The organism is Citrobacter sp. Cpo074 (assembly GCF_030332745.1).
Taxonomy (GTDB): domain Bacteria; phylum Pseudomonadota; class Gammaproteobacteria; order Enterobacterales; family Enterobacteriaceae; genus Citrobacter; species Citrobacter portucalensis.
Genome location: NZ_JAOWHG010000034.1, coordinates 294,572 through 350,936, shown reverse-complemented (window position 1 = coordinate 350,936; position 56,365 = coordinate 294,572). Strand labels below are relative to the sequence as shown.

56 protein-coding genes, 1 tRNA gene, 1 pseudogene and 1 riboswitch (2 of these 59 cut by a window edge) are annotated in these 56,365 nt (G+C 53.2%); of the genes and pseudogenes, 24 read left to right on the top strand and 34 right to left on the bottom strand.

The genetic code is table 11. From position 1 onward, the window contains the following. Window positions 1-220 carry the 5' portion of an NlpC/P60 family protein gene (locus OGX83_RS19800; protein ID WP_071446809.1) on the bottom strand. Its footprint begins 149 nt before the window's first position, so the window shows 220 of its 369 coding nt (coding positions 1-220); it begins with the start codon at window positions 218-220; the stop codon falls past the left edge of the window. A gap of 243 nt (window positions 221-463) precedes the next feature. On the opposite strand from OGX83_RS19800, the gene OGX83_RS19795 reads away from it, so the two are divergent. Further along, the gene (locus OGX83_RS19795) at window positions 464-787 is read left to right on the top strand and encodes a hypothetical protein (RefSeq protein ID WP_071446808.1); all 324 of its coding nucleotides are present in this window, start codon (window positions 464-466) and stop codon (window positions 785-787) included. Window positions 788-818: 31 nt separating this feature from the next. Here the strand turns inward: OGX83_RS19795 and OGX83_RS22905 are convergent, their stop codons facing one another. Beyond that, entirely contained in the window at window positions 819-968 is a 150-nt protein-coding gene (locus OGX83_RS22905; RefSeq protein ID WP_458773800.1) for an HVO_A0114 family putative DNA-binding protein, read from the bottom strand. Between the two features lie 135 nt (window positions 969-1,103). Between OGX83_RS22905 and OGX83_RS19790 the strand changes: the two are divergent. Beyond that, window positions 1,104-1,688: pseudogene (locus tag OGX83_RS19790) on the top strand (phage tail protein); the annotation flags it as partial. 138 nt (window positions 1,689-1,826) lie between these two features. On the opposite strand, the gene OGX83_RS19785 reads toward OGX83_RS19790, so the two are convergent. Then, window positions 1,827-1,902: transfer RNA gene (locus tag OGX83_RS19785), tRNA-Ile, on the bottom strand. 125 nt (window positions 1,903-2,027) lie between these two features. Here OGX83_RS19785 and mug point away from each other — a divergent pair. Continuing rightward, entirely contained in the window at window positions 2,028-2,534 is a 507-nt protein-coding gene (gene mug, locus OGX83_RS19780) for a G/U mismatch-specific DNA glycosylase (protein ID WP_071446141.1), read from the top strand. A gap of 45 nt (window positions 2,535-2,579) precedes the next feature. On the opposite strand, the gene rpoD is transcribed toward mug, so the two are convergent. The 3 genes from rpoD to rpsU all read right to left on the bottom strand — a co-directional run bounded on the left by rpoD (window position 2,580) and on the right by rpsU (window position 6,985). Then, window positions 2,580-4,427, bottom strand: a complete 1,848-nt coding sequence (gene rpoD, locus OGX83_RS19775; RefSeq protein ID WP_003024699.1) for an RNA polymerase sigma factor RpoD — start codon at window positions 4,425-4,427, stop codon at window positions 2,580-2,582. 359 nt (window positions 4,428-4,786) lie between these two features. Continuing rightward, window positions 4,787-6,532: a DNA primase gene (gene dnaG, locus OGX83_RS19770; RefSeq protein ID WP_003828467.1), complete on the bottom strand. Its 1,746-nt coding sequence runs from the start codon at window positions 6,530-6,532 to the stop codon at window positions 4,787-4,789. Window positions 6,533-6,769: 237 nt separating this feature from the next. After that, window positions 6,770-6,985: a 30S ribosomal protein S21 gene (gene rpsU, locus OGX83_RS19765; RefSeq protein ID WP_001144069.1), complete on the bottom strand. Its 216-nt coding sequence runs from the start codon at window positions 6,983-6,985 to the stop codon at window positions 6,770-6,772. A 236-nt stretch (window positions 6,986-7,221) separates the two neighbouring features. Here rpsU and tsaD point away from each other — a divergent pair, with 236 nt between their 5' ends. After that, entirely contained in the window at window positions 7,222-8,235 is a 1,014-nt protein-coding gene (gene tsaD / locus OGX83_RS19760; RefSeq protein ID WP_003024694.1) for a tRNA (adenosine(37)-N6)-threonylcarbamoyltransferase complex transferase subunit TsaD, read from the top strand. 86 nt (window positions 8,236-8,321) lie between these two features. On the opposite strand, the gene ureG is transcribed toward tsaD, so the two are convergent. From ureG to ttdA, 10 genes are all read right to left on the bottom strand, one after another. Next, the gene (gene ureG, locus OGX83_RS19755; RefSeq protein ID WP_003838095.1) at window positions 8,322-8,939 is read right to left on the bottom strand and encodes an urease accessory protein UreG; all 618 of its coding nucleotides are present in this window, start codon (window positions 8,937-8,939) and stop codon (window positions 8,322-8,324) included. A 9-nt stretch (window positions 8,940-8,948) separates the two neighbouring features. Continuing rightward, complete coding sequence (locus OGX83_RS19750) at window positions 8,949-9,620, bottom strand: urease accessory protein UreF (protein ID WP_003828461.1); 672 nt, start codon at window positions 9,618-9,620, stop codon at window positions 8,949-8,951. Then, on the bottom strand, window positions 9,620-10,078 hold the full coding sequence (gene ureE / locus OGX83_RS19745; protein WP_020996339.1) for an urease accessory protein UreE: 459 nt from the start codon (window positions 10,076-10,078) through the stop codon (window positions 9,620-9,622). Before ureE ends, OGX83_RS19750 begins: the two co-directional genes overlap by 1 nt. 9 nt (window positions 10,079-10,087) lie before the next feature. Next, complete coding sequence (ureC, locus tag OGX83_RS19740; protein ID WP_286588941.1) at window positions 10,088-11,791, bottom strand: urease subunit alpha; 1,704 nt, start codon at window positions 11,789-11,791, stop codon at window positions 10,088-10,090. Beyond that, a complete protein-coding gene (locus OGX83_RS19735; RefSeq protein WP_003828455.1) occupies window positions 11,784-12,104 on the bottom strand; it encodes an urease subunit beta in 321 nt (106 codons plus the stop codon). Before OGX83_RS19735 ends, ureC begins: the two co-directional genes overlap by 8 nt. A gap of 9 nt (window positions 12,105-12,113) precedes the next feature. After that, window positions 12,114-12,416 (bottom strand): urease subunit gamma, encoded by a 303-nt coding sequence (locus OGX83_RS19730; RefSeq protein WP_286588939.1) that lies wholly within the window; start codon window positions 12,414-12,416, stop codon window positions 12,114-12,116. A 10-nt stretch (window positions 12,417-12,426) separates the two neighbouring features. After that, entirely contained in the window at window positions 12,427-13,251 is an 825-nt protein-coding gene (locus OGX83_RS19725; RefSeq protein WP_286589079.1) for an urease accessory protein UreD, read from the bottom strand. A 123-nt stretch (window positions 13,252-13,374) separates the two neighbouring features. Next, window positions 13,375-14,838 carry an anion permease gene (locus tag OGX83_RS19720; RefSeq protein ID WP_008785842.1) on the bottom strand — a complete coding sequence of 488 codons (1,464 nt, stop codon included), beginning with the start codon at window positions 14,836-14,838 and terminating at the stop codon, window positions 13,375-13,377. A gap of 48 nt (window positions 14,839-14,886) precedes the next feature. After that, on the bottom strand, window positions 14,887-15,492 hold the full coding sequence (gene ttdB / locus OGX83_RS19715; RefSeq protein ID WP_003828447.1) for a L(+)-tartrate dehydratase subunit beta: 606 nt from the start codon (window positions 15,490-15,492) through the stop codon (window positions 14,887-14,889). Continuing rightward, the gene (gene ttdA, locus OGX83_RS19710; protein ID WP_003828445.1) at window positions 15,489-16,397 is read right to left on the bottom strand and encodes a L(+)-tartrate dehydratase subunit alpha; all 909 of its coding nucleotides are present in this window, start codon (window positions 16,395-16,397) and stop codon (window positions 15,489-15,491) included. Before ttdA ends, ttdB begins: the two co-directional genes overlap by 4 nt. A 213-nt stretch (window positions 16,398-16,610) precedes the next feature. On the opposite strand from ttdA, the gene ttdR reads away from it, so the two are divergent. Then, window positions 16,611-17,552 carry an L-tartrate utilization transcriptional activator TtdR gene (gene ttdR, locus OGX83_RS19705; protein ID WP_032945042.1) on the top strand — a complete coding sequence of 314 codons (942 nt, stop codon included), beginning with the start codon at window positions 16,611-16,613 and terminating at the stop codon, window positions 17,550-17,552. Between the two features lie 31 nt (window positions 17,553-17,583). Here the strand turns inward: ttdR and plsY are convergent, their stop codons facing one another. After that, complete coding sequence (gene plsY / locus OGX83_RS19700) at window positions 17,584-18,201, bottom strand: glycerol-3-phosphate 1-O-acyltransferase PlsY (protein WP_003828443.1); 618 nt, start codon at window positions 18,199-18,201, stop codon at window positions 17,584-17,586. Window positions 18,202-18,307: 106 nt separating this feature from the next. Between plsY and folB the strand changes: the two genes are divergently transcribed. Together folB and bacA are read left to right on the top strand one after the other, a co-directional pair. After that, window positions 18,308-18,676 (top strand): bifunctional dihydroneopterin aldolase/7,8-dihydroneopterin epimerase, encoded by a 369-nt coding sequence (folB, locus tag OGX83_RS19695; RefSeq protein ID WP_003024659.1) that lies wholly within the window; start codon window positions 18,308-18,310, stop codon window positions 18,674-18,676. Window positions 18,677-18,762: 86 nt separating this feature from the next. Next, entirely contained in the window at window positions 18,763-19,581 is an 819-nt protein-coding gene (bacA, locus tag OGX83_RS19690) for an undecaprenyl-diphosphate phosphatase (RefSeq protein WP_003828439.1), read from the top strand. A gap of 98 nt (window positions 19,582-19,679) precedes the next feature. Here the strand turns inward: bacA and OGX83_RS19685 are convergent, their stop codons facing one another. Next, window positions 19,680-20,915, bottom strand: a complete 1,236-nt coding sequence (locus OGX83_RS19685) for a multifunctional CCA addition/repair protein (protein WP_032945041.1) — start codon at window positions 20,913-20,915, stop codon at window positions 19,680-19,682. A 62-nt stretch (window positions 20,916-20,977) separates the two neighbouring features. Then, window positions 20,978-21,598, bottom strand: coding sequence for a TIGR04211 family SH3 domain-containing protein (locus tag OGX83_RS19680; protein WP_003828434.1), 621 nt, complete (start codon window positions 21,596-21,598; stop codon window positions 20,978-20,980). Between the two features lie 241 nt (window positions 21,599-21,839). Here OGX83_RS19680 and OGX83_RS19675 point away from each other — a divergent pair, with 241 nt between their 5' ends. The 3 genes from OGX83_RS19675 to hldE all read left to right on the top strand — a co-directional run bounded on the left by OGX83_RS19675 (window position 21,840) and on the right by hldE (window position 27,601). Continuing rightward, window positions 21,840-23,141: a CYTH domain-containing protein gene (locus OGX83_RS19675; protein ID WP_286588937.1), complete on the top strand. Its 1,302-nt coding sequence runs from the start codon at window positions 21,840-21,842 to the stop codon at window positions 23,139-23,141. A gap of 126 nt (window positions 23,142-23,267) precedes the next feature. Beyond that, window positions 23,268-26,108 carry a bifunctional [glutamate--ammonia ligase]-adenylyl-L-tyrosine phosphorylase/[glutamate--ammonia-ligase] adenylyltransferase gene (gene glnE, locus OGX83_RS19670; protein ID WP_267452408.1) on the top strand — a complete coding sequence of 947 codons (2,841 nt, stop codon included), beginning with the start codon at window positions 23,268-23,270 and terminating at the stop codon, window positions 26,106-26,108. 59 nt (window positions 26,109-26,167) lie between these two features. Continuing rightward, a complete protein-coding gene (hldE, locus tag OGX83_RS19665; RefSeq protein WP_048215525.1) occupies window positions 26,168-27,601 on the top strand; it encodes a bifunctional D-glycero-beta-D-manno-heptose-7-phosphate kinase/D-glycero-beta-D-manno-heptose 1-phosphate adenylyltransferase HldE in 1,434 nt (477 codons plus the stop codon). A 103-nt stretch (window positions 27,602-27,704) separates the two neighbouring features. Here the strand turns inward: hldE and OGX83_RS19660 are convergent, their stop codons facing one another. Together OGX83_RS19660 and OGX83_RS19655 are read right to left on the bottom strand one after the other, a co-directional pair. Next, the gene (locus OGX83_RS19660) at window positions 27,705-29,372 is read right to left on the bottom strand and encodes a flotillin family protein (protein WP_103284705.1); all 1,668 of its coding nucleotides are present in this window, start codon (window positions 29,370-29,372) and stop codon (window positions 27,705-27,707) included. Between the two features lie 23 nt (window positions 29,373-29,395). Next, window positions 29,396-30,025: an OB-fold-containig protein gene (locus tag OGX83_RS19655; RefSeq protein WP_286588933.1), complete on the bottom strand. Its 630-nt coding sequence runs from the start codon at window positions 30,023-30,025 to the stop codon at window positions 29,396-29,398. A gap of 261 nt (window positions 30,026-30,286) precedes the next feature. Between OGX83_RS19655 and glgS the strand changes: the two genes are divergently transcribed. Next, on the top strand, window positions 30,287-30,493 hold the full coding sequence (glgS, locus tag OGX83_RS19650) for a cell surface composition regulator GlgS (protein ID WP_008785836.1): 207 nt from the start codon (window positions 30,287-30,289) through the stop codon (window positions 30,491-30,493). Window positions 30,494-30,526: 33 nt separating this feature from the next. On the opposite strand, the gene ubiK is transcribed toward glgS, so the two are convergent. After that, a complete protein-coding gene (ubiK, locus tag OGX83_RS19645; protein WP_020996337.1) occupies window positions 30,527-30,823 on the bottom strand; it encodes a ubiquinone biosynthesis accessory factor UbiK in 297 nt (98 codons plus the stop codon). Window positions 30,824-30,955: 132 nt separating this feature from the next. Then, a riboswitch (FMN riboswitch) is annotated at window positions 30,956-31,105 on the top strand. 106 nt (window positions 31,106-31,211) lie between these two features. Here ubiK and ribB point away from each other — a divergent pair. After that, window positions 31,212-31,865, top strand: coding sequence for a 3,4-dihydroxy-2-butanone-4-phosphate synthase (gene ribB / locus OGX83_RS19640; RefSeq protein WP_003828424.1), 654 nt, complete (start codon window positions 31,212-31,214; stop codon window positions 31,863-31,865). A gap of 84 nt (window positions 31,866-31,949) precedes the next feature. On the opposite strand, the gene dsbI is transcribed toward ribB, so the two are convergent. The 3 genes from dsbI to assT are packed head-to-tail and all read right to left on the bottom strand — an operon-like array spanning window position 31,950 to window position 35,130. Then, window positions 31,950-32,627 carry a protein-disulfide oxidoreductase DsbI gene (dsbI, locus tag OGX83_RS19635; protein ID WP_286588931.1) on the bottom strand — a complete coding sequence of 226 codons (678 nt, stop codon included), beginning with the start codon at window positions 32,625-32,627 and terminating at the stop codon, window positions 31,950-31,952. A gap of 14 nt (window positions 32,628-32,641) precedes the next feature. Further along, window positions 32,642-33,310: a thiol:disulfide interchange protein DsbA/DsbL gene (locus tag OGX83_RS19630; protein ID WP_218658935.1), complete on the bottom strand. Its 669-nt coding sequence runs from the start codon at window positions 33,308-33,310 to the stop codon at window positions 32,642-32,644. 23 nt (window positions 33,311-33,333) lie between these two features. Continuing rightward, window positions 33,334-35,130, bottom strand: coding sequence for an arylsulfate sulfotransferase AssT (gene assT / locus OGX83_RS19625; protein ID WP_252429528.1), 1,797 nt, complete (start codon window positions 35,128-35,130; stop codon window positions 33,334-33,336). Window positions 35,131-35,525: 395 nt separating this feature from the next. Here assT and OGX83_RS19620 point away from each other — a divergent pair, with 395 nt between their 5' ends. Next, complete coding sequence (locus tag OGX83_RS19620) at window positions 35,526-35,702, top strand: hypothetical protein (RefSeq protein WP_020996336.1); 177 nt, start codon at window positions 35,526-35,528, stop codon at window positions 35,700-35,702. Between the two features lie 65 nt (window positions 35,703-35,767). Here OGX83_RS19620 and zupT read toward each other — a convergent pair whose 3' ends face one another. Then, window positions 35,768-36,541, bottom strand: a complete 774-nt coding sequence (gene zupT, locus OGX83_RS19615; RefSeq protein ID WP_003024600.1) for a zinc transporter ZupT — start codon at window positions 36,539-36,541, stop codon at window positions 35,768-35,770. A gap of 147 nt (window positions 36,542-36,688) precedes the next feature. Between zupT and ygiD the strand changes: the two genes are divergently transcribed. Further along, on the top strand, window positions 36,689-37,477 hold the full coding sequence (ygiD, locus tag OGX83_RS19610) for a 4,5-DOPA-extradiol-dioxygenase (RefSeq protein ID WP_003828413.1): 789 nt from the start codon (window positions 36,689-36,691) through the stop codon (window positions 37,475-37,477). A gap of 85 nt (window positions 37,478-37,562) precedes the next feature. Here ygiD and OGX83_RS19605 read toward each other — a convergent pair whose 3' ends face one another. The 3 genes from OGX83_RS19605 to tolC form a co-directional block, all read right to left on the bottom strand. Continuing rightward, window positions 37,563-38,723, bottom strand: coding sequence for a glutathionylspermidine synthase family protein (locus tag OGX83_RS19605; RefSeq protein ID WP_008785828.1), 1,161 nt, complete (start codon window positions 38,721-38,723; stop codon window positions 37,563-37,565). 5 nt (window positions 38,724-38,728) lie between these two features. Continuing rightward, window positions 38,729-39,406, bottom strand: coding sequence for a DUF1190 family protein (locus tag OGX83_RS19600; RefSeq protein ID WP_003024591.1), 678 nt, complete (start codon window positions 39,404-39,406; stop codon window positions 38,729-38,731). A 147-nt stretch (window positions 39,407-39,553) separates the two neighbouring features. Beyond that, window positions 39,554-41,032 carry an outer membrane channel protein TolC gene (gene tolC / locus OGX83_RS19595; protein ID WP_122973808.1) on the bottom strand — a complete coding sequence of 493 codons (1,479 nt, stop codon included), beginning with the start codon at window positions 41,030-41,032 and terminating at the stop codon, window positions 39,554-39,556. 199 nt (window positions 41,033-41,231) lie between these two features. Between tolC and nudF the strand changes: the two genes are divergently transcribed. From nudF to parE, 5 genes are read left to right on the top strand one after another with little or no spacing between them, the layout of a single operon-like run. Further along, complete coding sequence (gene nudF / locus OGX83_RS19590) at window positions 41,232-41,864, top strand: ADP-ribose diphosphatase (protein ID WP_032945031.1); 633 nt, start codon at window positions 41,232-41,234, stop codon at window positions 41,862-41,864. Further along, window positions 41,861-42,283, top strand: a complete 423-nt coding sequence (locus OGX83_RS19585) for a DUF1249 family protein (RefSeq protein WP_003024582.1) — start codon at window positions 41,861-41,863, stop codon at window positions 42,281-42,283. Before nudF ends, OGX83_RS19585 begins: the two co-directional genes overlap by 4 nt. A gap of 24 nt (window positions 42,284-42,307) precedes the next feature. Beyond that, window positions 42,308-43,135, top strand: a complete 828-nt coding sequence (gene cpdA, locus OGX83_RS19580) for a 3',5'-cyclic-AMP phosphodiesterase (protein WP_008785825.1) — start codon at window positions 42,308-42,310, stop codon at window positions 43,133-43,135. Continuing rightward, a complete protein-coding gene (yqiA, locus tag OGX83_RS19575; protein ID WP_003024575.1) occupies window positions 43,135-43,716 on the top strand; it encodes an esterase YqiA in 582 nt (193 codons plus the stop codon). The genes cpdA and yqiA overlap by 1 nt, the downstream gene beginning before the upstream one ends. Before the next feature lie 28 nt (window positions 43,717-43,744). Further along, window positions 43,745-45,637 carry a DNA topoisomerase IV subunit B gene (gene parE, locus OGX83_RS19570; protein ID WP_003024571.1) on the top strand — a complete coding sequence of 631 codons (1,893 nt, stop codon included), beginning with the start codon at window positions 43,745-43,747 and terminating at the stop codon, window positions 45,635-45,637. 106 nt (window positions 45,638-45,743) lie between these two features. Here parE and OGX83_RS19565 read toward each other — a convergent pair whose 3' ends face one another. The 4 genes from OGX83_RS19565 to qseB all read right to left on the bottom strand — a co-directional run bounded on the left by OGX83_RS19565 (window position 45,744) and on the right by qseB (window position 48,785). Continuing rightward, a complete protein-coding gene (locus OGX83_RS19565) occupies window positions 45,744-46,058 on the bottom strand; it encodes a putative quinol monooxygenase (protein WP_003024557.1) in 315 nt (104 codons plus the stop codon). Between the two features lie 30 nt (window positions 46,059-46,088). Next, window positions 46,089-46,670, bottom strand: a complete 582-nt coding sequence (locus OGX83_RS19560; RefSeq protein ID WP_286588927.1) for an NAD(P)H-dependent oxidoreductase — start codon at window positions 46,668-46,670, stop codon at window positions 46,089-46,091. Between the two features lie 109 nt (window positions 46,671-46,779). Continuing rightward, complete coding sequence (gene qseC / locus OGX83_RS19555; RefSeq protein ID WP_191226766.1) at window positions 46,780-48,129, bottom strand: quorum sensing histidine kinase QseC; 1,350 nt, start codon at window positions 48,127-48,129, stop codon at window positions 46,780-46,782. Next, entirely contained in the window at window positions 48,126-48,785 is a 660-nt protein-coding gene (gene qseB / locus OGX83_RS19550; protein WP_057068259.1) for a quorum sensing response regulator transcription factor QseB, read from the bottom strand. The genes qseC and qseB overlap by 4 nt, the downstream gene beginning before the upstream one ends. Before the next feature lie 148 nt (window positions 48,786-48,933). Here qseB and OGX83_RS19545 point away from each other — a divergent pair, with 148 nt between their 5' ends. The 4 genes from OGX83_RS19545 (at window position 48,934) to ftsP (ending at window position 54,126) form a co-directional block, all read left to right on the top strand. Beyond that, window positions 48,934-49,332 (top strand): YgiW/YdeI family stress tolerance OB fold protein, encoded by a 399-nt coding sequence (locus tag OGX83_RS19545; protein WP_003024544.1) that lies wholly within the window; start codon window positions 48,934-48,936, stop codon window positions 49,330-49,332. A 118-nt stretch (window positions 49,333-49,450) separates the two neighbouring features. Continuing rightward, entirely contained in the window at window positions 49,451-51,709 is a 2,259-nt protein-coding gene (gene parC, locus OGX83_RS19540; RefSeq protein WP_286588924.1) for a DNA topoisomerase IV subunit A, read from the top strand. Window positions 51,710-51,904: 195 nt separating this feature from the next. Further along, window positions 51,905-52,642, top strand: coding sequence for a 1-acylglycerol-3-phosphate O-acyltransferase (plsC, locus tag OGX83_RS19535; RefSeq protein ID WP_043017631.1), 738 nt, complete (start codon window positions 51,905-51,907; stop codon window positions 52,640-52,642). Between the two features lie 71 nt (window positions 52,643-52,713). Then, window positions 52,714-54,126 (top strand): cell division protein FtsP, encoded by a 1,413-nt coding sequence (gene ftsP / locus OGX83_RS19530; protein ID WP_008785819.1) that lies wholly within the window; start codon window positions 52,714-52,716, stop codon window positions 54,124-54,126. Window positions 54,127-54,142: 16 nt separating this feature from the next. Here ftsP and OGX83_RS19525 read toward each other — a convergent pair whose 3' ends face one another. Continuing rightward, a complete protein-coding gene (locus OGX83_RS19525) occupies window positions 54,143-55,618 on the bottom strand; it encodes a TrkH family potassium uptake protein (protein WP_020996330.1) in 1,476 nt (491 codons plus the stop codon). A gap of 199 nt (window positions 55,619-55,817) precedes the next feature. Between OGX83_RS19525 and OGX83_RS19520 the strand changes: the two genes are divergently transcribed. Beyond that, a protein-coding gene (locus tag OGX83_RS19520) for a YgiQ family radical SAM protein (RefSeq protein WP_003024532.1) crosses the window boundary here: on the top strand, window positions 55,818-56,365 show its start. Its footprint extends 1,624 nt past the window's final position; 548 of the gene's 2,172 nt are visible here — the first part of the coding sequence; its start codon is at window positions 55,818-55,820; its stop codon lies off the right edge, out of view.

Genomic DNA, 56,365 nt, shown 5'->3' with positions numbered 1-56,365 from the left:
TCACAACCACGTCACCTGCCATGGGGGATTGCGTTGAAGATATTTTTCTAAACCCTGCCGCCTCCAACATCGGGCCGTAGTCTTTTGCATGGTGTGTATTTATGACATTTATCCCGCCAGCATGAATTGCCTGTCGCACGTATGCGGCGCAGTTGCTTGTTGGGCCTGGTTCGGCTTGAGCTTTCGCGTAGTTGCCTGCGCTTCTTGGATCCCATCCCATTATTATTATCCATTCCAGTTAAAAGGAGTTGCTAATAGATACCCAATTAATTAGGGAGGTTAATCATTTAGTGCCGCAGAAAGCGTAACGTGCTGTGTGAGGCTAGTGCGCTTGATGCTGAGAGCAGGCGGAATCAATCGCGAGGAGATAGCCTAAACGAATTCCGAAAATAAAAGGGCGCGGGTATGTTTCCGCACATGCCGGGTGCATCATGAAAAAAACTATAAGGAAAAGGGTTTTATCATGAAAAAAATTGCGTTTTGTTTTATTGGTATTTTGATGCTTTCTGGGTGTGCTACAAAGCAATATCCGCAGGCCCCCGCAATGACATCTGCAGAGGCTGATTCATTTGATTGTAGAGATGTGGGGGTTGAACTGGCAAAGGCGCAGAGCATTAAACATGAGATAGATGCTACTGGGCAGTTTGATGGGCGCACGGTGTTAGGTGTGCTGGGGGATTTTGGTGTGGGCAATGGGATGGCTAAGAGTGATGCTTATAAGAAGGTGGATGCCCGCATTCAGCAGCTCGAAGCCATTAAACCTCTAAAGTGTAAAGATTCCATGTGAGAAATGCAGCCGGTCAAATGACCGGCTTTTTTTATTCCGCAGCTCTGATGGTGAAATCGAAGTGGATCGCATCATACGGAAACAGTGTGCCACTATCCCCGCGTTCAAGTAATCCGCCATTCAGTAGCGCAGTAACGTCAGTATGTACGCCCTTTACATCACGCCCGACAAGCGCCGCAATTTCGCGGATCGTTAATTCCCCCGCGCCCGGTCATCGCCTGCAAAATTGCCATGCGGTTTGGGGCACAAAACTTTGTGCATCACGGTCCAGGAAGGAAACGAGATCACCCCATCGCCCTTGCCACGCTCGTTGTCGTACTGCGCCCTTGAGCACAACGTGGATATTTATTTTTTATTTGAGCAGCTCGGGCGCGTAACCGGTTTTGATAGCTACGCAGCCAAAGCCACTGCGCTGGCCACTGATATTGTCTCAAAATCTTGGATTGAGAGTGAGGGGCGATTTCGCCAGGGTGTACACGAGGACGGCCCCGACGATGCCAGCCGCGCTGGACCAATCAAGCTGGGGCGGTTTATTTGCCGTTAAAGCAGCGCCAGAATGGAAAGATTTCGGTTCGGCACGCTGGAGAGTGCAGGGTATACGCCGTATCACCCGGACTACGGCTATACAGGCCATAGCCGTGGAGTGTGGACCGAGGGAATAGCCGGGTCGGCATTGTTTGAACGGGCGTTAGGAAATGAGCAGCGGGCCACGGAACTGATTGCAGGGCTAAAACCACTGCGTAACGAGTACGGATATCGAGATTCATGCGATGAAAACCTACGATACCTTACCCGATTGGCTGTCTACTACTAACACAGGATGGGTTATTCTGGTGTGTAAGCTGGGGGATTATGGTGTGTTGATGAGCCAGTCTTAGATGTCGGGATCGCCATATACTAGCGAGGCATGTCGGCATATTACGTTGATATTTTCTGCGGCGTTACTGCAAACAGGCAGGGCGCGCATTTTTCTGCGGTATCCCCGAAGTATCCCCGGAAAAACAAAAGGACCTGCGATTTCTCGCAAGCCCTTGAAATTTGGTGGCCCCTGCTGGACTTGAACCAGCGACCAAGCGATTATGAGTCGCCTGCTCTAACCACTGAGCTAAGGGGCCGTGGCGGTGGATTATAAAGTAACTCCGCGTTGCAATCCAGACATAAGCGTACGGATGCTGTTTTTATAAACAATGTATTTTCAGTCCGTTATACTGGTTCCTCTGATGTATTGTTCGGAGTAATTATGGTTAAGGACATACTGGCACCGGAGCTGCGGGTGGTGTTTTGCGGCATCAATCCGGGGCTTTCTTCCGCAGGTACAGGATTCCCCTTTGCGCACCCCGCTAATCGCTTCTGGAAGGTTATCCATCAGGCGGGATTCACCGATCGCCAGCTTAAACCTGAAGAGGCACAGCACCTACTGGACTTTCGCTGCGGCGTGACTAAGTTTGTCGACAGACCAACGGTACAAGCCAATGAAGTGAAGCTACAAGAGATGCGTAGCGGCGGTCGTCTGCTTATTGAAAAAATAGAAGAGTATCAGCCAGCCGCGCTCGCTATCCTTGGGAAACAGGCATTTGAGCAGGGGCTTAGCCAGCGTGGGGCGCAGTGGGGAAAACAGACGCTGACCATTGGCGCGACGCAAATATGGGTATTGCCGAATCCCAGCGGATTAAGCCGGATCACGCTGGATAAATTGGTGGAGGCGTATCGGGAAGTGAATGATGCCTTGCTCAGGCGGGGACTATAAAGAAAAACGCCACCTTGCGGTGGCGTTTATGCTTATGCGGCGAGATTAATCGTCGAGGAAGCTACGCAGTACTTCAGAGCGGCTCGGGTGGCGCAGTTTACGCAGCGCCTTCGCTTCGATCTGACGGATACGTTCGCGGGTAACGTCGAACTGTTTACCCACTTCTTCCAGCGTGTGGTCGGTGTTCATATCGATACCGAAACGCATACGCAGAACTTTCGCTTCACGAGCGGTCAGGCCAGCCAGAACGTCATGCGTTGCGGCACGCAGGCTCTCGGTGGTCGCAGAGTCCAGCGGCAGCTCGAGGGTGGTATCCTCGATGAAATCACCCAGATGCGAATCTTCATCGTCGCCGATCGGCGTTTCCATGGAGATAGGCTCTTTAGCGATTTTCAGCACTTTACGGATCTTGTCTTCCGGCATCAGCATGCGTTCAGCCAGTTCTTCCGGTGTCGGCTCGCGGCCCATCTCTTGCAGCATCTGACGGGAGATACGGTTGAGCTTGTTGATGGTCTCAATCATATGTACCGGGATACGAATGGTACGCGCCTGATCCGCGATCGAACGGGTGATCGCCTGACGGATCCACCAGGTTGCATAGGTGGAGAACTTGTAACCACGACGGTATTCAAACTTATCAACCGCCTTCATCAGACCGATGTTACCTTCCTGAATCAGATCCAGGAACTGCAGGCCACGGTTGGTGTATTTTTTAGCGATAGAGATAACCAGACGTAAGTTCGCTTCAACCATCTCTTTTTTCGCACGGCGTGCTTTCGCTTCACCGATGGACATGCGACGGTTGATATCTTTAACCTGCTCGATGGTCAGGCCGGTTTCTTCTTCAATCTGCTGCAGTTTCTGCAGGCCGCGGTGAACGTCATCTGCCACGTCGTGCAGTTTTTCAGACCACGGTTTGTTCATCGCGATTGCCGCGTTGAACCAGGTTTCACTGGTTTCATTGCCAGTAAACAGGGTGATGAAGTTTTTCTTCGGCATTTTGCACTGCTCAACGCAGAGCTTCATGATCAGACGTTCCTGAGTACGCACGCGGTCCATCATGACGCGCATGCTGTTTACCAGGTAGTCGAACTGCTTCGGCACCAGGCGGAACTGTTTGAACACTTCGGACAGCTTCTGAATTTCTTCCTGCGCGGCAGCATGGCTGCGGCCTTTCGCTTTGATGGTGTCGCGAGTGATTTCGTACTGAGTACGCAGTTCACCGAATTTTTCACGCGCTAACTCAGGGTCGATGCTGTTGTCATCATCGCTGCTGTCGTCGTCGCCATCTTCTTCATCTTCATCTTCATCGTCATCCATCTCTTCCTGAGAGAGTTCAGAACCGACGTGGGTCGCCGTTGGCGCCATGTCTTCTTCCGCATTTGGATCGACAAAGCCAGTGATCAGATCGGAAAGACGTGCTTCTTCAGCTTCTACGCGATCGTACTGCTCAAGCAGGTAGGTGATAGCTTCCGGGTATTCGGCAACGGAGCATTGAACCTGGTTAATCCCGTCTTCGATGCGTTTAGCGATGTCGATTTCGCCTTCGCGGGTTAACAGTTCAACGGTACCCATTTCACGCATGTACATGCGGACCGGGTCAGTCGTACGACCGATTTCGGACTCAACGCTGGACAGAACCTGGGCAGCTGCTTCTTCCGCGTCTTCATCGGTGCTGTTGGAGGTTTCAGCAAGCAGCAGATCATCGGCATCAGGTGCTTCTTCCATCACCTGAATACCCATGTCATTGATCATTTGGATGATGTCTTCGATTTGATCTGAATCGACGATATCTTCCGGCAGATGGTCATTGACCTCGGCATAGGTCAGATAGCCTTGCTCCTTACCACGTTGGACAAGAAGCTTCAGCTGTGACTGCGGGTTTTGCTCCATAAGACGGTATCCACACTTAATTCGTTTGATTGGTGTTGGGCGGTAAAACCGCCAACGGCAAAACGAGGGCATACTTATATTTTGCCGCTGCCTCTCCGTGCGGCTGTCGGGGGCTTCCCGATCGATATTCGGCAGTTAAGCCGTTAAATACTTCATCTTTCACGTTGTCTCTGCGTTAGCTGTGTTCGTTACTCGGCTCATCCTGAGCCTCGCCCCTTACGGGGCCGCCGCAAGCAGCGTTCAAATCCGCTCCCGGCGGATTTGTCATCCTGGTCATGTACTTATGTATACTCCCAGGCGTTCGTTCACTTGCTGCCTTGATACAACGCGAATGATTTTGTCTTTGTTTTGTCTTTCTCTTATTTCTTGGCCAGTTCCTGGTTCAATGTCCAGAGTTCCCGGCGTTCTTCGCTGCTTAAACCGTGTGTGCGCTCACGAGCTATCAACTCTTCCTGGCGCAGTTCAAGCATCGAATCAAACATATGGTTGAGTGAGTCGGTGAAGGTTTTTTCCGCGATATCTTTATCTGCTATATCGTCCCACATCGACAGTTTTTCAAGGGTCGCAGCATCATTTGTGCCACGGTAGTGTTCTAAAAGTTGCCCGGTGGTCAGACCTGGCTGAGCCAGACAAGTGTTGACCAGTTCTCTGAATAAGCCAAGTCCAGGCAGCTTATTACTATCCAGTGCGCCTAACGGTGGAACCAGCGGGGCGAGGCCCGGGTTCTGTACCAGCAACCCTATAAGTATACGCATGGTCGTACGTTTTAGCTGTGGAACAGGGCGGGAAGCCCCATTTTCTGCCAGTTTAGGCATTAAACGTTCAAGCTGGCTGTCATCCAGAATGCCGAGCTTGTTCCCCAACTCCTGTCGCAAGTAAATGCGCAACGTTTCGCCTGGTACCTGAGTAATCAGAGGTAATGCCAGCGTACTGAGCTGTGCGCGTCCGTCCGGGGTACTCAAATCCACCTGCGGCAGCAGGCTGTTAAATAAAAACGCGGAGAGCGGCAGCGCCTGCTCCATCCGGGCTTCAAAGGCCTCTTTCCCTTCTTTACGCACCAGCGTATCGGGGTCTTCGCCGTCAGGTAAAAACATGAAGCGTAGCTGGCGTCCGTCTGTCATATAGGGCAGTGCGGTTTCCAGTGCGCGCCATGCTGCGTCGCGTCCGGCACGGTCGCCGTCGTAACAGCAAATTACGTTGTTCGTCGCGCGGAACAACAGTTGGATGTGATCGGCAGTAGTTGACGTCCCTAGGGATGCAACGGCGTAGTTAATGCCGTATTGCGCCAGCGCCACCACATCCATATAGCCTTCTACCACTAACAGGCGCTGTGGATCGGCGTTATCCTGCTGGGCTTCATAAAGGCCATACAGCTGGCGACCTTTATGGAAAATATCGGTTTCCGGGGAGTTCAGATATTTCGGCAGGGCATCGCCCAGCACGCGTCCACCAAAACCAATGACCCGACCACGTTTGTCGCGAATGGGGAACATCACCCGTTCGCGGAAGCGATCGTAACTGCGTCCCTGATCGTTGGTGACCAACATCCCCGCATCGACCAGCGATTTGCGATTCTCAGCATTGCCGCCAAACCGTTTCAGGACGTTGTCCCAGCCAGGGGGCGCAAAACCAATAGCAAAACGGGTGATAACGTCGCTACTTAATCCTCGCTTTTCCAGGTACTGGCGCGCAGGGGTAGCGGCGGGCTGCATCAAAGACTGTTGATAAAAAGTGTTCAGGCCGTCCATCAATTGATAAAGGCTTTGCCGTTGATGGCGCTCTATCTGACTGGGGCCACTGCCTGCTTCATAGGGCACTTCAAGGTTGTGCATTGCGGCCAGTTCTTCGACGGTTTCCACAAACTCGAGCTTGTCGTAGTTCATGAGAAAGTCGACGGCGTTGCCATGCGCGCCACACCCAAAGCAGTGATAAAACTGTTTTTCACCGTTTACGGTGAAAGAGGGGGTTTTTTCGTTATGGAACGGACAGCACGCGTGATAATTTTTGCCCTGCTTTTTCAGCTTTACCCGCGCGTCGATGAGATCGACGATGTCGGTTCTTGCCAGCAGGTCATTGATAAAAACGCGAGGAATTCGTCCAGCCATAAGCCCCTGTTTTTTGATGACTCATATACACAAAATCATTCAGGCTGCATCAAGGCGGCAAGGAAGCGAATCCTCAGGAGCGTACAGCAGTACGTGACTGGGGTGAGCGACTGCAGCCAACACTGAGGCAGCTTGAATGATGACGTGTATAAACGAAAATAAGCCGCGCATTCCTTCCGGAAGCACGGCCTTACAACTACAACTCAGTCTGAATTGAGAGCTTTGGCTCTCAATGGATTAGTACAGACGAGTACGGCGTGCGTTTTCGCGAGCCAGTTTCTTCGCGTGACGTTTCACAGCAGAAGCTTTAGCGCGCTTACGTTCGGTAGTCGGTTTTTCATAGAACTCACGACGACGAACTTCCGCCAGAACACCTGCTTTTTCGCATGAACGCTTGAAGCGACGCAGTGCTACGTCGAACGGCTCGTTTTCACGTACTTTAATTACCGGCATGTAACTCTCACCTTTAATAAATTCGGTTTGCCGCTGGCATCAACGCCAGCTTATTTCAAAATGGTGCGGAATTTTACTGCAATTGCTGCTGCTTTGTAAAGCACCGACGCGATTTTGAAAGGGACTTTTATAAGGACAAGGAGTATACACGAGCCGAACTCCTGGGGCGAACAAAGTTTTACATCAACCCGCATTGGTCCTACACTGCGCGGTAATAGAGCGAGGTAAAACAAGTCATGCGTGTACTGGGTATTGAAACATCCTGCGATGAAACCGGCATCGCCATTTACGACGATGAAAAAGGTCTTTTAGCCAACCAATTGTATAGTCAGGTGAAATTACATGCTGACTACGGCGGCGTAGTGCCTGAACTGGCCTCGCGCGATCACGTACGTAAAACCGTACCGTTGATCCAGGCCGCGCTGAAAGAAGCGGGACTGACGGCAAAAGAGATCGATGCGGTGGCGTATACCGCAGGTCCTGGTCTGGTTGGTGCGCTGCTGGTTGGCGCAACCGTAGGACGTTCGCTGGCGTTCGCCTGGGGCGTACCGGCAATTCCTGTGCACCACATGGAAGGGCATCTGCTGGCGCCAATGCTGGAAGATAATCCCCCTGCGTTCCCGTTCGTCGCGCTGCTGGTTTCCGGCGGTCACACGCAGCTGATCAGCGTCACCGGTATCGGTCAGTATGAATTGCTGGGCGAATCGATTGATGATGCTGCCGGTGAAGCGTTCGACAAAACCGCCAAGCTGCTGGGGCTGGATTATCCTGGTGGCCCAATGCTGTCAAAGCTGGCATCACAAGGCGTTGAAAAACGTTTTGTCTTCCCGCGTCCGATGACTGACCGTCCGGGGCTGGATTTCAGCTTCTCCGGCCTGAAAACCTTCGCTGCGAATACCATTCGTAATAACGAAAATGACGATCAGACCCGCGCTGATATCGCCCGTGCGTTTGAAGACGCGGTAGTTGATACGCTGATGATCAAGTGCAAACGCGCGCTGGATCAAACCGGTTTTAAACGTCTGGTGATGGCGGGGGGCGTGAGTGCGAACCGTACGCTGCGCGCAAAGCTGGCTGAGATGATGCAAAAACGTCGTGGCGAAGTGTTTTACGCGCGTCCGGAATTTTGTACCGATAACGGGGCGATGATCGCCTACGCGGGCATGGTGCGTTTTAAAGCGGGCGCAACGGCGGATCTTGGTGTGACCGTACGTCCACGCTGGCCGCTGGCGGAATTACCGGCGGCGTGAGTTTTTTGCCCGGTGGCGCTGCGTTTACCGGGCTTACAAAACCGTAGGCCGGGTCAGGCGAATCCGCCGCCCGGCGATAGCTCTCACTACATCCGCAACATTCCTTTCTCTTCCAGAAACGCGATAATTTTTTCCAGGCCTTCTCCAGATTTTAAATTACTAAACGTCCATGGACGCTCGCCGCGCATGCGCAAGGTATCGCGCTCCATCACCTCCAGCGATGCGCCGACGTAAGGGGCAAGATCGGTTTTATTGATCACCAGAAAATCGGATTTGGTGATCCCCGGACCGCCTTTACGCGGGATCTTCTCGCCTTCGGCAACATCGATCACATAGATCGTCAGATCCGCGAGTTCCGGGCTGAAGGTGGCGCTCAGGTTATCGCCGCCGCTTTCCACAAAAATCAGATCCAGATTGCCGAATTTCTCGCTCAGCGCTTCTACGGCGGCCAGATTCATCGACGCATCTTCGCGGATGGCGGTATGCGGGCAGCCACCGGTTTCCACACCAACGATTCTGTCCGGTTCCAGTGCGCCCGCCTCGGTGAGAATGCGCTGATCTTCTTTGGTGTAGATATCGTTGGTCACCACCGCCAACTGATAGCTGCTGCGCATGGCTTTGCATAACGCTTCCAGCAGCGCCGTTTTGCCCGAGCCGACCGGGCCGCCAACGCCCACACGCAGGGGATGCTTGTAGTTACTCATTTTTTCTCCTCAGGAGCGGAATAATCGGGAATATTGGGTTTCATGCCGGGCAGACGCGATAGCGGCCAACGGCGTTGCGGAGCCGAGGCTGGTGTCAGGACACGTCAGCGCCTGTGCCAAACCCTGCGCATAGCGATCGCAGAGCGCAATAATCAAACGCTGGGCCGCCTGTTGTCCAAAAGGAACCAGCTTGACGCCAGCCATGACAGCGCTCTCAATCCAGCTGTAGCCGAGGCTTAACGCCAGCTCCGTCAGGGGAATTTTCCAGCGCACGCCCAGCCAGGCCATGCCGCAGAGTTGGCTGTCGACAAAGAGGGTGCGCCATTCTCGCGAGCAATCCGACTCCCAGTCGGTGACCAGCCGCGTAAACGCCGCACCCCGACTGCGTTCTTCATCCCGCAGTTCGCGGGTTTCGCGACAGGCCAGCAGGTAAGCGCTCCAGCGGCGTGCTGCGTCGAGATCGTCCAGCTCGCAGGCGCGATACAGTCTCGCCAGCAGCGGTAGGTCAACGGTAAAAAAGTTCTGCTCCATCTGCTGGATTTGCCAGGCAGAGAAGTCATCGACGCTTTTCACCCAGCCGATTTCCACCGCCCACTCCAGACCCTGGGACCAGGTAAATGACCCTACCGGGAGCGCGCTGCTGGCGAGCTGCATCAGACGTAGCTGTTGGCTGTTATGCATCAGTGCGCATGACCATGGTGATGCCCGTGTGATTCACTGGCATAAGCGCCTGCTTCAGGTTCAAACGGCAACTGGGCGAATGTCACCTCAAGGTTGAACTGGCGCAGCATGTCGTCCAGCACATGATCGTGATGGTAACGCAGTTCATCAGGCAGGATTTGCAGCGGAACGTGGCGATTACCGAGGTGATAACAGGCTTTGGCGAGCAGGAAAGGATCGGCGCAGCGCACCACGGAAACCGACTCCGGTGCGGCGATCACTTCGATCACTTCGCTGCCATCTTCGGTACTTAGCAGATCGCCACCGCGCAGCAGCAAACCACGCGGTAGCATTAGCCCGGCTTCGCGACCGTCGTTCAGTGCTACCCTGGCGCGACTTTTTACCCGGACATCAATGGGCAGCGTGACGCTTGCAGTAACGCGGTGAGCGTGGTCAAGGCGTTGGGTCAGATAGATCATCGTCACTCCTCAAAACAGAAAATAGCGTTGCGCCATCGGCAACACATCTGCCGGTTCGCTGGTGATAAGTTCGCCATCAATACGCACCTCGTAAGTCTGAGCATCGACGGTGATATTGGGTTGCAGGCCGTTGTAGATCATGTCGACCTTTTTCACCGTCCGACAGCCTTTGACGACGGCGATAACGCTTTGCAGATTGAGCTGCAGCGGGATGTTTTGCGCGTCAGCGGCCTGCGAAATAAAGGTCAGCCGGGTGTGGTGCCGCGCCGCGCCAAGCGCGCCGAACATCATGCGGTAATGCACCGGCTGCGGGGTGGGGATCGAGGCGTTGATATCGCCCATTGGCGCGCAGGCGATCATCCCGCCCTTGACGACCGTCGCCGGTTTTACGCCAAAAAAGGCGGGCGACCACAGCACCAGATCGGCCAGTTTGCCAGGCTCAACGGAGCCGACTTCATGGGCGATACCGTGGGTTAATGCCGGGTTGATGGTGTATTTGGCGACGTAGCGTTTAACGCGCAGGTTGTCGTTGTCACCGGTTTCTTCTGCCAACGGGCCACGCTGAACCTTCATGCGGTGCGCCACCTGCCAGGTACGCAGGATCACTTCGCCCACGCGCCCCATCGCCTGTGAATCGGACGAGGTCAGGGAAAACGCGCCAATGTCATGCAGCACATCCTCGGCAGCGATTGTTTCCCGGCGAATGCGGGATTCGGCAAAGGCCACGTCTTCGGCGATATCCGGATCGAGGTGGTGGCAAACCATCAGCATGTCGAGATGCTCGTCGATGGTGTTGACGGTATAGGGCAGCGTCGGGTTAGTGGAGGAGGGCAGAATATTCGGATGCGCGCAGGCGGTGATGATATCCGGCGCATGGCCGCCGCCCGCGCCTTCGGTGTGAAAGGTATGAATGGTGCGATCGCCAATCGCCGCCAGCGTATCTTCAACGAATCCGGACTCGTTGAGCGTATCGCTGTGCAGCGCGACCTGGATGTCCATCTCGTCGGCCACAGTCAGCGCGCAGTCGATAGCGGCAGGCGTGGCGCCCCAGTCTTCATGGATTTTCAGGCCAATTGCACCCGCGCTGATTTGCTCGCGTAGGGCGTCAGGGTTTGAGCCATTACCTTTGCCCAGTAAACCGATGTTAACCGGCAACGCATCTGCCGCCTGCAGCATGCGCGCGATGTACCAGGGGCCCGGTGTGCAGGTGGTGGCGTTGGTTCCTGCTGCCGGACCGGTGCCTCCGCCGATCATCGTCGTCACGCCAGAAACCAGCGCCTCCTGCGCCTGCTGTGGGCAAATCCAGTGAATATGCGTATCCACGCCGCCCGCGGTGACGATCTTACCTTCTCCAGCGATGACTTCAGTTCCCACGCCTATCGGGATCGTGACGTTGGGTTGAATATCGGGATTACCTGCTTTGCCGATGGCGAAGATCCTGCCGTTTTTGATGCCGATATCCGCTTTCACGATCCCCCAGTGATCGACGATCAGCGCGTTGGTTATCACCAGATCCACGCATGCATCGGCGCGCATTTGTCCCTGGCCCATGCCGTCGCGGATCACTTTTCCGCCGCCGAATTTGACCTCTTCGCCGTAGGTGGTGAAGTCTTGTTCCACCTCGATCCACAGGTCGGTATCCGCCAGGCGCACTTTATCGCCGGTGGTTGGGCCAAACATGTCGGCGTACGCCTGCCGGGAAATGTCACTCATTATCTGCCTCCAGTGCGCCCATCACTTCGCTGCGAAAACCCACGATCCTTTGTGCACCAGCAACGCGCACCAGTTCGACTTCGCGTTTTTGTCCCGGCTCAAAACGCACCGCTGTGCCCGCAGCAATGTTCAGACGAAAACCGCGTGCAGCCAGCCTGTCAAAGCGCAGCGCCGGGTTCACTTCGTAAAAGTGATAGTGCGATCCCACCTGGATGGGTCTGTCGCCATGATTTTCCACCACGATCGTGCAGATCTCCCGCCCTTGATTAAGCGCAATATTGCCTTTTGCGATCTGATATTCACCTGGGATCATTGCTGCTCCTTAGACGATCGGATTGTGGACAGTGACCAGCTTCGATCCGTCCGGAAATGTGGCTTCAACCTGAATATCCGGGATCATCTCCGGTACGCCTTCCATCACCTGATCGCGGCGCAGGACTTGACGCCCGTCTTCCATCAGCGCGGCCACGGTTTGCCCGTCCCGCGCCCCTTCCATGATGAAAGCGCTAATTAGCGCCACCGATTCCGGGTAGTTCAGCTTCAGCCCGCGGGCCAGGCGACGTTCCGCCACCAGCGCAGCGGTAAACAGCAACAGCTTGTCTTTTTCTCTGGGAGTCAGTTCCATAAGGGTTCTCTTAGGTTTGCCAGATTCGCGGGAGTACGGGCGCTTTGTGTGTCAGCAGCGGGCGCAGAAATTGCCAGATGTCGCGCATAACGCGCTGGACAACCAGGTTGTCGTTAGCAAGAAAACGGATTGTCAGCAGCGAATCGTTAAGCGTTGCCCCGGCGTAATCGCCAAGCGCCGTAAGCCGCTCCCGCGTGCCCTCGAGCATATGTTCGCTGGCCGGATAACACAGCAACGTGCCGACCCAGGGATGATGTGCGACGCCGCTCAGATTCCCCTCCTGCAACTGCAAGCGTTCTATCAGCAGTGGCTGCCCATCTCGCCATACTTCCAGGCGGTTTTGCAGCGTGCCGTAACTGAAGGTCTCCTGCATAACCGGTCGGCCAAGACATAGCAGATCCCAGGCCAGCAGGCGGCTTGCGGATGTCAGATGAAAGACGGTCTGAATAGCGGCGTTGGCGCCGGGAAAGAGGATCGTATCCTGCGGCAACCACTCCAGCGTCGCGTGAGGAGTGAGGGTAAAATGCTGGCGCAGTAATGCCTGCGGTCCACGGCTGCGGTAAAACTTTCCCGCACCAGGCTGGGTGATTAACGCGTGGCTGTTTTCGTCGAGCGTTACGGCGATATGGAGCTCATCCCCGCCGACGATCCCCGCCGGTGGATGAAGCAAATAGAGATGGCAAACGTTCTCTTCCGGGTAAAACGGGCGCTGAACCGTCAATGGACCATGATGACGCGCCGAGGCGAGCACCGTTTTGTGCCCGGTGCAGGTAAAATGCAGATCCAGTTCGGCCTGCCAGCCCCGTGTGAGTGTCTCGTGCGCAACCGTGTCCAGAGCGTTTCCCCTATCAGCATGAGGGTGTTTGCATACAAAAAAGTATGCCTCAGCGCATCGGGAAATCGATCATATGAGAAGCTTATGGATAAAGGGGCGACAATACGTCGCCCCACCAGGGTTTTACAGTAAAACGAGGGGCATCCAGACCAGACCGGTAATCACCAGCAGCACGAGGAAAATCAGGCCAAAAATAGCACCGAGTCGCCAGTAATCCACCGTTGGTAAATAGCCGCTGCCGTAGTAGATAGGGCTAGGGCCGGTGGCGTACGGGGTCAGAATGCTGCCCAGACCAATGGCGGCGCCGACCATCAGGCAGAAGACCGGTAGCGGGATTTCCGGCATTGCCAGCGCGGCGGCAATCATCATCGGTGCGAGGGCTGAGGTATAGGCTGTGGCGCTGGCAAAGAAGTAACGCAGCAGATAGAACACCACGATCAGCGCTACCATCACCATCATCGGCGAATAGCCACTCAGCCCGTTTGCCAGCAGCTTGCCGAACCAGGTAATAAAACCGGTGTTATTGAGCCCGGTGGCCAGCGTGATCAGCGAGGCCAGCCAGAAAAAGACGTTCCATGCGGCTTTATTGCTGACGATGTCATCCCAGCTAATGATGCGCAGTACCAGCATCAACGCCACCACGCTGTATCCGACCATCGCAGCGTCAATATAATCGCCGCCGAAGATCCACAGCACCAGCGCGCCGACCATCAGCACCAGCATCTTTTTCTCGCGAGCGCAGAGCGGTCCCATCGCTTTTAGTTCGGTATCCGCCCAGCGTGGAACCTGATCGCCGGATTTCAGCTCCGGTGGATATAACACGTACGCCAGCCACGGCACGATCAGCACCAGTAAAATGCTCAGCGGCAGCATGCCTAAGAACCAGTCACCCCAGCTCAGCGCGGTGTGGGATGCGCCTTTCATCAGACCGATCAACAGCAGGTTCGGCGCCATTGCCGTTAAGAAAATGGCGCTGGTAACGCAGTCAGCGACAATGCCCATCCACATGATGTACGAGCCAATAGAGCGTGAACTGGCGCTATTGGGTTGTGAGTTATACAGCGGCGGCAGGTTGCGGATAATCGGGTAGATTATTCCGGCCCCACGGGCGGAGTTGGAAGGTGTGACGGGAGCGAGGATAAGTTCGGAGAACATCACCGCATAGCCGAGAAACAGCGTCCTATGCCCCATCTTTTTCACCAGCATCAGCGCGATTCGCCGACCGAGTCCGGTTTTCTCATAGCCCGTGCCAAACATAAAGGCCGCGAAGATCAGCCAGATGACCGAGTTTGAAAAGCCAGATACCGCCCACGACAGCGATTTGGCGGTAAATTTAAAACCGTCCTGCGCGAGTTGCTCCGGGCTGAACAGCAGCCACGGTGAAAGGACGGCGATGATCGAAATGCCAATCATCGCCACTACCGCGCCCGGTACAGGTTCCAGAATAAGCCCGACAATCACACCGGTAAAGACGGCAAAATAGAGCCAGGTGTGGCTCTCAAGACCGGTGGGGACGGGTAGAACAGCAATAATGGCGATGACCACCAGCGGAGCCAGGTATCGCCACCAACCAGCTAAAGGTGCCATTGTTGAATCCCTACGAAAGGGGAGAGGCGTAGCGCCTCTCCGGGAGGGTTATTTGATGTAATGCACGTGCTCGCAGATTTCATCGACGATAGGGTCGCGACGTTCAGCGAACAGCTTTTTGTTTTCAGCGATCAGGTTATTGCCGTGGGTATCGATGGAAACGATCAGCGGGCCGAACTCTTTTACCCGACACACCCACAGGGACTCCGGCATGCCGAGTTCCGTCCAGTGCACCTCTTCGATCTCCTCAACCTGGGTTGCCGCCACGACCGCGCAGCCTGCCGGGAAGATGACGTGCAGCGCTTTAAACTGCTTGCAGCCTTCTTCCGTCAGCGGTCCCATGCCGCCCTTGCCGACTACCAGTTTGACGCCAGTCTGTTCGATAAAGTCTTTCTCAAACGCTTCCATACGCATGCTGGTGGTTGGGCCGACGGAAACCATTTCCCATTTTTCACCGTTCTTACGTACGATCGGGCCCGCGTGGAAAATGGCTTTGCCGTTCAGGTCATAAGGAATCGGGCGCTTCAGTTCGATCAGGCGGCGGTGGCAAACGTCACGGCAGGTCACCAGCGTACCGGTCAGGTAAATGACATCGCCAACGCGAATGTCTGCCAGATCTTCTGCTTTGATCGGGGTTGTGAGGATCTTTTTCATAACGCGCTCCGGGTGTGAGACAGGTTTTCGAAGGAGAGGTCAGCATGAACCAATAGTGTGCCGCGACGGTGGGCCCAGCAGCCGGTAGAGACGGCAACGCCGATAGTCGACGGGTGGCGCGCGGCGGATTCGATATGCACGCCCATCACCGAGCTATTACCGGTCAATCCTTGCGGACCAATGCCCAGACGGTTAAGTCCTTCTTCCAGACGCAGTTCCAGTTCGGCCGCTTTCGGATTCGGATGACGTGAGCCGATAGGGCGCAGCACCGCTTTACGAGAAAGAACGGCGGCGGTTTCTACGGAGGTGGCAATACCTACGCCCACCAGCACTGGCGGACAGGCGTTGACTGCCAGCGTGGAGATATTTTCAAAAACAAATTTCACCACACCTTCGTAGCCCTCAGAAGGCATTAACACTTTCGAGCGTCCCGGCAGCGTACAGCCGCCGCCTGCCATGTAGACTTCGATTTCCGCGTCATCATTATCAGGAATGATGTCCCAGGTGACCCACGGCACACCGGTACCGGTATTTTTGCCGGTATTCACTTCGTCAAAAATCTCGACCGCGTTATGGCGCAACGGCGCTTTTACCGTGGCGTCTTCAACGGCCTGCTTCAGAATGCTTTGCAGTTCGCCGAGGAGTGGAAAACGGGAACCGACCTTCACGAAGAACATAATCTCGCCGGTGTCCTGACAGGCTGGGCGGTTCAGGTCGATAGCCTTCTGCATGTTGTCAAACATGGTGTGGTAGATGATTTTACCCATCGGCGAGGTTTCGCCTTCACGCAGCTGTTTTAATTTATCCACGACGTCATCGGGCATGCGGGTAGAAATCATGGCGGTAAAATCAGCGACAATGTTCGTCAGCGTATTTATCGCATTTTGGTTATTTTGATTGCTCATCTTGTTAACTCCAGTTCTTTTATTTATCTGGAAATAAATTCTCCGCCACAAACTACCACTAAAAATGTGGGTTAATATTATTTGCCACTGTGAATATCTAATTAACAGTTCGTGAATGATGTCCGGATAAGGCAATAAAAATTGCGCAAAGGCAGGGTTTAAGACGCATGAGAGAATTACACTGCGGTGAACAACATTACGGATAGACCGATCATGCTGAACACGTATCCCCTGGCGAAAGACCTGCAGGTGTTGGTTGAAATTGTGCATAGCGGCAGCTTCAGCGCCGCCGCCGCGACGCTGGGGCAAACGCCGGCGTTTGTGACAAAACGCATTCAGATCCTAGAGTCCACGCTGGGGACGACGCTGCTAAGCCGCTCTGCGCGTGGTGTAGCGCTCACGGAGAGTGGTCAACGTTGCTATGAACATGCGCAGGCGATCCTCGCGGGCTATCAGCATCTGGTCGATGACGTCACGCAACTCAAAACGCGCCCGGCAGGGATGATTCGTATCGGCTGTAGTTTTGGCTTTGGGCGCAGTTATATTGCGCCGGCAATTACCGAATTGATGCATAGCTACCCTGAATTACAGGTGCATTTTGAGCTTTACGATCGGCAAATTGATTTGGCGCAGGATAATATCGATTTGGATATTCGTATTAATGACGAGATACCGGATTATTATATTGCGCATTTGTTAACGAAAAACAAAAGAATATTGTGTGCGGCCCCACCGTATTTACAAAAATACGGTGAGCCGATGACGTTACAGGAATTAAGTCGTCATGATTGTCTGGTCACCAAAGAACGCGATATGACTCACGGGGTGTGGGAACTGGACAATGGTCAGGAGAAAAAGTCGGTCAAGGTGGCGGGACATCTTTCCTCTAACAGCGGTGAGATTGTGTTGCAGTGGGCGCTACAGGGAAAAGGGATCATGCTGCGTTCTGAATGGGATGTGCAGCCGTTTCTGGCCAGCGGTGAACTGGTGCGTGTGCTGCCGGACTATGCGCAGAGCGCTAATATTTGGGCGGTTTATCAGGAGCCGTTGTATCGCAGCGTGAAGCTGCGCGTGTGCGTGGAGTTTCTGGCGACGTGGTGTCAAAACCGATTAGGCAAGCCAGTGGAGGGGTATCACATCCCCCACGCCGGATAAGACGCCGTTGCGTCGCTATCCGACAATAAATTCACTCGGGGTCTCGTTCGCGTTTTTTCTTCAACTTGGTCCAGATCTTCGGCTCCTGACGACGCCACAGGCGCTGAATGTTGTCATGGTGACGAAGCAGAATTAAGCACGACAGCATGGACACGGGAAAAGTGAACTGGGGATTGAACCACCAGACGTAAAAAGGGGCGATCAACGCGCTGACGATAGCGCCTAACGACGAGTAGCCGCTCAACAGGACGGTCAGCAGCCAGGTCCCGGCCATCACGCCGGTTAAGTCCCAACCAATCGGTGCAATCGCGCCAAAGGCTGTGGCAACGCCTTTCCCACCTTTAAAGCCGAAGAACACCGGCCAAATGTGGCCCAGACAGGCGGCGATTGCGATCAATCCCAGCCAGAAGGGGCTGACGCCTAGCGCATAGGCACCCCAGACGGGTAACATACCTTTCAGGACGTCGAAAATCAGTACCGCGACGGCGGCTCCCTTGCCACCGATGCGCAGCACGTTTGTCGCGCCCGGATTCCCAGAGCCGCTGTCGCGCGGGTCCGGCAATCCAGCAAGGCGGCATACCAGAATAGCACTGGAAATTGAGCCACAGAGGTACGCGAAGATAATCATTCCAGGCGCGATTGCACTCATAAGCTGTTCCGTTTTGAAAATGTCGTGTAAAACGCTACTTCTGTGGATAATACGCATATTTCGCCGGAAGTGGTATCCGGGTTAGCCAAAAAGCAGGCAGGTCGTGATGGATATTGTATTTATAGAGCAACTTTCTGTAATCACCACTATTGGTGTTTACGACTGGGAACAAACGATCGAACAACGGTTGGTGTTCGATATCGAAATGGCATGGGATAACCGCAAATCGGCTAAAAGCGATGATGTGGCTGATTGCCTGAGCTATGCTGATATTGCTCAAACGGTTGTTAATCATGTGGAAGGTGGGCGCTTTGCGCTGGTAGAACGGGTTGCGGAAGAGGTGGCGGATCTGCTGCTTAGCCGCTTTAATTCTCCCTGGGTACGGATCAAACTCAGTAAACCTGGCGCGGTAGCCCGTGCGGCGAACGTCGGGGTTATCATTGAGCGTGGCAATAATCTGAAAGAAAATAATTAATTTAATAATTTCTAAAACAAACGGGTATAAAAGGGTCCTTTCGTCGGCTCTTTTTTGCCGTGGTTTCTCTATCTAGGGGTTTATTAATGAGTGATATGCACTCGCTGCTGGTGGCGGCAATTTTGGGTGTGGTCGAAGGATTGACGGAATTTTTACCCGTTTCCAGTACCGGCCATATGATTATTGTTGGCCACTTATTGGGTTTTGAGGGTGACACTGCGAAAACATTCGAAGTGGTTATCCAGTTAGGTTCTATCCTGGCCGTTGTGGTGATGTTCTGGCGACGTCTGTTTGGCCTGATCGGTATTCACTTCGGCAAGGCTCCGCATGAAGGCACTGGCAAAGGTCGACTGACGTTGGGACATATCCTGTTGGGGATGATTCCAGCCGTGGTACTGGGACTAATCTTCCACGACACCATCAAATCGCTGTTTAACCCGATCAACGTGATGTATGCGCTGGTGGTGGGTGGTGTACTGCTGATTGCCGCAGAATGCCTGAAGCCGAAAGAACCGCGTGCGCCGGGTCTGGATGATATGACCTATCGCCAGGCGTTTATGATTGGCTGTTTCCAGTGTCTGGCGCTGTGGCCGGGTTTTTCTCGCTCCGGGGCGACGATTTCTGGCGGCATGCTGATGGGCGTGAGTCGTTACGCGGCCTCGGAATTCTCCTTCCTGTTGGCCGTGCCGATGATGATGGGCGCGACGGCGCTGGATCTCTACAAGAGCTGGTCTTTCCTTAGCGCATCAGATATCCCGATGTTTGCAGTCGGATTTGTGACGGCGTTTATCGTGGCGCTGGTGGCGATCAAAACCTTCCTGCAACTGATTAAACGCATCTCGTTCATTCCGTTTGCGATTTACCGCTTTATTGTGGCGGCTGCCGTTTACGTCGTGTTCTTCTGATGTCTTACCGTGGTGCCGGATGGCGGCGTTCTGCCTTATCCGGCCTACGGGTTATATCCGTAGGCCGGATAAGCACAGCGCATCCGGCAACGCAGTGTCTACGCTTTCGGGCACCGCTGCTCCTTCCAACTGGCTACCGCCGCGATGCGACGCCGGGTCAGTTCTTCACGAATTGCCTGACCTTTGAATCCAGCTTCAACCACGTCTTTCGTTGGCACCGCCTGCGCAACCTGCCAGGCTTCGCGCAACAGTCTGCCTTGCGGATAATCTGCCGCTTCAAAACCGGTTCGCCCACGCACATCGGCCTCGCTGGTGAGGGCGATTTGCTCCACGCGCTGCGGTTTGCGCCAGGCATCGATGGAATCAAACAGCTTAACGATGGTTTTCGGCTGCAGGATCGGGAAGGTATGAATGAGGTCGTGGAACTCGGAAACCAGTTTGGCTAAATCACGGATGTCATTCGGCACGCGCAGGCGCTGGCACAGTTGTTCGACAAGCTTAACACCTGCCGGACCGTGGCCGTGATGGCGCGGCCACAGCGCTTTAGGCGTCAATGCCTTGCCAAGATCGTGGCACAGCGTAGCAAAACGCACGTCGACCTCCGGACTTAACATGGCTGCCATCGACAGCGTCATCAGCGTGTGAATGCCGGTGTCGATTTCCGGATGCCACTGCGCGGGAGCTGGAACGCCAAACAAAGCATCCACTTCCGGAAACAGGACGCGCAGTGCGTCGCAGTCGCGCAGGACCTGGAAAAATACCTGTGGGTTACGGGTGGTTAATGCGCCTTCGGTTTCTTTCCACACCCGCTCTGGTGTCAGATGCTCCAGTTCACCAGCGGCGGTCATGTCACGCATTAGCGTCATGGTTTCGTCAGCAATCCGAAAACCGAGATGTGCGTAGCGGGCAGCAAAGCGTGCCACGCGCAGTACGCGCAGCGGATCTTCGCTAAAGGCAGATGAAACATGGCGCAGCAGACGGTTTTCCAGATCGTCGCGTCCGTTATACGGGTCGATAATCTCCCCGTCGTCATCGCGGGCGATTGCGTTGATGGTCAGGTCACGACGCTGAAGATCGGCCTCCAGCGTGACATCTGCGGCGGCATAGCAGGTGAACCCGGTATACCCCGAGCCTGACTTACGTTCGGTACGCGCCAGCGCATACTCTTCGCGGGTTTGCGGATGCAGAAACACGGGAAAATCGCGGCCTACCTGCTGGTAGCCCGCGTCGAGCATCTCTTGCGGCGTGGCGCCAACAACAACCCAATCTTTATCTTTAATCGGTAGCCCTAATAACGCATCCCGAACAGCACCACCGACCAGATAAATCTTCACGCCACTTTCCTTTTGAAAACTATGATCCCTTAATCATATGTCAGTGTGGCGGAGAAGGCGATTCAGTTCATCCAGCGATCTTTGCGTTTACGGCTTGGGATCATGTGTGGCAGAACCAGGCCGAGCAGCAGACCAAGACCCAACACGCCGCCACCGTACATAAACCACTGCATGATGATGGTGCGCTGTTTGTCATCAAGCTGAAGGTTGGCTGCGCTGACCTTCTTTTGCGCCACGATAAGCTCGTTTTTCAGCTTCTGGTTTTCTTGTTTCAGCCCGTCGATCACGCTGTCGCTTTGCGCTACCTTTTGCTGCATATCAGCGGTGCGCTGGTTCCACGTGGTATCGATATTATTGAGCTTATCGGTCAAGGTCTTAACCTGGTTTTCCAGGTCGGGAACGCGGGTACGCAGGCTCGGCGTACTGTTCAGCTCTTTCAGTGGGATCCAGGCGGTACGTCCGGTGCTGTCTTTCACCTGGCCGTAGTTAGTGTTGGCATCGGTCTGTAATAGCGTGACTTCCTCGCCGGCGTTAACCGTACCCACGAGGCGATAATTATCTCCTGGACCGCTGCGGACCCAGGTGTTCAGTTCGTCAGAGACATAGCGCTTTTCTTCGGCATGAGAGACTGCAGTGGCGCTAAGTGCGAGTAAAGTTAATCCAATCAGGCGTAATTTTGGCATCAGGCTGTCGTTATTGTCATAGAAAGTGGAACGATAGTAGTGGCATCAGTGTCTCTACGCAAAGCATTCGACATCAATCGGAATCATCTGTGTCCTTTTTGCCACCACTCGAAACTTTTACGCCCGTCAAATTGCTCGTTGCATGGCAATTTGGCGCAAAATACTATCTACTGACCATAAAGAACGAACTTAGTTCGCAGTCAGTTTTCTCAACTGTGACATAACCCATAAGTACAAGACCATGGCCCAGGAAATCGAATTAAAATTTATCGTCAATAATGACGCTGTAGATGCGCTACGTGAACGTCTGAATACGCTGGGGGGAGAACATCATGCGCCCAGCCAGTTGCTGAATATCTACTACGAAACACCGGATGCGTGGTTGCGTGGTCACGATATGGGGCTGCGTATTCGCGGTGAAAATGGTCATTACGAAATGACCATGAAAATTGCCGGACGCGTGACGGGTGGACTGCACCAACGGCCGGAATATAACGTTGCGCTAAACGCGCCTGAGCTGGACCTCACCTTGTTCCCAACGGAAGTCTGGCCTGATGGCGAGCTGCCTGCTGAACTTGCTTCTCAAGTGCAGCCGTTGTTCAGCACCGATTTTTACCGTGAGAAATGGTTGGTTGATGTTGATGGCAGCCGGATTGAAATGGCCCTCGATCTGGGGGAGGTGAAAGCGGGCGAGTTTGCAGAACCTATCTGTGAGCTTGAACTTGAACTGCTAAGCGGCGATACCCGTGCGGTACTGAAGCTGGCAAACCAGCTGGTTTCGCAAACCGGTTTACGCCAGGGTAGCTTGAGCAAAGCAGCGCGCGGTTATCACCTGGCTCAGGGGAATGCGCCGCGCGAACTCAAACCGACACGCATTTTGAAAGTTCCGGCGAAAGCGAGTATTGAGCAGGGGCTGGAAGCGGCGCTGGAGCTGGCATTATCACAGTGGCAGTATCATGAAGAGCTGTGGGTGCGCGGCGTTAAAGGGGCGAAAGCCGAGGTGCTGGCGGCTATGGGCCTGGTGCGTCACATTCTGATGCTGTTTGGCGGTAATGTGCCGCGAAAAGCGAGCGCTCACTTACGTGATTTGTTGACCCAGTCGGAAGCGATCATTTCGTCGGACGTTTCTGCTGTTTCGGCGGTTTACAGCACGCAAACGGCAATGGCCAAGCTGGCGCTGACCGAATGGCTGGTGACCAAAGGATGGCAGCCGTTCCTTGATGCGAAGGCGCAGGGAAAAATTGCCGACTCCTTTAAGCGTTTCTCTGATACCCATCTTTCACGCCATGCCGCTGAGCTGAAAACCGCTTTTGCGCAGCCGCTGGGCGATCAGTACGCCGATCAGCTTCCTCGTTTGACGCGCAACATTGATAGCATGCTGATGCTGGCGGGATACTACGACGAAAATGTCGCATCAGACTGGATCGCCAACTGGCAGGGTTTGCGCCACGCCATTGCGGCCAATCAATATATTGAAATTGAACACTTCCGTAACGAGGCAATTGCACTGGAACCGTTCTGGCTGCACAGCGGAAAACGATAATCAGGACCGAGGCCGGGATGCCTGATGGCGCTGCGCTTATCAGGCCTACGCGATGTGTGTAACTGTCATGTAGGCCGGATAAGGCTAAACGCCGCCATCCGGCACCATTCAAAGGATAACCCGTAAATGAAGCAGCTCTCTTCACCGTTACAGCAGTACTGGCCGACCGTTGTTGAGCGGCTGCCAGCAGCAATATCTGAGTCCTCGCTTAGCGTTCAGGCGAAGTCAGTACTTACATTCAGCGATTTTGTCCGTGACAGCATTATTGCCCATCCCGAATGGCTGGCTGAGCTGGAAAGCGCTCCCCCCCTGGCGGATGAATGGCAACACTATGCCGACTGGTTACAGCAAACATTGGCTGACGTTAGTGATGAAAACACGCTGATGCGTGAGCTACGCCTGTTTCGCCGACGTATCATGGTGCGTATCGCTTGGGCACAGACGTTGTCGCTGGTGACCGAAGAGAGTATTTTGCAGCAGCTAAGCCATCTGGCTGAAACGTTGATCGTCGCCGCGCGCGACTGGTTATACGCTGCCTGCTGTCGCGAATGGGGTACGCCCTGTAATCCTGAAGGTGTGGCGCAGCCGCTGCTGATTTTAGGCATGGGGAAACTGGGCGGCGGCGAGCTGAATTTTTCCTCCGATATCGACCTGATTTTTGCCTGGCCTGAGCACGGCAGTACGCAGGGCGGGCGACGTGAGCTGGATAACGCGCAGTTCTTTACCCGTATGGGCCAGCGGCTTATCAAGGTCCTGGATCAGCCCACTATGGATGGCTTTGTTTATCGGGTGGACATGCGTTTACGCCCGTTTGGCGACAGCGGTCCGCTGGTGCTGAGCTTCTCCGCGCTGGAAGATTATTACCAGGAACAAGGCCGCGACTGGGAACGCTATGCGATGGTCAAAGCCCGCATTATGGGCGATGCCGACGGCACTTACGTCAGCGAACTTCGTGCCATGCTGCGGCCTTTTGTTTTCCGTCGCTATATTGATTTCAGCGTGATCCAGTCGCTGCGTAACATGAAAGGGATGATTGCCCGAGAAGTGCGCCGCCGTGGCCTGAAAGACAACATCAAGCTGGGGGCGGGCGGTATTCGTGAAATCGAATTTATCGTACAGGTATTCCAGCTGATTCGCGGCGGGCGTGAACCATCGCTGCAATCCCGCTCGCTGTTACCGACGCTGAGTGCCATCAATGCGCTGCACCTGCTGTCTGATACCGATACGGAACAACTGCGAGCAGCCTATCTCTATTTACGCCGCCTGGAAAACCTGCTGCAAAGCATCAATGATGAACAGACCCAAACGTTGCCAGGCGATGAACTGAATCGCGCGCGGCTGGCGTGGGGGATGAACGTTGATGACTGGCAGCAATTAACTGATGTGCTTGCCAATCATATGGACAACGTACGCCGGGTATTTAACGAGCTGATTGGCGATGACGAAGCTGAAAGCCAGGAAGAGTCGCTCTCAGAACAGTGGCGCGAACTGTGGCAGGACGCCTTACAGGAAGATGACACCACGCCGGTGCTGACGCATCTGGCGGATGACGATCGCCGACGCGTGCTGTCTCTGATTGCTGATTTCCGTAAAGAGCTGGATAAACGCACCATTGGCCCACGCGGACGCCAGGTGCTGGATCATTTAATGCCGCATCTGCTAAGCGATGTCTGTACGCGTGACGACGCCTCAGTCCCGCTATCGCGCATTACCCCTCTGCTGGTGGGGATTGTTACCCGTACGACCTATCTGGAACTGCTGAGCGAATTCCCCGGGGCGCTGAAGCATCTGATTTCGCTCTGTGCGGCCTCGCCGATGGTCGCCAGCCAGCTGGCGCGGTATCCGCTGTTGCTCGACGAACTGCTGGATCCGAACACCCTGTATCAACCTACCGCGACGGATGCTTACCGTGATGAGCTGCGCCAATATTTGCTGCGCGTGCCGGAAGATGACGAAGAGCAGCAACTTGAGGCTCTGCGCCAGTTTAAGCAAACGCAGCTACTGCGTATTGCCGCGGCCGATATCGCCGGTACACTGCCGGTGATGAAGGTGAGCGACCATTTAACCTGGCTGGCGGAAGCTATTATTGATGCGGTAGTCCAGCAGGCGTGGACGCAGATGGTCGCGCGCTACGGTCAACCCACTCATCTTGGCGAACGCGAGGGGCGTGGTTTTGCCGTCGTCGGCTATGGCAAACTGGGCGGTTGGGAGTTGGGTTACAGCTCGGATCTCGATTTGATCTTCCTGCATGACTGTCCGATGGACGTGATGACGGACGGTGAGCGTGAGATTGACGGGCGACAGTTCTATCTGCGTCTGGCGCAGCGCATTATGCACCTCTTCAGTACCCGTACTTCGTCCGGTATTTTGTACGAAGTGGATGCGCGTTTGCGTCCGTCAGGAGCGGCGGGAATGCTGGTGACATCAGCTGACGCTTTCGCCGATTATCAGCGTAACGAAGCCTGGACATGGGAGCATCAGGCGCTGGTGCGTGCTCGCGTAGTGTACGGCGACCCGCAGTTGACCTCTCAGTTTGATGCGATTCGTCGCGATATCATGACCCTCGTCCGTGATGGGAAAACCTTGCAGACCGAGGTGCGCGAAATGCGTGAGAAAATGCGTGCCCATTTGGGCAATAAGCATCGCGATCGTTTTGATATCAAAGCGGATGAAGGCGGCATCACAGACATTGAGTTTATTACGCAGTATCTGGTGCTGCGCTATGCGCATGAAAAACCGAAGCTGACGCGCTGGTCGGATAACGTGCGCATTCTGGAATTACTGGCGCAAAACGACATTATGGACGAGCAGGAAGCGCTGGCGCTTACCCGTGCTTATACGACGTTGCGTGATGAACTTCATCATCTTGCGTTGCAGGAACTTCCGGGCCATGTGGCGCTGGAGCACTTTGACGCTGAACGTACGCTGGTGCGTGACAGCTGGCAGAAGTGGCTGGTTGCCGAGTGAAGTGTGCTATTATCGCGCGCAAATTTTAAGACCCTCAGAGAATCTCTCAGGAGACAGGAATGAAAGTAACGCTGCCAGAGTTTGAACGTGCAGGAGTCATGGTTGTCGGTGATGTGATGCTGGATCGCTACTGGTACGGTCCTACCAGCCGTATTTCACCTGAAGCGCCGGTTCCGGTGGTGAAGGTCGATACCATCGAAGAACGTCCCGGTGGCGCAGCAAACGTGGCGATGAACATTGCCTCTCTGGGAGCGAATTCGCGTCTGGTGGGCCTGACCGGTATTGACGACGCGGCGCGTGCGCTGAGCAAAACGCTGGCGGATGTGAACGTAAAATGCGATTTCGTTTCCGTGCCGACCCATCCGACGATCACCAAACTGCGCGTGCTTTCCCGCAACCAGCAGCTGATTCGCCTGGATTTCGAAGAAGGTTTTGAAGGCGTGGATCCGCAGCCTCTGCACGAGCGTATTAATCAGGCGCTGGGTTCTATCGGCGCTCTGGTGCTCTCCGACTACGCCAAAGGTGCATTGGCAAGCGTGCAGCAGATGATTGCTCTGGCGCGTAAGGCTGGGGTGCCGGTGCTTATCGATCCGAAAGGAACCGATTTTGAACGCTACCGTGGCGCAACGCTGCTGACGCCGAACCTGTCTGAGTTTGAAGCGGTGGCGGGCAAGTGCAAAAGCGAAGATGAACTGGTTGAACGCGGCATGAAAGTGATTGCTGATTTCGACCTTTCCGCACTGCTGATCACGCGATCCGAGCAGGGGATGACGTTGCTGCAACCGGGCAAATCTCCACTGCATATGCCGACGCAGGCGCAGGAAGTGTATGACGTGACCGGTGCAGGCGATACGGTTATCGGCGTGCTGGCGGCGACGCTGGCGGCGGGTAACTCACTGGAAGAGGCGTGCTATTTTGCTAACGCCGCAGCCGGTGTTGTCGTTGGTAAGCTGGGGACCTCCACCGTTTCTCCGATTGAACTCGAAAACGCCGTGCGCGGTCGGGCCGATACTGGCTTTGGCGTGATGAGCGAATCTGAGCTGAAACAGGCCGTTGCCAGCGCCCGCAAGCGCGGCGAGAAAGTGGTAATGACCAACGGTGTGTTCGACATCCTGCATGCGGGCCATGTTTCCTATCTGGCGAATGCGCGCAAGCTGGGCGATCGCCTGATCGTGGCGGTCAACAGCGATGCTTCGACCAAACGTCTGAAAGGTGAAACGCGTCCGGTCAACCCGCTGGAACAGCGTATGATCGTACTGGGCGCGCTGGAATCCGTCGACTGGGTGGTCTCTTTTGAAGAAGATACGCCGCAGCGTCTGATTGCTGGCATTCTGCCGGATCTGCTGGTCAAAGGCGGCGACTATAAGCCGGAACAGATTGCGGGTAGTGAAGAGGTGTGGGCGAACGGCGGTGAAGTGCTGGTGCTAAACTTCGAAGATGGCTGCTCCACGACAAATATCATCAAGAAGATCCAGAAAGACAGCGATAAGTAACACCTGGAAAGTTTGCCGGATGGCGGTGTAAACACCTTATCCGGCCTACGAGATTGTAGGCCGGATAAAACGCGTAAGCGTTGCCATCCGGCATTTCTGTTTCTTATTGTTCAGTCGTTTTCTCAACAGGCTGTGGACTGTTTTTCAGCGGCTCGGCCAGTGCCGACAGCGAACCGCCGGACAAGCCAATTTCATTTAACAGCGAGTCGATCAGCGGCGCTTGTGTACGATAGGAAAGGGCTGCGGATAATGCCTGCTCTGCGAGATTCCCACCGTTTACGTTACCTGCGGTTACTTCACCGACTGCGCCGCCGCGATTGAGACCATCAACCTGAATAATCTTGATCCCATCGATAGACTTCATTGGCTCGACGGATTTCTCAATAACCGCTGGCAGGGACTGCAGCAGCGCCAGCTTAAATTTCAGACTGGTCTGTTCATCGGAAAGCACGTTGATGGCATCGTTAAGTGCGCGTTGTGCTTCTGCTTCTGCCAGACCTTTTTTCCGCGTTGCCTCGGCTAGTTCAACAATCGCTGCCGCCTGCAATTCTGCCGCTTCTTTCTCCGCTTTCGCGCGCACGGTCAGCTCAACGGCCTGGGTTTCCGCATCCTGAGCTGCGGCAATCAACGCCACCTGTTTGGCACGATCCGCTTCTGCGGTCTGGCGGGTGGTTTCTACGTTCTGCTGGGCACGAACCGCATCGGCCAGCGCATCGTTAGCGCGTGCTTCAGCCTGAGACTGCTGTTCGGACTTGGCGGCAATGGCGATGGACTTGGTCTGGTTGGCGATCTCTGTTGCCTGCTGCTGTTCGATCTCTTTGATGCGAACTTCACGCTCGGCCTCGACTTTTCTTGAACGAACCGCCTGCTCGCGGTCGATTTCTGTTTCCTGAATTTGGCGTTCGGCAAGGATACGCGTCTGTTCAGCTTCACGATGGCGCTCGGCTTCAAAGGCGGCAATTTTGGCGTTTTGCTCGGCCGTGCGGGTTTTCACCTGCTGCTCCTGCTCGAGCGTCATGAAGGCTTCCTGCTGCTCGATCTCCAGCTTACGCGACAGCGCATCACGATTTTTCTCACGGACGGCAACTTCTACGTCCTGCTCGACTTCGTTACGTTCGCGACGACGACGTTCCGTTTCCTGGGTCAGCTTGGTCAGACCCTCGGCATCAAAGGCGTTGTTAGGGTTGAAATGGACTTTTTCGGTCTGGTTGAAGTTGGTGAGTGAAACGCTCTCCAGCTCCAGACCGTTTTTGGACAGGTCTTCCGCGACGGTGTTTTGTACGCCCTGAACGAAGTTTTCACGCGTATCCTGCAGTTCGTGCATGGTCATCTGCGACGCAGTGGCACGCAGGGCATCGACAAACTTATCTTCTATTAGCACACGCAAATCCTCTGGTGACAGCGTCCGCTGTCCCAGCGTCTGTGCGGCGGTAGCAATCCCTTCAACAGACGGTTTTACACGCACAAAAAAGGCGACGACGACATCTACGCGCATACGGTCTTTGGTGATAAGACTGTCGACAGTAGAACGGCTCACCTCAAGTTTGAGGGTGTTCATGTTGATAGGAATGATTTCGTGGAAGATAGGCATGACAATTGCGCCGCCGCTCATCACCACTTTTTGCCCACCAAGGCCGGTACGCACAAATGCCTGTTCAGCAGATGCACGACGATACAGGCGGGCAAAAATAATCCCGATAATGACTAAGACGACCACCGCGACAATGGCGGTAAACATCCATGAAGGTAACATGCCAAAAACATCATCCATCTATAAGGTCCCTCTGTGTAAAATTATAAAACAGTCGGCCAGGGGTTTAGCTCGGCCAGGTAACGCGTTGCAGAGAGTCGGCAAATAATCAGCACCTTGTCTCCTTTTTTGAATTCTTTGCCCGCTTCAGGCTCCAGCAGCACATAGTGGGTCTGCCCAAACGTGTCGGTAAATTTGCCTTCGCATGGGGTTCCGGCACTCGCAGAATGGCCGGTAATAATTGCCATGCTGCCGATAAACTCATCCTCGGCGAGGGCGGTGGTTTCATCTCGTGGTAGCCATGGAGCAATAATTTTCCCGCTGTAATGCACGGCGAAGACCGCAAAAATAAAGCTCACCGGCGCGAGCAGCAGATTGCTGAGCGGTGCTTGCCACAGCGTGACCCAGCCATGCTGAAGGAGGATACCGAAGAGTCCAAAGAAGCCAGCGAGTAAGCACAGCACGATCAGCGCTGGAATCCGTCCGATATTGAGATAGTGCAATGCCTGTCCGATATTGCCGGAGGTCAGGGCATCGTAATGTTCGAGATGCGCATCAAGCGCGCCAGAAAGGTAATGACCGAAAATAAGAGAGATGATTTCTAATAGGCCAATCAGTAGTACAAATGAAATAGCAAACAGGTAGGGGCTGTTGTAATCCGTGAATAATACCAAGTTGTTTCCTCCTGTTACTGCGTTCCCTGTCAGTATCAAAAGTAATGGTTTTACCCCTTACTTTTACATGTCGTTACAATAACATGTGTCACCGTGACCTTAAATCCGAAAAGGGGGGTCATCCCCCTCTTAGATTTCGTAGGAAACTGTGAAGCAGGCGGTTTTTTTGCGCACAATATGTACAGAATAACTTCGTATCCAGGGAAATACTGAAATTAGAAAAAGCATATGGCCTTAGCAGATATTCAATAACTGGAGGGTATGCTCATGAACAGCAATATGTATTCACTGAACAATTTCGATTTCCTGGCCCGTAGTTTTGCCAGGATGCAGGCTGAGGGCCATCCCATTGATATCCAGGCGATAACCGGGAATATGGATGAAGAACATCGTAGCTGGTTTTGCAAACGCTATGCGCTGTACTGCCAGCAGGCGACGGAAGCCAGGAAGCTAGAACTGGAACACTAACAGAAAAACGGGCCTTGCGGCCCGTTGTCGTTTTTACTCTTGCGGATCAACTGACGGGATCGCGGGGGCAGGCTTAACGTCTGCCGTTTTATCACGTGATTCAAGCTCAGTCAGACGTTGCTCAAGCAGCGCCAGCTTTTCACGCGTGCGCAATAAAACCTGAGTCTGTACATCGAATTCTTCGCGGCTTACCAGATCCAGACGGGTCAGCTGTGACTGCAGCGTTTGACGAATTTTCTTCTCGACGTCTTCGCCAAACTCGCGGATCCCTTTCGGCATCGACTCGTGAACCTGACGAGCAATCTGCTCAATTTTTTTCGGGTCAATCATTGTGGTTTCCCTGAACTGGTACGTGTTGCTGCCTATTGTAGTGCGAACTGGCACAGGCATAAACCAGAATTGTGTGAAGCTAAGACGAGTAAAGGCGTTGATGAAGGTAATCAATAGCGTTATAGTTAACCCGCTTATTCTCAGGGCGGGGCGAAATTCCCCACCGGCGGTAAATCAACTGATGTTGAAAGCCCGCGAGCGCTTTTTGTTACGGCAAAAAGGTCAGCAGATCCGGTGTAATTCCGGGGCCGACGGTTAGAGTCCGGATGGGAGAGAGTAACGATCCAGTCGGGCATGGACCCGCTCACGTTATTTTTTTGCCGCTTAGACGGTACTCCTAAGACTGCCCTGATTCTGGTAACCATAATTTTAGTGAGGTTTTTTTACCATGAATCAGACGCTACTTTCCTCTTTTGGTACGCCTTTCGAACGTGTTGAACATGCGCTGTCTGCGCTGCGTGAAGGACGCGGTGTAATGGTGCTTGACGACGAAGACCGTGAAAACGAAGGCGATATGATTTTCCCGGCAGAAACCATGACCGTAGAACAGATGGCGCTGACCATCCGTCACGGTAGCGGTATTGTTTGCCTGTGCATCACTGAAGACCGACGCAAACAGCTCGATCTGCCAATGATGGTGGAAAATAACACCAGCGCTTACGGTACCGGTTTTACCGTGACTATTGAAGCCGCAGAAGGCGTAACCACCGGCGTTTCCGCAGCAGACCGTGTTACAACGGTGCGTGCGGCAATTAAGGATGGCGCAAAACCTTCCGATCTTAACCGTCCGGGGCACGTTTTCCCGCTGCGTGCTCAGGCAGGCGGCGTGTTGACCCGCGGTGGTCATACTGAAGCAACCATCGACCTGATGACGCTGGCAGGGTTTAAACCAGCCGGTGTGCTGTGCGAACTGACCAATGATGACGGCACCATGGCCCGTGCGCCAGAGTGCATCGAATTTGCCGGTAAGCATAATATGGCTGTAGTGACTATCGAAGACCTGGTGGCTTACCGTCAGGCGCATGAGCGCAAAGCCAGCTAATTGCTGACTACCGCGACAACCGTGGTAGGGATAAAAAAACCGAAGTCAGTTTTCTGACTTCGGTTTTTTGTTATTACAACCTGGCTATTTTTTTCTGGCCAGTTTAAGTGCCCAGGCTCCGCTCATTACCAGCAACAGCACTAAACATAAACCAAAAGCGAGCAGGCAAGCCTGCGCCATATTCATAAAATGCCATGGCGGGAGCAGATACCAGCCTTCGGACTGCTGGTACAGATCGACAAACCACTTTTGCATACTGCTAAGCGCTACGCCATCAGGAACGACAGGTGCGTCATAGCCGCAATCTCCAGTGGGCTTAAACCATTCTGGAGCCCAGTTTGCCAGCGGCAAATTGAAAGGGAATGTCGGATCGGTAGAACATCCCTGTACGCCAAAGAGCGAATCCGGGTCCGGGTTATGTACCGCATAATGAATGCCATTAAGTTTGATGGAGAACTTAATACCTATAATGCTGCCATAAAATGCCGCAATGCAGCCGACCAGTTTTAGAATAAGGTTTTTAGGGTTTATTGCCGCGATCAGCCCACCCAAAACCATCACAAACATGGCAAAGCGGATGTATACACATTGCTCGCAGGGGGCCATGTAGAGATAGATTTGGAAGAACGAGTGCGCCAGAATAATTAACCCACCCATGGCACAAGCCATTAGCAACCACAAAAAGCGTCGCTCCTGCCATCTCACCAGGGTATCAACCGGTGCGGTACATAAGTCTCGCCACAATCCTTTAATAAAAGCCATAGCCGGTTCCCTGTTTATTTTGTCGCCAGCTCTCTGACAAGCTCAGCCATGGAATCAATCGATTTGATGCTTTTGGTGTAGATCAGGTACTTACCATTGACGACGTAAGCCGGAACGCCCTGAATTTTGGCAACATCATAAGCCGCTTTCCATTTTTCCAGTGTCTCCTGGACTACGGGTTCTTTTAAGGCGACCTCGAAATCTGCTTGACTCATACCCGCAGCATCCAACCCTGTTTTGATGAATGAAGCGGGATCTTTACCGTCAGACCAGCGTTCTTTCTTATCGTGGTAGGCAGTGTAGTAAGCAAACTTAGCTTTTTTGAACTGTGATTTGGCATCAAACAATGAAATTCCTGCGGCCTGATCCTTAGCAATCATTACTGCAAATACTTCACTGGCCTGTTTGCCATATTTTCCTTTGGTTTCGAGATGAAACGGTGTGAAGGCGACGAGATCGGCAACTTTTTCTGACACCGGGCCGGTCACGGCTTTATCATATTTGTAGCAGAATGGGCAGTCGTAGCTGAATACTTTTATCAACGTCTTATCAGCATTGGGAATCGGTTTCTCCAGTACCATATAGTCAGTACCTTCAGTAAAAGCCGATGCTGCAAATGGTGATACCAGCGCCGCCGTTAATACCACGCTTTTAAATAATGAAGTAATCCATTTAGATGACATAATTAATCCTTAATCTAACGAAATTATTTAAACATTTGTTGTGGGCGAACCAGTAATGCGCGGTAGTGAGTTTGGTTTGGTTTATCGGAAAGGACATCAATTTCGACTTTGACTTCTTTTGTTTTGTAGTCAATTTCGTTGATTTTGCCGATGGTTGGCTGTCCAACGTCAAATAAATTAATAGAACCACCAAATCCAAACATCGTGTCGCGGTCTTTTTGATATTCAATTACCGACGTGATAGGACTGTAGAAATCATAACCGCGCTCTTTCCCGTATTCCCAAACCTGCTGAACGGTTCCTTTTTTCTCGTCAATTTTATATTCGACGAATCGGGAGTATTTCATTGTAGGTAGAGCCGGTTGTTCGAGTCCACGGCCATCGCCATTGTCAAAGATGGTTAGTGTTCCTTTGCTGGAGAGCCAGGCGGTGTGTTGGGTGTAGGTAAAATCGAAATCAGTATTCTCGCACTTACCGTTTTCATCACACTTCAGCGCGTTGCCCTTATCATCAACCGGTTTTAACAGTTTGCTTGCCAGCGCCTTATTCCAGCCTTTAGACGGTGCCAGGATCCATTTAACCTGTTTATCACGACCGATTTTGACGACACCCTGATGGCGGGAAGAAAGAATGATGGAGTCATCTTTAGCGTCATAGGCAATGGAGTTTACGTGAGCCCAGTTACGGCCCGCACCAACGCCGAGGGCGTCACCATAGGGGGTATCTGGCTCCAGTTTCGCCTGTTGACCTGCGTGAGCGAGATCCACGTTGACGCATACCGCGCCTGCGTCCAGAGCACCCAGCAGCGCGTCACGCATCGGGTCGAGAATTTGTGTCAGATCCCATACGTCAACAACACGTCCAGATTTATCGACTTCAATAATCTGGTCGCGGATGGTATGTACGTGAAGGCCATCTTCTTTGCGATAATCGCGTTTACCCACGCGAAGCAGTACGGTGCCGTTCACTGTTTCGACCGACTCATGTGAAGCATCCAGGAATCCGCGAGGCAGCTTATGGTCGGCCAGAATTTGCCCCAGCATATCGAATTCATACCAGTGCTGGCCCTGGACGGCGGTGAAGGTGCCTCGCGGTGTTTCACGAATACCCATCAGGTAGCCGCGCTTGTTGATATCCATGTCATGGCCGTCATAGAAGGTGTCCTGATCCAGCCACCACCGATATTCACCTTCCGTATCGACGACAAAGGTAAAGGGTGCGATATCAAAGGGGAGTGCGCCGCCAGCTGGACCCGCATCCAGGATGCCGGCATTTTTATCTTTTTCACCATGCCAGTGGAATTCCGCCCCCTGCGGGGTAAAGGTGTGGGTATTCACCAGATAAAGACGATCTTCAAAACCCGGTGCTACTTTAATCACTTTTGTTTGCTGTAAATCAGATATTGAGCGGTTATCCATGTAGTGATTTACGATGGCGGAAGTGTGCACCACATAATCATCTTTCATGGCCTTACCGTTTTCTTTATATTCAACGGTTACCTTATTTGCGAACTTTTGATAAAGGCCAAAAATAGGAATGCCATCGTACGTGGCGAGTGACTCTTTGCCGACGGTATAAGTCACCGGAACGCCTTTTTCACCTTTACCATGGACGGTAACTTTAACATCTGAAATAACGTGGCTATCTAATTCAACCAGCGCAGTAAGCGGGGCATTTCCATAAGGGTCAACTACTATTGCGCCCAACTTTCCTGCAGGTTGGGCCGGTTGAAAACCAGCGGCAAGAGAGTTTCCTGCTGCTAATCCAAATGTCAGTGCCAGAGTCCCTGCCAGAAGTGTTTTTCGGTATTGTGTAAACATGGATATATCTCCTTATATTACCTATAAATATAATCTTGCTGAATATATTATGTTTTTACTGTTTTGATAAAATAAAGCAGCATTGCTAATACTATTTTTGTAATGCCTTAATTGATATTGATGAAATGTATTATTCTGCAGGAGCTAATTTTTATTATTTTTTGATAGTATGAGTGAGATATTTTAAGAACAATATTTATTATTGCGTAGTGTGATCTTGTCGACATTGTTTTAATTGTTTATAACGAGTTTGGCTAATAGCGTAGCCGCTGATTTATATGATCGAAATCATATATTTGTTTCTGAAATATGCCACTATATGAGTATGTCAGAATAAGTTTGTGTAAAATTTTAACGTTAAATGTTTAATGATGTTAAATTTTAAGGGTAAAAGAATGTTTATTGCCTGGTATTGGATTGTATTAATTGCACTCGTTGCGCTGGGGTATTATTGCCATATGAAACGTTATTGTCGGGCATTCCGCCAGGACAGAGATGCCTTACTTGAAGCGCGAAACAAACTCTTTCGCCGCTCTGGTGAAGATAACAGCGCGGTTAAGGAACAGGATTAGTCCTTCATATTCTGCTATGGATGAGCGGATGCTGTAAATTTGCAGGGTGGCATCCGCCCTCTGGATTATCCGATTCCCATCGACTGGAGGATGACGAGGCTTAATCCCATCACCGACATTCCACATAACACCCCATAGCTGGGATTATTATTGGGATCGATCTCTTTTGCCAACGGCATCAATTCATCGACGGACAGTGCCACCATAATACCTGCGACTGCCGCCATTATTGCCGCCATCACCACCGGTGATATCAGGCTACCGAGAATTAACCACGCCAGTACGCCGCCCAGTATTTCTGCCATACCTGAAATCCCTGCCCAGAATATCGCCGTACGTTTGGAGCCTGTGGCGGCATAGACGGGACCCGCCACCGCTAATCCTTCAGGAATATTGTGCAATGCAACAGCGAGGGCAATACCAAAGCCCAGCTCAAGGTTGCTACTGGCGGTAACAAACGTCGCAATCCCTTCAGGAAAGTTGTGCAGGCTGATGCCGAGCGTTAATAAAATCGCGGTGCGTTTAATAGAGCCGGGTAGAGGCTGCGTTGTTTTTTGTACCAGATCCTGAGGGTGCGCGTGCGGCAATAGACGGTCCAGGCCAAAGTAGCCCAGTAAGCCGACGATAAACATTCCGTAGCCCAGCACTGGCGACATACCTTCAGCGGCCAGCGCAGCAGGTAGCATCTCCATAAGGGAGATCAGTAGCATAATCCCGGCGGCGAAGCCTAAAGAAAAGGCAAGAACGCGGTTAGACGGTTTTTGCCCTAACACGCCGAGAAATGCGCCGATAAACGTGGCGGCACCTGCCAGTAAAGTCAGAAGTAAAGGTACTGACATCGACAAATAAAACTCCTTATCAATCTGCTGTCCGGGTTAGATCGTCAAAATAACTGATGATCTTCATCATGGTTATCTGAGTTCTTCATCAACCGAATAAGCGTATTGTGGTGGTATCAAAATGACTCCCTCAGTAAGGATATCATCATGTCTTCAACTCGTATGCCAGCATTGTTTTTGGGTCACGGTAGCCCGATGAATGTTCTGGAAGATAACGTTTATACCCGTGCCTGGCAGCAACTGGGGGAAACGTTGCCGCGTCCGAAAGCCATTGTGGTGGTCTCGGCGCACTGGTTCACCCGTGGAACGGGTGTGACTGCGATGGAAGCCCCCAAAACGATCCACGATTTTGGCGGTTTTCCGCAAGCATTATATGACACCCATTACCCGGCTCCCGGCTCGCCTGAACTGGCGCAGCATCTGGTTGACTTACTTGCTCCAGTGCCTGTGACCCTGGACAAAGAAGCCTGGGGTTTTGACCACGGTTCCTGGGGCGTGCTGATCAAGATGTATCCGAATGCGGACATTCCGATGGTGCAGTTGAGTATCGACAGCACCAAACCTGCGGCATGGCATTTTGAGATGGGCCGTAAGCTGGCGGCGCTGCGTGATGAGGGCATTATGCTGGTGGCCAGTGGTAACGTGGTGCATAACCTGCGCACTGCGCGCTGGCACGGTGAGAACACGCCTTATCCGTGGGCGACCTCATTCAATGACTATGTTAAGGCAAACCTGACATGGCAGGGACCGGTTGAGCAGCACCCACTGGTAAACTATCTCGATCATGAAGGTGGATCGTTGTCGAACCCGACGCCGGATCACTATCTGCCGCTGCTGTATGTACTTGGGGCTTGGGATGGTAAAGAGTCTGTCACGATCCCGGTAGATGGTATTGAGATGGGAAGTTTAAGTATGTTGTCGGTGCAGGTTGGATGATGAATGCCCGATGGCACTGCGCTTATCGGGCATTAAGTTCGCGTCGTAGGCCGGGTAAGGCGAAGCCACCACCCGGCACTCTCAATTATTCGACAAAAATATGCGGATAGAAACGTGACAGATCCTGCGTGATCAACGCGCGGTCTTCACGAATGCCGATCCCAGCTGGTTGATCGTTGATCAGCCAGCTGCCAATCAGCATATAGCTGTCGCCAAACTTCGGTAGCTGATGGAACTGCTGCACGATCATGCCTTCTTCACCGTACGGTCCTTCCACGGATTCGATCGTTTTACCGTTCTCAACGATGGAGACATTAGCCCCCTCGCGCGAGAAGATCGGTTTTACGACGAATTTATCCATCTGCGGATGGTCGTCTTCGGCGAAGTACGCTGGCAGCAGGTTCGGATGGTCCGGGAACATTTCCCATAACAGCGGCAACAGTGCTTTGTTGGAGATAATGCTCTTCCAGGCCGGTTCCAGCCAGCGAACGCCAGCATCTTCCAGCTTGGTGGAGAACATTTCACGCAGCATGAATTCCCAAGGATAGAGCTTGAACAGGTTAGCAATCACCTGATCCTGCATATCGGTGAACTGACCTTTTTCACCAAGACCAATATCTTCTACATAGAGGAATTCTGTAGCGATCTCAGCTTCGGCAGCGCAATCCTGCAGATACTGGATCGTACCGCGATCTTCTACCGTATCACGACAGCAGGTCAGATGAAGCAGTTGAAAACCATACTGCTCACGCAACTCGGTGAAACGCTCGATCAGTTTTTCCTGCAGACTGTTGAACTGATCGCTGCCTTCCGGCAGGTTGCCCGCATTGAGCTGATCTTCCAGCCAGATCCACTGGAAAAACGCGGCTTCGTACAGCGAGGTTGGCGTATCGGCGTTGTTTTCTAAAAGCTTGGGTTCACCCGTGCCGTCCCACGCCAGATCGAGACGTGAATAGAGCGACGGTTGCTGTGTCTGCCAGGACTGGCGGACAAAGCCCCAGGTATGCTTCGGAATGCGAAATTTGGTCATCAACTCATCGCTGGCGATGACCTTTTCCACCACCTTGAGGCACATTTGATGCAGCTCTGCGGTGACCTCTTCCAGCTTTTCAACCTGAGCAAGAGTGAGCTTATAGTACGCGTCTTCACACCAGTACGGTTCGCCGTACATAGTGTGAAAATTGAAACCGTATTCGGTGGCTTTGTCGCGCCAGTCCGGGCGCTCAACAATACTGACTCTTTCCATGACGATCAGCCACCCATTGAACGTGTGGTGGTACCGCTTGCGCTACGCTGCATGGTGCTCTGTTTGGCCACAGACTCACCAAATCCGCCGCGGGTTACGGTAGAGGTGGTGGCAGGTTTCGGTGCCATAGCGGTTTTCGGTACGGTCATGGTGCGACCCGGCGTTGCTGCGCCGTAGTTTTTACCGCTGGCATCCGTGTATTTGCCGTAAGCCGGGCTGGCTGGGTTTTTCGAGCTGAACAGCGGTTGCTGAGCGCCCATTCCGCCGCCCATCAGTCGACCCATCATGTAGCCCGCCATCAGCGGCATCCAGAAGCTGCCGCTGCTTTGATTCTGTGCCTGAGCCTGGCCTTCACCGGTCGGCGCCATACCCGCTTGCGCAGGAGCCTGCTGGCACTGGCCTTCGCCGAATTCAGCGATACAGTCTTCACGAGTGGCGTATTTTGGCGCGGTACGTTCAGCTTCTTTCAGCGCATTGTTAAACGCGGTAGTACATTCGGCGCTTTTACCCGGATTCGCCGCAGAGCAGTCGTCAGCGTTCTGATAAAGCGAAACCGTTTCGTCGCTCTTTTCACAGCCCGCGAGCATAAACACAGCGGTAACTGCCAGGGCGACAGGAGTCAGATGGCGCGCGCTCCAGCTTTTGCGGAACGAGGCGTGATGTATAGATTTTGTCCGTTTCATTTATGTCTTCCAGTACCCAGTGGTAACTCTGCTCAGAATAGAGGATGACTGGTCGAAATTGAAGCGGTAAGAGGCGAGAATGCGGAAGAAGGGGCGGATCTTTACGTTGTCTTACGTTCAGACGGGGCCGAAGCCCCGTCATCAGCATCAGTTACGGAACGGGTTGTTGCCGGTGCTGCTGGTTGAACGTACTGCTGTCGGCTGCGCCGCAGGTGTCGCGCTGTTGGACGTATAACCGTCCGCCGCGGCGTCTTGCTGCGCATTTTCCGGCGCGATCGTATCCGGAGTCGTGGATACTGGTTTACCCAGCGTATTGTTCAGTGCCACCAGATCCTGCTCGTTCAGCGTACCGAGCGCAGATTTGACGTTTAACTGGTTGATAAGATAGGTATAACGCGCATTCGCCAGTTGCTGCTTGGCGTTGTAAAGCGTGGTGGTGGCATCCAACACATCCACAATGGTACGTGTACCTACGGAATAGCCAGCTTCCATCGCATCCAAAGAACTTTGTGCAGAGACAACCGCTTGTTTGTACGCGTTAATGCTACTGATAGACGCATTAATGTTGTTGAACGAAGAACGAACGGTCTGCACCACGCTGCGGTGTGCGCTTTCCAGTTGTTCACTCGCGCCAACAAAGTTGTACTGCGCTTGTTTCACCTGCGAGTTAACCATTCCGCCCTGGTACAGCGGCAGTGAGAAGCTCAGACCGATTTTATTCTGGCCCATGTTGCTGTCGTCATACTGGGAGGTGTTGGTTTTAGACCCGCTGTACGAGGTGTCAGATACCCCGGTAGAGGCGGTCAAATCCAGGGTCGGTAAATGACCATCCTGCGCCAGACGAATCTGCTCACGTGCCAGATCCTGGCTCAAACGGGCCTGCAATAACGACAGGTTGCGGTTTTCTGCTTCTTTCAGCAGCGCGTTCACCGCCTGCGGTTTGTTGGTTTTAAAACCATCAACGTTCAGTGAAGCCAGTTCCGGGTAGTAGTTACCGGTTACCTGGCGCAGCTGTTCTACCGCGTTATCCAGATTGTTACGCGCGGTAACTTCATTCGCCAGTACAGTATCGTATTGTGAACGGGCGTTTTGTACGTCAGTGATGGCAACCAGGCCAACGTTAAAACGCTGAGTGGTCTGATCTAACTGACGATAGACCGCATCTTTCTGTGCCTGAGTGTAAGAAAGCACGTCAATTGCGTTTAGTACGTTAAAATAGGCCGTGGCGGTATTCAGGATCAGCGTTTGCTGATCGGTCTGATAGGTCACGTCCTGGATGCCCGCTGATTTTTCTTGCAGCGTCAGGGCACGCCATTTAGACATGTCAAAAATAGACTGAGTTAACTGCAAAGATGCGCTGGTGGCGTTGGAGTTGACGCCATTTGCATCACGGTAGCCATTGCTGTAGGTGTAATCGGCACCTAAACCCAGTTGCGGCAGTAATGGGCTACGCGCTTCGTTAATTTTTTCGAATGCAGCATCGCGATCGGCGGCGGATTTACGCAATTCCGGGTTGCTCAGGCGTGCTTGCTGATAAACCTGCATCAGGTTTTCTGCCTGGCTCAAAGTACTGAACCCCGACAGGCTCAGGCCGATAAGGATGGGGAGCAATTTCTTCATTTGCATTCCTTGTTGTGAAGCAGTATTTAGCGCTGATCAAATTGTAAAAATATTTGCTGATTCTAGCAGAATCCGCCACTTCAAAAAGTTGGCGTTACGTGCCATACGGCGTTAATTTGCATCAATTTAACACAAGGGCGTTCAAACATCAGTCAAACGACCTTGAAATTCACATTTTAATCACTATTGGTTTCAGGACAGCACAATGCGTAAACCAGACAACTTGCCAATGACTTTCACTAAAAATGATGTAGAAATTATTGCACGAGAAAAGCTATACCGCGGTTTTTTTTCACTGGATCTTTATCGGTTTCGCCATCGCCTGTTTAACGGGGGGATGAGCGGCGAGGTAACGCGCGAAATTTTTGAGCGCGGACACGCGGCAGTCTTGCTACCCTTTGACCCTGAGCGAGATGAAGTTGTGCTGGTCGAGCAGATCCGTATCGCGGCATTTGATACCAGCGAAAGCCCGTGGTTACTGGAAATGGTGGCCGGGATGATCGAAGAGGGCGAAACCGTTGAAGATGTAGCCCGTCGTGAAGCAATGGAAGAGGCCGGGCTGGAAGTTAAGCGGACGAAGCCCGTTCTGAGCTATCTGGCAAGCCCGGGTGGCACCAGTGAGCGCCTGTCTATTTTAGTCGGCGAAGTGGACGCCACGACCGCGAGCGGGATCCATGGTCTGGCTGATGAAAACGAAGATATTCGTGTTCATGTGGTAAGCCGGGAACAGGCTTACCAATGGGTAGAAGAGGGGAAAATCGACAACGCAGCGTCTGTCATCGCCTTGCAATGGTTACAGCTGCACTATCAAGAGTTAAAAACTGAGTGGAAAAAATGAAGCGTTACACACCTGACTTCCCTGAAATGATGCGTCTGTGCGAAACCAACTATTCGCAATTGCGCCGCCTGCTGCCACGTAATGATGCAGCCGGTGAAACAGTGAGCTATCAGGTAGCAAACGCACAATATCGGTTAACGATCGTGGAATCGACCCGATACACTACGCTTGTTGCGATCGAACAAACGGCACCGGCCGTCACATACTGGAGCCTGCCTTCATTGACCGTGCGCCTGTATCATGACGCAAGGGTGGCTGAAGTGTGTTCAAGTCAGCAGATCTTTCGCTTCAAAGCGCGGTATGATTATCCAAATAAAAAGTTGCATCAACGCGACGAAAAGCATCAAATTAATCAGTTTTTGGCCGACTGGTTACGGTACTGTTTAGCACATGGAGCGATGGCGATTCCGGTTTATTAGCGTCGTGAAACCTAAGGACACCATTTGGAAAGCCTGTTAACCCTTCCTTTGGCTGGTGAGGCCAGAGTCAGGATCTTACAAATTACAGACACTCACCTGTTTGCCGAAAAGCATGAAACGCTGCTGGGTGTGAACACCTGGGACAGCTATCAATCCGTACTGGATGCAATACATGCAGAGTCGCCTGAGTACGATCTGATCGTCGCGACGGGTGATTTGGCGCAGGATCAATCCGCTGCGGCTTATCAGCATTTTGCTGAGGGCATCGCAAGTTTTCGTGCGCCCTGCGTTTGGCTACCGGGCAATCACGATTTTCAGCCGGCAATGTACAGCGCGCTGCAGGATGCGGGCATTTCCCCGGCCAAACGCGTTTTCATTGGCGAACAGTGGCAAATCTTGCTGCTCGACAGCCAGGTGTTCGGCGTTCCCCACGGTGAGTTAAGTGAATTCCAGCTCGAATGGCTGGAGCGTAAACTTGCTGATGCGCCAGAGCGTAATACCTTGCTGCTTCTGCATCATCATCCTCTGCCTGCGGGCTGCAGCTGGCTCGATCAGCACAGTCTGCGTAATGCCGCTGAACTGGATAACGTGCTGGTGAATTATCCTCGCGCCAGGTATCTATTGTGCGGGCATATTCATCAGGAACTGGATCTGGACTGGAACGGTCGCCGTCTGCTGGCGACGCCGTCGACCTGCGTGCAATTTAAACCGCACTGTTCCAACTTCACATTGGATACCATCAGCCCAGGCTGGCGGACGCTGGAGCTTTTTGCCGACGGGACGTTGCAGACTCAGGTACGTCGTCTGCAGGGTAATCGGTTCCACCCTGATACCGCTTCAGAAGGCTACTGATGTCTACGCTTCTCTATCTTCACGGATTTAATAGCTCTCCTCGTTCGGCGAAGGCGTGTTTACTGAAAAACTGGCTGGCGGAACACCACCCGCACGTTGAGATGATCGTGCCGCAGCTACCTCCGTATCCTGCGCAAGCCGCAGAGATGCTGGAATCGATCATTCTTGAACACGGCGGAGAGTCGCTGGGGATTGTCGGTTCCTCTTTAGGCGGCTATTACGCCACCTGGCTGTCGCAATGTTTTATGCTGCCGGCAGTGGTGGTGAACCCTGCCGTACGGCCTTATGAACTGCTGGTCGACTATCTCGGTCAAAACGAGAACCCCTACACGGGGCAGCAATATGTGCTAGAGTCACGCCATATTTACGATCTTAAAGTCATGCAGATTGACCCGCTGGAAGCGCCGGATTTGATCTGGCTGCTCCAACAAACGGGCGATGAAGTGTTGGACTACCGCCAGGCGGTGGCATATTACGCCTCCTGCCGTCAGACAGTTATTGAGGGCGGAAACCACGCATTCACGGGCTTCGAAGATTATTTCAACCCGATTGTCGATTTCCTTGGACTGCACAGTTTCTGACGATCAATTCGAATTGCTTATTTAAACCATGACGCAAACTTATAACGCTGATGCCATTGAGGTACTCACTGGGCTTGAGCCGGTACGCCGTCGCCCTGGGATGTACACCGATACGACCCGTCCGAACCATCTTGGGCAGGAAGTGATTGATAACAGTGTGGATGAAGCACTGGCGGGCCACGCAAAACGCGTGGACGTGATCTTACATGCCGACCAGTCTCTGGAAGTCATTGATGACGGACGTGGCATGCCGGTAGATATTCACCCTGAAGAAGGCGTTCCGGCGGTTGAGCTGATCCTCTGTCGTCTGCACGCGGGCGGCAAGTTCTCTAACAAGAACTACCAGTTCTCTGGTGGTCTGCACGGTGTGGGTATCTCCGTTGTTAACGCCCTGTCCAAACGTGTGGAAGTGAACGTGCGCCGCGACGGGCAGGTATACAACATCGCGTTTGAGAATGGCGATAAAGTGCAGGATTTACAGGTTGTCGGTACCTGCGGCAAACGCAATACCGGGACCAGCGTGCACTTCTGGCCGGATGAAAGCTTCTTTGACAGCCCGCGTTTTTCTGTTTCGCGCTTAACGCACGTACTGAAAGCCAAAGCGGTACTGTGCCCAGGCGTTGAGATCACTTTTAAGGATGAGGTCAACAACAGCGAGCAGCGCTGGTGCTACCAGGATGGTTTAAATGACTATCTGAGCGAAGCGGTGAATGGCCTACCGACGCTGCCGGAAAAACCGTTTATCGGTAATTTCAGCGGTGAGACGGAGACGGTGGACTGGGCGCTGCTCTGGCTGCCGGAAGGCGGCGAGCTGCTGACCGAAAGCTATGTGAACCTGATCCCAACCATGCAGGGCGGTACGCACGTTAACGGTCTGCGTCAGGGACTGCTGGATGCGATGCGCGAGTTCTGCGAATACCGTAACATCCTGCCGCGTGGCGTGAAGCTGTCGGCGGAAGATATCTGGGATCGCTGTGCTTACGTGCTGTCGGTAAAAATGCAGGATCCGCAGTTTGCCGGACAAACCAAAGAGCGCCTCTCTTCGCGTCAGTGTGCGGCATTCGTCTCTGGCGTGGTGAAAGATGCATTCAGCCTGTGGCTGAACCAGAACGTGCAGTCAGCCGAACTGCTGGCTGAGATGGCGATTTCCAGCGCGCAGCGTCGTCTGCGTGCGGCAAAAAAAGTAGTGCGTAAAAAGCTGACCAGCGGTCCGGCACTGCCGGGTAAACTGGCGGACTGTACCGCACAGGATCTTAATCGCACCGAACTGTTCCTTGTCGAAGGTGACTCGGCGGGCGGATCGGCCAAGCAGGCACGCGATCGTGAATATCAGGCGATCATGCCGCTGAAAGGTAAGATCCTCAATACCTGGGAAGTCTCTTCCGATGAAGTGCTGGCTTCGCAGGAGGTTCACGATATTTCCGTGGCGATCGGTATCGATCCGGACAGCGACGATCTGAGCCAATTGCGCTATGGCAAGATCTGTATCCTGGCGGATGCGGACTCCGATGGTCTGCACATCGCTACGCTGCTGTGCGCGCTGTTTGTGAAGCACTTCCGCACGCTGGTGAAACACGGTCACGTCTACGTGGCGCTGCCGCCGTTATACCGTATCGACCTCGGCAAAGAGGTCTATTACGCGCTGACGGAAGAAGAGAAAGCGGGCGTACTGGAGCAGTTAAAGCGCAAGAAAGGCAAGCCGAACGTGCAGCGCTTTAAAGGTCTGGGTGAAATGAACCCGATGCAGCTTCGTGAAACTACGCTGGATCCGAACACCCGTCGCCTGGTGCAGCTCATTATCGATGATGAAGACGATCAGCGTACCAACGCAATGATGGATATGCTGCTGGCCAAGAAGCGTTCTGAAGATCGTCGTAACTGGTTGCAGGAGAAAGGCGACCTGGCGGATCTCGAAGGGTAATTGCATGTAGAAAAGCCGGAGACGGGCGTAAAATGCCTTATCCGGCTCTCATCTGACGAAGCGATTTATGCCGGATAGCTAAGCGTCACCCGGCAAATCGACAATCTTAAATGCCCGACTCGAGAATACGAATATTCATGTCCAGCACGTCACCTTTCACGGCTTCGCTGTAGGCTTTCATATGCGGGGTCTGCAAATGCGCTTCAAGATGCGCGATGCTTTCCCACTGCTCAACCATCACGATTGAATCTGGTGCTGTAGTCTGAAAACTCACACCTGCGGCATGATCCACCATCGGCGCATAGCCGTGGCAGCCTTCTTCTTTCAGTACGGTCGGAACGATTTTGGCAAACTGATCCAGTACCGCCTGGCGGTGATGTTGACCTGGACGTGTACGGATTTCTGCAATAACGGTAAGCATGGTTAACTCCTTCTAATTCCAGGTTACCAGTTAACCAAAAATTTCGGTCAGATGCTTGCGATATTCTGCGATATAACGCGGGACGTCCGGCATTTTAATCACGTCATTGGTGATAAAGGTCGGCAGCGCTTCCATTCCCAGGAACTGGTTTGCTTTATGGAAAGGGAGATAGACGCCATCAACGCCAACGCCATGGAAGAACTGGTCTTTTTCAGAGAAGGCTTCCATCGGTGCGTTCCAGGTCAGGGACAGCATGTATTTTTTGCCCTGAATCAGCCCGCCGGAGCCGTATTTTTTAGAGGCATCTGAACGTGTGCGGCCGTCGCTGGCGTACAGCGTACCGTGACCTTCGGTAAACACGTCATCGATGTATTTTTTCACGGTCCACGGTGCGCCCATCCACCAGCCAGGCATCTGCCAGATAACCGCATCGGCCCAGACGAAATTCTGCACTTCTGCTTTTACGTCATAATCGCTGTCTGCGCGTACGACTTTAACATCATGCCCGAGGTCGCGCAGGATACCGTCCGCGACCTCGGTCAGGGTGTCATTCAGTTGACCATTAGAATGGCCGAATTTTTTCGCCCCGTTGATAATCAGAATGTTGCTCATTTTGTGTCCTCAAGGAAATACGTTTGAGGACGATTTTACTCCCACCAGCGGTGCGGTGAAATTAGCAAAATGTGCAAAGTCTTTTGCTATATGAGCAACAATAACGCAATTACCAACTGACTTTTGCTTCAAAGCCACCTTCCGGAGCGTTGCCAAACGAGGCTGACATTCCATGCAATATCGCGATACGACGGACAATCGACAGGCCGAGACCGCTGCCGGTCACGCTTTGCCCCGGTGGACGATAAAAGCGTTCTCCAATGTGCATCAGAACTTCCGGCGCAATACCTGGACCATTGTCTTTGACGCTAAAATTGCGGGCGTTGAGCGTCACTTCCACAATACTTCCCCGTGGACTATAGCGAATCGCATTATCCAGCAGATTTCGCACCATCAGGCTGAGTAACAGCGGTTGCCCGGTACATGTGATGCCGTGCGCGTTAATCTGCAAACGTACGTCAATATGCGCCTGCTGGGCCGAATGGTAGATATCCATCACCGAAGATTGCAGCAACTCCTCCAGCGAGATTTCTGCCACATCCTGAAGATTGTCGAGGGAGTCAAGGCGCGAAAGCGTCAGTAACTGATCGACCAGACGCGTGGCGCGATCGATCCCGGCCTGCATCTGCATTAAGGCTTTTTGCCGTGCCTGCGGGTCATCGTCAGACAGTTGCGCCACTTCGGTTTGCACTTTCAGCGCCGTCAACGGACTACGCAACTCGTGAGCGGCATCTGAAGTAAAGCGCCGTTCACGTACCATGGTGGTATGAATACGAGTGAAAAGTTGGTTGAGTGATTCAACCAGCGGGCGAACCTCGCCAGGAATGCCTTTCAAACTGAGCGGTTCTTCTGATTCCGGGTCGCGTAAACGTAGCGCCTGCGCCAGTTTCTTCAGTGGCTTAAGTTCAAGACTTAACAACACAATCAGGATTAACAGCATCAGCGGCAGAGCGACCAACCACGGCACCAATTGTGCTGTCACAATCGCTAAAGCCATATCTTCACGATATTCCCATTCCTGGCCGACAACGATTCGATACTTTTTATCTGCGGAAGTCAGCCAGACAAAACGCCATTTATCGTTGTCGCCATTCAGATAGCCATCGTCAAAACCTTCCCGGCGGTAGCTGTAGGGAATGTATTGGCCATTGTCGCCATCGTGAAGAACCATTTTCCCTTCTGGCGTGTAGGCCGCGAAGGTCAGTACATCGTCGTCAATATGACCATGCTTGAATTTTTTCGGGGTATGCGCGATGCGTTCAGAGGCTTTGAGTTCATCAAGATCCAGCGTGACCAGACGCTTGGCGAACAGCATTTGCTGCGTGTCGAACATCTCATTCACGTTATCGGTGGTTTGCTTCCAGGCGACAAAGCTGGAAATCAGCCAGGTCACTAAAACCAAAATCATGAAGATAAGCGTTAGCCTGATGCGCAGGCTGAGGCTTTGTGCGAGTTTCATGCGTCACCCAGGGTGTAGCCAATGCCATGCACGGTACGGATAAAGTCGCTGCCGAGCTTACGGCGTAAGTGATGGACGTGGACCTCAACCGCATTGCTGGAGACATTTTCGTCCCAGGTATACAGTTTTTCTTCAATCAGTTTGCGGGGCAGGACGCGGCCCTTGTTACGCATAAGCAGCTCCAGCAGCGCGAACTCTTTGGGCTTAAGAGACAACGGTTCGCCAGCCGCCGTGGCGACCAGCGCGCCGGGATCAAGCGTCACCTCGCCATGGCGTAATGTGTTGCTGGCCTGGCCGCTGGCACGACGCACCAGCGCCTCCAGCCTGGCGGCAACTTCGATCAGCGCAAAGGGTTTGCACAGATAGTCATCTGCCCCTAGGCGCAGGCCTTCAACGCGTTCTGCCAGCGCGTCGCGGGCGGTCAGGATCAGCACAGGCTCCTGCTTTCCGTTGGCTCGCCATTCGCGCAAAATGTCCCGTCCGTCTATGCCTGGCAGCGTCAGGTCGAGGATTACCGCATCATAAGGTGCGCTGTAGAGTGCTTCTTTCCCTTGGCGACCTTCGGTAAACCAGTCGATGCTGAAACCCATTTTACTCAGACCTGTTTTCAGGCCATCGCCAATCAACGTGTCATCTTCGATCAGTAAAATACGCATATGTTCATCCCTGCGAACTCATTTGCAGTTAGTAAACCTGTGGCTACAGCCTCTGTACAGCAAAAAAAGTATCTTTTTTTGCCTTAAGAACTTGTTAAGGATTAACTTATTTAATAGTCGTAAACCAACATGAAAGGGAGACATGACGATGAAAAAATTAGCTGCAATGGTTGCCGTAATGGCACTGTGTTCCGCACCTGTTCTGGCAGCTCAGCAGGGCGGCTTCTCTGGGCCAACGACAACCACCACGCAGAGCCAAAACGGCGGATTTGTCGGCCCGAACGGTAGCAGCACGACGGTAGAAAGCGCCAAATCACTGCGTGATGACACCTGGGTTACCCTGCGCGGGAACATCGTTGAGCGTATTTCCGACGACCTGTACGTGTTTAAAGATGCGACCGGCACGGTGAATGTGGATATCGACCACAAGCGCTGGAACGGCGTAACCGTCACACCGCAGGATGTGGTTGAAATCCAGGGTGAAGTGGATAAAGACTGGAACTCCGTTGAAATCGACGTAAAACAGATTACCAAAGTTGCTAAGTAATCCCCATCAGGGCCGCATTCGCGGCCCTTTTCTTTGTGACTCAACACGCCAGATAGGGTAGTATCTGCGGCAATATTGCCCTTCAATAGAGGGGTACAAAGTTGAGGAACCACGATTAATGAGCGATATGGCAGAGCGCCTGGCGCTGCATGAATTCACGGAAAACGCCTATCTGAACTATTCCATGTACGTCATCATGGACAGGGCGTTGCCGTTTATTGGCGATGGTTTGAAACCCGTTCAGCGTCGCATCGTATACGCGATGTCCGAACTGGGGCTGAATGCCAGCGCCAAATTTAAAAAATCCGCCCGTACCGTCGGTGACGTGCTGGGTAAATACCATCCGCACGGCGACAGCGCCTGCTATGAAGCGATGGTGCTGATGGCGCAGCCGTTCTCTTACCGTTACCCGCTGGTTGACGGGCAGGGGAACTGGGGGGCACCGGACGATCCGAAATCCTTCGCGGCGATGCGTTATACCGAATCACGCCTGTCTAAATATGCGGAAGTCCTGCTGGGCGAACTCGGTCAGGGAACGTCGGACTGGGTGCCAAACTTCGACGGCACCATGCAGGAGCCGAAGATGCTGCCTGCGCGTCTGCCAAATATTCTGCTGAACGGCACGACCGGTATTGCCGTTGGTATGGCAACGGACATTCCGCCACATAACCTGCGTGAAGTGGCAAAAGCAGCGATTACCCTGATTGAGCAGCCGAAAATGACGCTGGATCAGTTGCTGGATATCGTACAAGGGCCGGATTACCCGACCGAAGCGGAGATTATTACTTCGCGCGCGGAAATTCGTAAGATTTACGAGAATGGACGCGGCTCCGTACGTATGCGTGCGGTATGGACGAAAGAAGACGGCGCGGTGGTGATTTCCGCGCTGCCGCATCAGGTTTCCGGGGCAAAAGTGCTGGAGCAGATCGCTGCTCAAATGCGCAATAAAAAGCTGCCGATGGTAGACGACCTGCGCGACGAATCGGATCACGAAAACCCGACCCGTCTGGTGATTGTCCCGCGCTCTAATCGTGTGGATATGGAGCAGGTGATGAACCACCTGTTTGCCACTACCGATCTCGAAAAAAGCTACCGTATCAACCTGAACATGATCGGTCTTGATGGTCGTCCGGCGGTGAAAAACCTGCTGGAGATCCTCACCGAATGGCTGGCGTTCCGCCGCGATACCGTACGTCGCCGCCTGAATTATCGTCTGGAAAAAGTGCTCAAGCGCCTGCACATCCTTGAAGGTTTGCTGGTGGCGTTCCTCAATATTGACGAAGTCATCGAAATTATTCGTCATGAAGATGAACCTAAGCCTGAGCTGATGTCGCGGTTTGGCATTTCTGAAACCCAGGCTGAAGCCATCCTTGAGCTGAAATTGCGCCACCTTGCCAAACTCGAAGAAATGAAAATCCGCGGTGAGCAGGATGAGCTGGCGAAAGAGCGCGATCAGTTGCAGGCCATTCTGGCTTCCGAACGTAAAATGAGTAACCTGCTGAAGAAAGAGCTGCAGGCCGATGCAGACGCCTATGGCGACGATCGTCGTTCTCCGTTGCAGGAGCGCGAAGAAGCGAAGGCGATGAGCGAGCACGACATGCTGCCATCTGAGCCGGTGACCATTGTGTTGTCCCAGAGTGGCTGGGTGCGTAGCGCGAAAGGCCACGACATCGATGCGCCAGGATTAAGCTATAAAGCGGGCGACAGCTTTAAGTCGGCAGTGAAGGGTAAGAGCAACCAGCCGGTGGTGTTCGTGGACTCGACCGGACGCAGCTATGCCATCGACCCGATTACGCTGCCGTCGGCGCGCGGTCAGGGTGAACCGCTGACCGGGAAGCTCACGCTGCCGCCAGGCGCGACGGTTGAGCACATGCTGATGGAAGGCGACGATCAGAAACTGCTGATGGCCTCCAATGCGGGCTACGGTTTTGTCTGTACCTTCAATGACCTGGTCGCACGTAACCGTGCTGGTAAGGCATTGATTACACTGCCAGAAAATGCGCGCGTGATGCAGCCGGTGGTGATTGAAGATGAAACCGATATGCTACTGGCTATTACTCAGGCTGGTCGCATGTTGATGTTCCCGGTGAGCGATTTACCGCAGTTGTCGAAAGGCAAAGGGAACAAGATCATTAATATCCCTTCAGCGGAAGCGGCGAAAGGCGAGGATGGTCTGGCGCAACTTTACGTGCTGCCGCCGCAGAGCACGCTGACCATCCACGTCGGTAAGCGCAAAATCAAACTGCGTCCTGAAGAGTTGCAGAAAGTGACCGGTGAGCGCGGCCGTCGCGGCACGCTAATGCGTGGTCTGCAGCGTATCGACAGCATTGAGATTGACTCGCCTCGACGCGCCAGTCACGGCGACAGCGAAGAATAACGCTACCGTCCGGCTCTCCCTGTTAAAGCCCAGGGAGAGCCAACGTTAAAAATTCCCGTGAAACCGTTGTTTATTCGTGCGTTGCGATTAACAATACGCTTTTCCAGAGAGCCGCCCTTAACAAAGCCCTAACCTGATACCGCGTGATGAATCAGGTGACGTAAAATGCCAGGCTCTTAGGCCTTAGAGGTTGTTATGCTATATATTTTTCGTTTAATCATTACTGTTATTTACTGCATTCTGGTCTGTATTTTCGGTTGCATATACTGTCTGTTCAGCCCACGAAATCCAAAACACGTTGCAACGTTCGGTCATATGTTTGGCCGCCTGGCTCCCCTTTATGGCCTGAAGGTCGAGTGCCGCATGCCGGCAGACGCGCAGAACTATGGTAATGCTATCTATATTTGTAACCATCAGAACAACTATGACATGGTTACCGCTGCGAATATCGTTCAGCCGCCGACGGTGACGGTAGGTAAAAAAAGCCTGCTGTGGATCCCTTTCTTCGGGCAGCTGTACTGGTTAACCGGTAACCTGTTGATTGACAGAAACAACCGCGCTAAAGCGCACAGCACCATTGCTGCCGTGGTGAATCATTTCAAAAAACGTCGCATTTCTATCTGGATGTTCCCTGAAGGGACGCGTAGCCGCGGTCGCGGTCTGCTGCCGTTTAAAACCGGAGCGTTCCATGCAGCGATTGCTGCTGGTGTCCCGGTCATTCCGGTGTGCGTTTCCACAACCTCGAACAAGATAAAACTCAATCGACTCAATAATGGTCTGGCAATTGTCGAGATGTTGCCACCGGTGGATATTAGCCACTTTGGGAAAGATCAGGTTCGTGAACTGGCAGCGCATTGCCGCACGCTGATGGAACAAAAAATCGCAGAACTCGATAAAGAAGTTGCTGAGCGGGAAGCCGCCGGTAAGGTTTAATCCGCGCAATTCGGGTTTTTTACAGGAAATGACTTCCTGCGTGTTAATAGCCAGTTTTTTATGGAGTTTATATGTCATTCAGTCGGCGTCAGTTCATTCAGGCATCGGGGATCGCACTGTGTGCAGGTGCTGTTCCGCTGAAGGCTAATGCTGCCGGTCAGCAACAACCGTTACCCGTGCCTCCGCTGCTGGAATCCCGCCGGGGGCAGCCGCTATTTATGACGCTGCAACGTGCGCACTGGTCCTTTACGCAAGGCACGCGCGCACCTGTCTGGGGAATTAACGGCCGCTATCTGGGACCGACAATCCGTGTCTGGAAAGGGGATGACGTCAAGCTTATCTACAGCAACCGTCTGACTGAAAATGTCTCGATGACCGTCGCCGGGTTGCAGGTACCAGGCCCGCTGATGGGCGGCCCGGCGCGCATGATGTCCCCGAATGCTGACTGGGCGCCGGTGCTACCGATTCGCCAGAATGCCGCCACGTTGTGGTATCACGCTAATACGCCAAATCGTACTGCTCAGCAGGTCTACAACGGTCTTGCCGGGATGTGGCTGGTTGAAGATGAAGTGAGTAAATCACTGTCTATTCCCAACCACTATGGCGTGGATGATTTTCCGGTCATTATCCAGGACAAGCGGCTGGACAACTTTGGCACGCCGGAATACAGCGAGCCCGGCAGCGGTGGCTTTGTCGGTGATACGCTGCTGGTCAATGGGGCGCAAAGCCCGTATGTCGAAGTCTCCCGCGGCTGGGTGCGCTTGCGTTTGCTGAATGCTTCAAACTCGCGTCGTTACCAGCTGCAAATGAGCGATGGCCGTGCGCTGCATGTGATTTCCGGCGATCAGGGTTTTTTACCTGCGCCTGTTTCGGTGAAGCAGCTCTCGCTGGCACCGGGCGAGCGTCGTGAGATCCTGGTGGATATGACTAACGGTAATGAGGTCTCTATCACCTGCGGTGAGGCGGCCAGTATTGTCGACAGGATCCGCGGGTTCTTTGAGCCTTCCAGTATTCTCATCTCCACGCTGGTATTGACGTTGCGCCCGACAGGTCTTCTGCCGCTGGTGACTGACAGCCTGCCAATGCGCCTGCTGCCAACGGAAATCCTCAGCGGTTCGCCGATTCGCAGCCGTGATATCAGCCTGGACGACGATCCTGGCATCAACGGTCAGCTGTGGGACGTCAATCGTATGGATATTACTGCCCAGCAGGGCTCCTGGGAGCGCTGGACGGTGCGGGCGGATATGCCCCAGTCCTTCCATATTGAAGGTGTTTCGTTCCTGATCCGTAATGTGAATGGCGCGATGCCGTTCCCGGAAGACAGAGGCTGGAAGGATACCGTCTGGGTTGATGGCCAGGTTGAATTACTGGTTTATTACGGACAGCCTTCCTGGGCCCATTTCCCGTTCTACTTTAATAGCCAGACGCTGGAAATGGCGGATCGTGGCTCAATCGGACAGATGTTGGTGAACCCGGCGCCGTAATGCGCCGGGGTATTCGTTACGCCCGCCAGAACATGCGCGAGAACAGGATCAGAATGGGGTAAATCTCCAGACGCCCCATGATCATGGCCGCGCACATCAGTAGCTTTGCTTCCTCGTTTAAGGTGCCAAATGTCGTGGCGGTGACGCCAAATCCCAGCCCCATATTGTTGATGCAGGCGGCGACGGTGGCGAAAGAGGAGAAGAGATCGTAGCCCATCAGATTGAGCGCCCAGATAAAAAAGCTGGTGAACAAAACGTAGAGAAAGAAAAAGCTCCATACCGAACGCACCACCCGGTCGCTTACCACGCTATTGCCCACTTTGATATTCAGCAGGGCGCGAGGGTGCGCGAGCTGGTGTAACTCCTGGCGGCACTGCTTGAACATAATCAAAAAGCGTAGCACCTTAATCCCCCCGCAGGTCGATCCCACACAACCGCCGAAGAAACTGGCGCTGAGCAGCATGAAGATCGTGTGCGAAGGCCACTGCGCGTAATCCGCCGTCGACAGGCCATTATCTGTCAGCATCGAACTGGCCAGAAAAAAAGCATGCACCAGGCTGTCCGTTAATCCGTACATGCCTGCCCGCCAAACTTGCCAGGTGGCGATCAGAGTGACCACCAACGCAATAAGCAAAAAGAAACGCAATTCGGCATTACGACGAAAGGGTTTGAAGGTACGTTTCACGATAGCAACGTACCAGAGGGTGAAGTTAAACGCAGACAGCAGTGAAAATATCCCGGCGACAAGCTCAATGGCATGGCTGTTATAAAAGCCGATGCTCTCGCTGCGAGTGGAAAATCCGCCGAGAGAGACCGTCGACAGCCCGTGGCATAAGGCGTCGAAAAACGACATCCCGGCAGCCCAGTAGGCCAGAGTACAAATAAGACCCAGAATGACATAGGTCATCCACAGCGTACGTGCAGTATCAGCAAGTCTTGGCGTGAGGCGTTCTTCTTTAAAAGGGCCCGGCATTTCAGACTGATACAGCTTCATGCCACCAATACCCAGCAGCGGCAATACCGCCACGGCGAGGACGATAACACCCAGACCGCCAATAAAATTGAGCTGAGCCCGATAGTACAGATACGACTTCGGCAAGGCGCTGACGTCATCAATCACCGTTGCGCCTGTAGTGGTAATCCCAGAAACTCCTTCAAACAGGGCATCCGCAAAAGAGAGGTTTAAGCCATCGTCCATCCACATCGGCATCGCGCTGATAAACGAAAACAACAGCCAGAACAGGACGATAATGACGAAACCATCCCGGGTGCGCAGTTGAATCCCCGCATGTTTGGTTGCCAACCACGCCCCGCCGCCGAGGGTGAAGAAAGTCATAAACGTGCTGAAAAAAGCGAACAAGCTCCGCTCTTTGTTTAACAAAGCGATGAGCATCGGCGGCAGCATAGAAAAGCTGTAGAGAAGAACCAGAAATCCGCACAGGTGAACAACAACCCGTAACTGGGAAATATGCAGTGAATCGTTGAGTCGCAATGAAAAATCCCCCGCCGAAAAAGAGTTATCTCAGCTGGCTGGCATGGTGTTAATTATGATTGATAAAAATGATCGTCGTAAAATTTAACAATTTATATAACTTTCTACTGGTCTGGTTCAGACTCCACTTCATTTCTTGCCGACATACAGCGTATAATCCTCGGCCTTTGATTATTTTTTTACCATTTTTGGAAGCATTATGAGCGCAATATCCCTGATCCAGCCGGACAGAGACCTTTTCTCCTGGCCGCAGTACTGGGCTGCCTGTTTTGGCCCGGCACCGTTTTTGCCGATGTCACGCGACGAAATGGACCAACTTGGCTGGGATAGCTGCGACATCATTCTGGTTACCGGCGATGCATACGTCGATCATCCCAGCTTTGGCATGGCAATTTGCGGACGTATGCTGGAAGCACAAGGCTTTCGCGTAGGGATTATCGCCCAGCCGGAGTGGAACAACAAAGACGATTTTATGCGTTTGGGTAAACCGAACCTGTTCTTTGGTGTGACCGCAGGCAACATGGACTCGATGATCAACCGTTACACCGCCGATCGCCGACTGCGCCATGACGATGCCTACACACCGGACAACGTTGCGGGCAAACGTCCGGACCGCGCCACGCTGGTCTATACCCAGCGCTGTAAAGAAGCATGGAAAGATGTGCCGGTTATTCTCGGCGGTATTGAGGCCAGCCTGCGCCGTACCGCGCACTATGACTACTGGTCCGATACCGTTCGTCGCTCTGT

Bases quoted from the DNA above. Each gene is read 5' to 3' on its own strand.
- OGX83_RS19585 (WP_003024582.1), top strand. From the start codon at position 41,861: ATGAAGCGTTACACACCTGACTTCCCTGAAATGATGCGTCTGTGCGAA.
- OGX83_RS19605 (WP_008785828.1), bottom strand. From the start codon at position 38,723: ATGGAAAGAGTCAGTATTGTTGAGCGCCCGGACTGGCGCGACAAAGCC.
- ftsP (WP_008785819.1), top strand. From the start codon at position 52,714: ATGTCATTCAGTCGGCGTCAGTTCATTCAGGCATCGGGGATCGCACTG.
- OGX83_RS19795 (WP_071446808.1), top strand. From the start codon at position 464: ATGAAAAAAATTGCGTTTTGTTTTATTGGTATTTTGATGCTTTCTGGG.
- bacA (WP_003828439.1), top strand. From the start codon at position 18,763: ATGAGTGATATGCACTCGCTGCTGGTGGCGGCAATTTTGGGTGTGGTC.
- OGX83_RS19680 (WP_003828434.1), bottom strand. From the start codon at position 21,598: ATGCCAAAATTACGCCTGATTGGATTAACTTTACTCGCACTTAGCGCC.
- rpoD (WP_003024699.1), bottom strand. From the start codon at position 4,427: ATGGAGCAAAACCCGCAGTCACAGCTGAAGCTTCTTGTCCAACGTGGT.
- OGX83_RS19720 (WP_008785842.1), bottom strand. From the start codon at position 14,838: ATGGCACCTTTAGCTGGTTGGTGGCGATACCTGGCTCCGCTGGTGGTC.
- dnaG (WP_003828467.1), bottom strand. From the start codon at position 6,532: ATGGCTGGACGAATTCCTCGCGTTTTTATCAATGACCTGCTGGCAAGA.
- OGX83_RS19730 (WP_286588939.1), bottom strand. From the start codon at position 12,416: ATGGAACTGACTCCCAGAGAAAAAGACAAGCTGTTGCTGTTTACCGCT.
- qseC (WP_191226766.1), bottom strand. From the start codon at position 48,129: ATGAAACTCGCACAAAGCCTCAGCCTGCGCATCAGGCTAACGCTTATC.
- OGX83_RS19600 (WP_003024591.1), bottom strand. From the start codon at position 39,406: ATGAAACGGACAAAATCTATACATCACGCCTCGTTCCGCAAAAGCTGG.
- OGX83_RS19750 (WP_003828461.1), bottom strand. From the start codon at position 9,620: ATGCATAACAGCCAACAGCTACGTCTGATGCAGCTCGCCAGCAGCGCG.
- hldE (WP_048215525.1), top strand. From the start codon at position 26,168: ATGAAAGTAACGCTGCCAGAGTTTGAACGTGCAGGAGTCATGGTTGTC.
- plsC (WP_043017631.1), top strand. From the start codon at position 51,905: ATGCTATATATTTTTCGTTTAATCATTACTGTTATTTACTGCATTCTG.
- zupT (WP_003024600.1), bottom strand. From the start codon at position 36,541: ATGTCAGTACCTTTACTTCTGACTTTACTGGCAGGTGCCGCCACGTTT.
- folB (WP_003024659.1), top strand. From the start codon at position 18,308: ATGGATATTGTATTTATAGAGCAACTTTCTGTAATCACCACTATTGGT.
- ygiD (WP_003828413.1), top strand. From the start codon at position 36,689: ATGTCTTCAACTCGTATGCCAGCATTGTTTTTGGGTCACGGTAGCCCG.
- ubiK (WP_020996337.1), bottom strand. From the start codon at position 30,823: ATGATTGACCCGAAAAAAATTGAGCAGATTGCTCGTCAGGTTCACGAG.
- dsbI (WP_286588931.1), bottom strand. From the start codon at position 32,627: ATGGCTTTTATTAAAGGATTGTGGCGAGACTTATGTACCGCACCGGTT.
- yqiA (WP_003024575.1), top strand. From the start codon at position 43,135: ATGTCTACGCTTCTCTATCTTCACGGATTTAATAGCTCTCCTCGTTCG.
- ttdR (WP_032945042.1), top strand. From the start codon at position 16,611: ATGCTGAACACGTATCCCCTGGCGAAAGACCTGCAGGTGTTGGTTGAA.
- OGX83_RS19735 (WP_003828455.1), bottom strand. From the start codon at position 12,104: ATGATCCCAGGTGAATATCAGATCGCAAAAGGCAATATTGCGCTTAAT.
- OGX83_RS19545 (WP_003024544.1), top strand. From the start codon at position 48,934: ATGAAAAAATTAGCTGCAATGGTTGCCGTAATGGCACTGTGTTCCGCA.
- qseB (WP_057068259.1), bottom strand. From the start codon at position 48,785: ATGCGTATTTTACTGATCGAAGATGACACGTTGATTGGCGATGGCCTG.
- OGX83_RS19565 (WP_003024557.1), bottom strand. From the start codon at position 46,058: ATGCTTACCGTTATTGCAGAAATCCGTACACGTCCAGGTCAACATCAC.
- glgS (WP_008785836.1), top strand. From the start codon at position 30,287: ATGCTCATGAACAGCAATATGTATTCACTGAACAATTTCGATTTCCTG.
- OGX83_RS19560 (WP_286588927.1), bottom strand. From the start codon at position 46,670: ATGAGCAACATTCTGATTATCAACGGGGCGAAAAAATTCGGCCATTCT.
- ureE (WP_020996339.1), bottom strand. From the start codon at position 10,078: ATGATCTATCTGACCCAACGCCTTGACCACGCTCACCGCGTTACTGCA.
- OGX83_RS19630 (WP_218658935.1), bottom strand. From the start codon at position 33,310: ATGTCATCTAAATGGATTACTTCATTATTTAAAAGCGTGGTATTAACG.
- tolC (WP_122973808.1), bottom strand. From the start codon at position 41,032: ATGCAAATGAAGAAATTGCTCCCCATCCTTATCGGCCTGAGCCTGTCG.
- mug (WP_071446141.1), top strand. From the start codon at position 2,028: ATGGTTAAGGACATACTGGCACCGGAGCTGCGGGTGGTGTTTTGCGGC.
- ureG (WP_003838095.1), bottom strand. From the start codon at position 8,939: ATGAGTAACTACAAGCATCCCCTGCGTGTGGGCGTTGGCGGCCCGGTC.
- OGX83_RS19660 (WP_103284705.1), bottom strand. From the start codon at position 29,372: ATGGATGATGTTTTTGGCATGTTACCTTCATGGATGTTTACCGCCATT.
- OGX83_RS19675 (WP_286588937.1), top strand. From the start codon at position 21,840: ATGGCCCAGGAAATCGAATTAAAATTTATCGTCAATAATGACGCTGTA.
- ribB (WP_003828424.1), top strand. From the start codon at position 31,212: ATGAATCAGACGCTACTTTCCTCTTTTGGTACGCCTTTCGAACGTGTT.
- parE (WP_003024571.1), top strand. From the start codon at position 43,745: ATGACGCAAACTTATAACGCTGATGCCATTGAGGTACTCACTGGGCTT.
- rpsU (WP_001144069.1), bottom strand. From the start codon at position 6,985: ATGCCGGTAATTAAAGTACGTGAAAACGAGCCGTTCGACGTAGCACTG.
- OGX83_RS19620 (WP_020996336.1), top strand. From the start codon at position 35,526: ATGTTTATTGCCTGGTATTGGATTGTATTAATTGCACTCGTTGCGCTG.
- ureC (WP_286588941.1), bottom strand. From the start codon at position 11,791: ATGAGTGACATTTCCCGGCAGGCGTACGCCGACATGTTTGGCCCAACC.
- ttdB (WP_003828447.1), bottom strand. From the start codon at position 15,492: ATGAAAAAGATCCTCACAACCCCGATCAAAGCAGAAGATCTGGCAGAC.
- plsY (WP_003828443.1), bottom strand. From the start codon at position 18,201: ATGAGTGCAATCGCGCCTGGAATGATTATCTTCGCGTACCTCTGTGGC.
- glnE (WP_267452408.1), top strand. From the start codon at position 23,268: ATGAAGCAGCTCTCTTCACCGTTACAGCAGTACTGGCCGACCGTTGTT.
- ttdA (WP_003828445.1), bottom strand. From the start codon at position 16,397: ATGAGCAATCAAAATAACCAAAATGCGATAAATACGCTGACGAACATT.
- tsaD (WP_003024694.1), top strand. From the start codon at position 7,222: ATGCGTGTACTGGGTATTGAAACATCCTGCGATGAAACCGGCATCGCC.
- nudF (WP_032945031.1), top strand. From the start codon at position 41,232: ATGCGTAAACCAGACAACTTGCCAATGACTTTCACTAAAAATGATGTA.
- assT (WP_252429528.1), bottom strand. From the start codon at position 35,130: ATGTTTACACAATACCGAAAAACACTTCTGGCAGGGACTCTGGCACTG.
- parC (WP_286588924.1), top strand. From the start codon at position 49,451: ATGAGCGATATGGCAGAGCGCCTGGCGCTGCATGAATTCACGGAAAAC.